The organism is Saccharothrix luteola (genome assembly GCF_020859565.1).
Taxonomy (GTDB): domain Bacteria; phylum Actinomycetota; class Actinomycetes; order Mycobacteriales; family Pseudonocardiaceae; genus Actinosynnema; species Actinosynnema luteola.
On record NZ_JAJHUO010000011.1, the window covers coordinates 112,230 to 162,596 of the forward strand.

Consider the following 50,367-nt stretch of genomic DNA (forward strand, 5'->3'; position numbering starts at 1 on the left):
TGGCGCGCATGCACAAGCCGAAGGTGTTCGTCGCGGGGCCGGTGTCGTGGAACCGACTGGTGACGCTGGACCGGTTGCCGCAGGCCAGGCCGCACACCGTGTTCGCGACCGGCCACCGCGTCGCGGTCGGCGGCACGTCGGCGGGCAAGGCGCTGAACCTCGCCTCGCTCGGCGCGGACGTCACGCTGCGGACCGTCGTCGGTGACGACGAGGCCGGCCGGTCGGTGCTCGACGTGCTCGACCGGGCCGGGGTCGAGGTGATCGCCGAAGTGGTCGACACGGCTACCGAGCAGCACCTCAACCTGATGGACCCCCACGGCGGGCGGGTGTCGATCTACCTCGAACTCCCCCGGCTGCGCCAGGCCGAGCACGACGACCGCGCGCTGGCCGCGTTGGCGGCGGCCGACGCGGCGGTGATCGACCTCGCCGACCACGCCCGTCCCCTGCTATCGGCCGCACGGGCGGCCGGCGTGCCCGTGTGGTGCGACCTGCACGACTACGACGGTGCCGCCGAGTTCCACCGCGACTTCCTCGACGCGGCCGACCGCGTGTTCCTCAACGACGACGCCTTCGCCGACCGCGACGCGCTGCTGGTGTTCCTCAAGTCGCTCGACAAGCCCGCGGTCGCCACGCTCGGCGCTGAGGGCGCGGTTGCCGTGGGGGGGGGGGGCGGCCACCAACTCCCCCCCCAACCGCTACAGGAGATAGTCCACAACAAAACCGCGGGTGACGCCTTCTTCTCCGGCTTCCTGGTCGCCCACCTCGCGGGCGCCGACTTGGCCGAGGCGATGGCCGCCGGAGCCCGGCAGGCCGCCCTCTGCCTCGGTTCAGCGGGGTTGGCGCCGGAAATGTGACTGTCAAGGGCTTGCTGAAAGCCTTTGCAAGGACTTTCCTTCGGGTGCGCATGTCGCCGCGACGGAAGGGACCCACATGGACGGCGTGACCGCCCGGTTGAGCGACATCGCCGCGCAGGCCGGGGTCAGCGAGGCGACCGTCAGCCGGGTCTTCAACGGCAAGTCCGGGGTGTCGTCGGCCACCCGCCAGGCGGTGGTGGCGGCGATGGACCTGCTCGGCTACGAACGGCCGGCACGGTTGCGGCAGCGCAGCGCGGGCCTCATCGGGCTGATCACGCCCGAACTGGGCAACCCGATCTTCCCCGCCCTCGCGCAGGTCGTGGAACAGGTGCTGACCAGCGCGGGCTACACGCCGCTGCTGTGCACGCAGACGCCGGGCGGGTCGACCGAGGACCAGCTCACCGAGATGCTGGTGGACCGGGGCGTGGCCGGGATCGTGTTCGTCTCCGGCCTGCACGCCGATTCCACCGCCGACATGGGCCGCTACACCAAGCTCGCCGGCCGCGGCATCCCGTTCGTCATGATCAACGGCTACACGGAGAAGATCTCCGCGCCGTTCATGTCCACCGACGACCGCGCGGCCATGCGACTGGCGGTTTCGCACCTGGTGGAACTGGGGCACGAGCGCATCGGCCTGGCGGTCGGACCGCGCCGGTTCGTGCCCGTGCTGCGCAAGATCGAGGGTTTCGTCCAGCACATGCGCACCGCGCTGCCCTACACCGCCGAGCAGGCCGAGTCGCTCGTGCAGCACTCCCTGTTCACCGTCGAGGGCGGCCAGTCCGCGGCCACGGCGCTGCTGGACAAGGGGTGCACGGCGATCGTGTGCGGCAGCGACCTGATGGCGTTCGGCGCGATCCGGGCGGCCCGGCAACGCGGGTTGAGCGTGCCGCAGGACGTGTCCGTCGTCGGGTTCGACGACTCCCCGCTGATCGTGTTCGCCGACCCTCCGCTGACCACGTTGCGCCAGCCCGTCGAGGCAATGGGCCAGGCCGCGGTCAACGCGCTGCTGGAGGAGATCGGCGGCACGCCCGCTCCCCACGCCGAGTTCGTCTTCCTGCCCGAGCTCGTGGTGCGCGGCTCGACGGGCGCGGGGCCCAGGTGACCGCGGGTCGGGCGAGGGCGCTGCGCATGCGGGCGCAACGACTGACGACCCCCGCCCACTCGCTGCCCGAACTGCTGCACGACGTGCTCGCGGTGCAGGCGCAGGACACCACGGCGGCCGGTCTCGCCGTGCGGGCCCGCACCACCGGCGTCTCCCACGCAGACCTGCGCGCCGCGCTGGAGGCGGGCGACGTCGTGCGGACGTGCGCGATGCGCGGCGCGGTGCACCTGCTGCGCCGGGAGGACGTCGGCTGGCTGGTGGCGCTGCTCGGCCCGGTGAACGTGGTCCGGTCCCGGCGTCGGCGGCGGGAACTCGGCCTGACCGACGACGTGTGCGCGCGGGCCTTGGACGCCCTGCGGGAAGTGCTGACCGAACCCCTGACCAGGCCGCAGGTCGTCGCCCGGCTCGCCGACGTCGGCGTGGCGCTCGACCCGGCCACCGCCGCGCCCGCCTACCTGCTGGCCTACGCCGCCAACAAGGGCGTGGTCTGCGCGGGCGAGTCGACCTACCGGCTGCTCCCCCGCGTCGACGACGAGCCGCGCGGCGTCGCCGAGCTGGTCCGCCGCTACCTGCGCGCCCACGGCCCCGCGACGGTCGAGGACTTCACCGCGTGGAGCGGCCTGCCGGAGGTCGAGGTGCGCGCCGCGTTCCCGTTCGACGAGCTGGTGGAGGGCGAGCACGGCTGGCAGCTGCCGACGACCGACGCCGCCGACCTCGACGGCACGGTCCGCCTCCTCGGCCCGTTCGACACGTTCCTGCTCGGCTACTCCGACCGCACCCTGCTGCTGGATCCCCGGCACGCGCCCTTGGTGCAGCCCGTGGGTCCGCACGTCGTCGTGGACGGCCAGGTGCGCGGCACGTGGCGGCGACGGGACGGCCGGGTCGTGGTGGAGCAGTTCGGCCACATCCCGGTGTCCGAGCTCGACGTCGAGGTGGAGTCGGTGCTGGCCTGGAGCTGACCGCGTCGTGCGGCGACGAGGTGACCCCGGCTGACCGGGGCCACCTCCGCGGGTCACCGCATGATCACGACCATTCGACGCACTCCGCTCGGTCCCGGCCGCCGGTCAGGTCCGGTGACGCGGCCGAGTAGCCGATCAGCGGGCCCGTGCAGTTCGAGAAGTCCCACATCCGCTGCAAGCAGTTGTTGAAGCCGCTCTGGAAGGACCGGATGTTGTTGTTCCAGTCGACCGTGTGGCCGGTGTCGTTCAGCAGGGGCGCGGAGCGGTAGTCGACGTCGCTGGTGGGGCTGGTGCACGTCACCGGACCCGAGTGGGTCAGCGTGTACGCGGGGGTGTGCAGGGTCCCGTCCGGGTGCCGGTTGTAGTCCTGCCAGTAGTACTGGATGCCGATGACGAACTCCGCGGCCGTCGACGGGCCGCCGTTGAGCTTCGCGGTCGTCGTGCCGTCGACGGTGCCCGTGGTGGCGCTGAGGCGGGCGTCGGTGACGCGGCCGGCGGTCGCGTGCTCGATCGACTCCCGGAACGTGTCGAAGCACTCCGTGACACCCGTGGTCACCTCGACCGCGCAGTGCCGCTCTCCCGTGGCCGCGGTAGCCGCCTTGTCCGGCGCCGGGCCACTCGTCGCGGTCGCGCTCGGCGCCACTGCCGCGGTCAGGGCCAAGGCCAGGGCGACGAGGCCGCCGGCGATCCTGATTCTTCGCATCTGTCGACTTCCCATCGTGAAGGTGATCCGGGGTGGATCAGCGGCCTCACGATGGCTGGACGACCTGCTCACGGACCTTGCGCCGACCTTGCGAGCGCTTTCCGGGCAGCGGAACGCGGGTCGGACCCGGCGGGCGGGCGGTGGGAGAGAGCGCGCCCGCCCGCCGGAGGTCACTTCAGGTACGGGCCGTCGACGCCGACCTTGCCCGGCGCCGGGTTGCCCGGCAGGTCCAGGACGTAGACGCGGACGTCGCCCTTGCCGCCGGGGTTCGCGGTCAGCGAGCCGGTGGTGACGGTCCTCGCCTCACCGGTGACGGCGTCGCGGTAGGTGCCGTTCGGGACGCCGGTGAACGTGGCCGGACCCGAGATCGCGACCAGCGCGAAGCTGTCCACCGAGCCGGACGCGTAGCGGCGCTTGAACGCCATCCCGCCGGACACGCCCTCCGTCGAGTACTGGCCCTTCTGCAGCGCGGGCACCGCACGGCGGATCTGGTTGAGCCGCTGCACGTGCTTGACCAGCGGTTTCTGCAACGTGGTCGCGACCTGACCGGACGCGGACGACACCACGCCGTAGTCCGACGCCGTGACCTGGCCCGCGAGGTGGTCGCCGTAGTACGCCCGACCGGTCGTCGCCAACGGGCACGTCGGGCCGCAGTCGATCGGTTTGCCCGCCTGGAACTCGATCTCCGAGCCGTAGTAGAGCGTCGGGATGCCGCGGAACGTCCACATCAGGCTCATGTTCTCCGCCCACGCGTCCGTGCCGCCCGCGTACCGCACGCTCGACTTGTTCGGCCCGAAGTCGTGCGAGTCCACGTAGGTCACGTTGTAGGTGGCGTCGTTGGTGGAGTCGTCGGAGTCCTTCGCGTTCCAGAACGCGTTGTTCGCGTCGCCGAAGTTCATGTGCAGACGCATGTCGATGATGTTCATGCCGGAGGACTTCGAGTGGTCCGGTTCGCGGTAGGCGTTGCCGTCGAGGAACGCGTTGCGGCTCGTCGGCTGCCCGCCCGTGCCCATCCCCTGCTCGTAGGAGTACTGCTCCAGCGACGCGGTGGCGTCGTCGGCGCTGTACTCGCGGCGCTCCTTCCAGGTGAAGAACTGCGCCGAGTGGTTGACCGAACCCCGGTTCCACTTGTCGTTGACGAACGCGGCGACCTCGCCGAACACGAAGAAGTCCCGGCCCTTGTCGCCGAACTTCGCGGTGGCGTGCTGCTGGATCGCGGGCAGGAACCGGCGGTTCCACGTCACGCGCGGGATGTGCACGGCGGTGTCCACCCGGAACCCGTCCACGCCCATGTCGATGAACCGGTTGTAGGCGTCGATCAGGTACTTCTGCACGATCGGGTTCTCGGTGTTGAAGTCGGCCAGGTCCTCGTGCAGCCAGCACGACCGCGAGTCCTCGCCCTCCCAGTTGCCGATCCAGCACCGGTGGTAGAGCTGGGCGGGGAACATCCCGGACGTGGGGCTCGGCCACTGGCAGCCGTAGATCCGGTAGCCCTCCGGGCTGGAGTGCTGGGTCGGCTTGCCCCAGTCGACGCACGTGTTCCCGGCGGGCTCCGTGGTCGACCACAGGTCGCCGTTGTAGTAGGACTTGCCGGTGGTCGGGTCGATGGTCAGGCCGTCGTACTCGAAGCCCTGGACCGGTTGGTCGTAGTACCAGGACCACTGGTTGTCTCGGATGCCGAACACCTTCGCCTGGAACAGGCCCTTCGCGCCCCACCGGGAACTGTGGTTGTAGACGACGTCCTGGTAGATCTTCAGGCCCTTGGCGTGCGCCTTGTTGATCAGGTCCTGGTAGGTCGCGCCGGGCGTTTCCAGGCGCGGGTCGACGCGGTGGAAGTCCCAGCCGTGGTAGCCGTGGAAGTCGTAGTCCGAGCGGTTGAGCACGACCGGCGTGATCCAGATCGCGGAGAAGCCCAGGCCCTTGATGTAGTCGAGCTTGTCGACCAGGCCCTGGAAGTCGCCGCGGAACATCGGGTCGTCGTTGGCCGCGTTGCCGGAGCGCACGTGCCGGCTGCCACCCCGGTTGTTCGCCGTGACGCCGTCGTTGAAGCGGGCGGTCATCACGAAGTAGATCGAGTCCTCGCGCGGGTCGCCGCCCAACGGCGTGCCGCCCGGTGGCGCCGGCGGCGCGTCGCCCGTGGTCACCGCGACGGACGCGGTGGAGCCGGACTTGTTGCCCGCCGCGTCGTAGGCCTTGAGCGCGTAGGTGTAGGTCGTGTTCGCGGTGAGCGGGCCGTCGGCGAAGCCCACCGCGCCGGTGTTGCGCACGACGACGCCCAGCGCGCCACCCGTGCGGGTGACCTCGTAGCCCGCGACCGCGACGTTGTCGGTGGACGCCGTCCACGTCAGCGAGACGGTGAGCCCGGACGCGGTGGCCCGCAGGCCGGTGGGCACGCCCGGCGCGACGGTGTCCTGCGGGGCAGGGGGTCCGCAGGGGTCCGTCGCGTTCGGCGTGACCACGCCGTCCTTCACGGTGCTGCGCCCGGTCCGCAGCGCGTAGTCGGCGCCGTTGTTGTTGTCCCACTGGCCGGAGCCGTTGTTGAACGCCGCCTTGAGGCCGGTGGCCTGGCCGAGGTCGACCGAGGCGCGCGCCCAGTCCGGGCACACCTGTTCCATCGGCACGCCCGGCACGGCCGTCCACGTGCCGCCGTTCGGCTGGTAGTGGATCCGGGTCGCGGTCCAGTTCCGGGTCTTGGTGGAGTAGTAGACCTCCGCGTGGTTCGTCGGACCGGGATCCGGGTCGGGGTCGGTCCCGCACGGGTCGCCGACGCCGATCACGCCCGCGGCGACGGTGACGTCGCCCGTGCCCAGGCCGTAGTTCTGCCCGTTGTTGTTGTCCCAGGTGCCGGCGCCGTTGTTGAACACCGCGACGAGGCCGGTGGCGTCTCCGAGCGGCACGGTCCGGCGCACCCAGCCCGCGCACGCCGCCGGTTCCATGCGTTCGCCCGGCACGGCGGTCCACGGGCCGTTGCGCGGTTGGTAGTGCACGTTGGCGACCGGCCACCCCGAAGGCAGGCGGTAGAAGACCGTAGTGCTGTTCGCCGCCGCGGCGGCGGCCGGTGTCGTGGTCCCGCTCTGGGCGGAACTGCCCGGCGCGGTCCACGCCGCCCCGGTCAGGCCGAGGGCCACGAGAAAGGCGGTCAGTCGTCGCGATCTCGCTCGCATCGCTGCTCCCGTCACGCTTCGTTGCGCAAGGTGGTGCAATTGTTTGCAGGCTAGACCTGGCTCCACACCGGTGTAAACGGCGTGACGAGCCCGAACGTAGAGCGATCTTTGCAAGGGTTTGCAAGGTGGTTCGCCCACGCGTTGCTTTGTCGATCTCACGGGACGCGCACGGCCCGATGTCGTACGGTGTCCGGATGACCGAGCGGGCAGCGGGAGGCGGTGTGGTGCCGCGGGCGCTGAGTTCGTTCGTCGGCCGCAAGGATCTGCTGGCCGAGCTGCGCCGGCGGATGGGTGCCGCGCCGCTCATCACGCTCACCGGCGTGGGTGGCGGCGGCAAGACCCGGCTGGCGCTGGAACTCGCGGCGCAGGTGCACCGCGCTTACGACGACGGCGTGCGGGTGGTCGAGCTGGCGTCCGCGCGCGGCGGCGACCCCGAGTTGTTGGCACAGGTGGTATTGAGCACCGTCGGCGTGCCCGACCAGGCGACCACGACGCCGTTGGAGACGTTGGTCGACTACCTGCGGCCGCGGCAGGTGCTGCTGGTCCTGGACAACTGCGAGCACCTCGTGGAACCGGTGGCGCGGCTGGTCCGCGCGGTGCTCGGCGCCGCGCCCGGCGTGCGGGTCCTGGCCACCAGCCGGGCCCGGCTGCGGGTGCCCGGCGAGGTGCTGGTGATGGTGCCGCCGCTGGACGTGCCCGCCGAGGACGCGCCGCTCGACCTCGGCTACGAGTCCGTGGCGCTGCTGGTGGACCGGGCCGAGGCGAGCGTGCCGGGCTGGCGGGTCACGCCGGAGAACTGGCCGCACGTGGTGCGCGTGCTGCGCCGCGTGTCGGGCATCCCGCTGGCCATCGAGCAGGCCGTGGTGCGGATGCGGTCCATGCCGGTGTCCTTGCTGGCCGACCGGCTCGACGACGTGATGCGCGTGCTCACCGCCAACGACACCACCGCGGTCGAGCACCACCAGACCATGGCCGCGCTCATCGACTGGAGCCACGCCCACTGCACGCCCGCCGAACGCCTCCTGTGGGCGCGGTTGTCGGTGTTCGAGGGCGGGTTCAGCCTGACCGCGGCCGAGGACGTGTGCGCGGGCGGCGGACTGGCCGCCGACCAGGTCGCCGACGCGCTGGCCGGGCTGCTGGACAAGTCGATCGCGCTGCCGTCCGCCGACCGCAGCCGCTACCACCTGCTCGAACCGATCCGGCAGCACGGCGCGGCCGAGCTGCGGTCCGCCGGCGAGGTCGAGCACGTGCGGCAGCGGCACCAGGACTACTTCCGGCGCGAGGCGGCGCGGCTGGCCGCGTCGTTCGCCGGGCACAACGAGGCCGCGCTGCTCGCGGCGGTCGACGCCGACATGGCCAACCACCGCGTGGTGCTCAACGACCTGATCCGCAACCCCGACACCGCGCACGCCGGCCTCCTGATGAGCGTCGACCTGGCCCGCACCCGCTGGTACACCTACGCCGGTCGATTACCCGAAGAACGGCTGTGGCTGGGACGCGCGCTCGCCGCCACACCGCCGACCGCGGACCCGTTGCGGGCCAGTGCCATCGCCCTCGACGCGTGGATCGCGCTGTGCCTGGGCGTGGAGCGGGAGCTCGTCGCCCGACGGGTGGACGAGGCCGACGCCATGGCCCGCGAGGTGGGCGGGCCGGTGCCCGCGGTGACGTTCGTGCGCGGCGCGTACGCCGTGCTGGCGTTGGGCGCGGTCGACGGTGTCGAGTTGTTGCGGCAGGCGCACGAGGAGTTCGGCGCGCTCGGACCCGCGTTCGCGGTGGACCACCACCTCGCGCACATCATGCTGACCGTGTCGCTGGTGCTGCTCGGTTCCCGCGAGCAGGCCGAGCCCGCGGCGGAGGAGTTCTACGCCGAGTGCGAGCGGCTTGGCGCGCTGTGGGGCATCAGCTGGGCGCACTGGTGCCGCGGCGTGGTGCAGACGCGGTGGGGCGACCCGGTCGGCGCGCTGGACGTGCTGATGGAAGGCCTGCGGGTGCAGCGGGAGATCCGCGACAAGTGGGGTCCCCTGTGGTCGATCGAGGCCTTGGGGTGGGCGCACTCCCGGGCCGGTGACGGCTCCGCCGCCGCCCGGATGCTGGGGCTGGCGCACGGGTTGCACCGGGTGACCGGTGTCCGGGTGGACGGTCTGGTGCCGTTCGCGTGGGTCACCGCGCAGGCCGTGGCGCGGGCCAAGGCGGTGCTCGGCGAGGACGAGTACGCGCGGGCGTACGCGGGCCCGGCGGAGTCGGTGGAGCAGGCGCTGGCCGTCGTGCTCGACGAGGTGCCGACGCCGGAGCCCGACCGCCGTCCGGGCGGCCTGACCCCGGCCGAGTGGAACGTGGCCAAGCTGGTCGGCGACGGGCTGTCCAACCCGGAGGTGGCCACCAGGCTGGTGATCTCGCCGGCGACCGTCCACACGCACCTGACCCGGATCTACCGCAAGCTCGAGATCAGCAGCCGCCACCAGCTGATCTCGCTCCTGGCGGGCATGGCCGACTAGAGCGGTCAGCGGGGATCCGTCCGGGGGATGTAGACGCCGGCGGCGCGGAGCTTGGTCTCGAAGAGCGTGGCCAGCCGTGCCGCGGCGGGCGTCCGCTCGTCGCCGTGGTGGGCGATCAGCGCGTACCGGGTCGCGGCGTCGGTGCGGGCTTGCAGGCCGGTCACGGTCTTCAGCAGCGCGGGGTCGGCGAGGTAGTGGTCGGCCGCGGCGGTGGCGAGCTCGTCGAGGCGGGGGTCGTCCGGGTCCCAGGCCGCGGCCTCGACCGCCCGCCGGGCCAGGGTGACGAGGCCGGGGTCCTCGATGGCGTGCTCGAACTGGGTGAGGTAGTCGTCGAAGCCCTCCGGGACCAGCGCCCGGGCCAGCACCCACCCCTCCCTCGTGGCCGCCACCTCCGCCGCCGGGAACCGGAGGTCGCGCATCCGCTCCAGCAGCGCGACCGCGCGGTCGGGCAGCAGCGCCCGGTCGCCGTCGGCGAGCCGGTGCAGCGTGTCGCGCCGCGTGGTCAACTCCTCGATCCGCTCGGTGAGCTGCCGCTCCACGTCCGCGAGCGCGGCGGTGAACCGCGCGGCGTCGGCGTCGAGCAGGGGTCCGATCCCGGCCAGCGGCACACCGGCGGCGGCCAGCGTCCGGACCTGCACCAGCCGCAACAGCTCGGCCGAGCCGTACCTGCGGTAGCCGGAGCCGTCGCGTTCGGGCTCCTCGACCAGGCCGAGCTTGTGGTAGTGCCGCACCGCCTTCACCGTGACGCCGACGAACGCCGCCGCCTGCCCGATCGTGACCCCGTTCCTCATCCGCTCAGCCTGCCTTGTGGTCCGCGTCGGCCCGCACGCCGCCGAACACCTCGTCGACGAGCCGTCGCTGGGCGTCCCGGAACGCGGTGGCGATGGACAGGTCGGCGTCGTCGACGCAGTTCAGCGCGGCGGTCAGGGTCCTGCTGCCGTCGGGGGTGGCGCACATCAGCGCCGCGTGGCCGATGGCGGCGCCGTTGTGGCAGATGACGGTGCCGCCACCGGTCGTGGTCAGCACGAACACGCCCAGGCCGTAGTCCATGTCCGGGATGCCCGTCGGGTGCGGCGCGCACATCTCGGCCAGCAGCGCGGCCGGCAGGAGTTCGCCGCCCAGCAGCGCGGAGAAGAACGTGTGGAGGTCCCGGGTGGTCGAGATCATGTCGCCGCCGCTGGAGATCCAGGACGGGTTCTGGCGGGTGACGTCGACCGTCTTGCGCTCGCCCCCGTCCACGTAGCGGTAGTAGGCGTGGGCGTGCGGCTCGGGGATCTCCGGCGAGGCGTCCGGCACCGCGGTACCCGTCAGCCCGAGCGGGCCCAGGACGTGTCGCCGCAGCTCCTCGGCGACCGGGCGGCCGGTGACGTGCTCGATCAGCAGCCGGGCCAGCACGTAGTTGGTGTTGGAGTAGCTCCAGCCCGTGCCCGGTTCGAACCGCGCCGGCTTGGCCAACGCCGGCGCCACCAGGTCACGCGGCCGGTAGGTCGTGAACCGGTTGGTCAGCCACTCCTGACCCGTGGGGCCGTAGGCGATGGGGATGCCCGGCACGATCGTGCCGTCGGCGTCGACCTCGCCGCTGAAGTTGAACAGCCCGCTGGTGTGCTGCAACAACATCCGCACCGTGATGCGCCCGTCCAGCCCGAACCCGGGCAGGTGGTGCGCCGCCGGGGTGTCCAGCCCGATCTCGCCCTCGGCCACCAACCGCAGCACCAGGGTCGCGATGAAGGTCTTGGTGTTGCTGCCGATCCGGACGTGCCCGTTCGTCGGCGGCGTCGCGGTGCCGCCCAGCTCGGCCGCCCCGGCGCTGCCGACCCACTCGCCGCGCTCGTCGTTCACGCGCAGTGACACGCCGAGGAAACCGGAGTCGACGATCTCCGCGATCGCCTTCCGCAGCTCCGGGCGATCGTGCGCGGCGGTCCGCGGGGTGCTGGTGTCCTGGCCGGAAAGGGTGGTGTGCATGGTGGTCCGCTCCTGTGGTCCCGCTGTTCCCGGTCGGCGTCGTGCCGCTGCGACGAGCCTGCACCCTGACCTCGGGTCAACCTCCGCCATGATCCAGATCACACCGGCGCACGCCTTGTCCCCCGCGCGAGCTACACGCGGATGTCCACCGCGCGGTGATGATCCGACGACGCCGGCTCCGTAGCGTCCGTCCGGTCCTCGGCCGAACGGTCGTGGACCGGACGGAGGAGTCTTCATGCGCCTGCTACTGCAATTCCTGGCCGTCGCCGCGGTCGCCCTGGTCGGCAGCCAGGGCGCCGCCGCCGCGCAGGGCAACCCCTGGCTCACGCTGACGATCGGCATCGCGACCGCCGTGCTCGCCGTGGTCGTCTACACGTGGGTGGTGCGGCGCACCGAGCGCCGCGCGCCCGTGGAGTTGGCCCGCAGCGGCGCGATCGGCGCGACCGGTCGGGGGCTGCTGATCGGTGTCGCGATGTGCGGGGCCGTCATCGCCAACATCGCGTGGCTCGGCGGCTACTCGGTCGCCGGCCTGGGCTCGGTGACGGGAATGCTGGCGTTGGTCGGCTTCATGGCCGCCGCCGCCGTGACCGAGGAACTGCTCTTCCGCGGCGTCCTGTTCCGGATCGTCGAGGAACGCACCGGCACGTGGATCGCGCTGCTGCTGACCGGCGTGGTGTTCGGCCTGGCGCACATGGCCAACCCGAACGCGAGCCTCTGGGGCGCGACCGCCATCGCGATCGGGGCGGGCTTCATGCTCGCCGCCGCCTACGCCGCCACCCGCACCCTGTGGCTGCCGATCGGGCTGCACTTCGGCTGGAACTTCGCCCTCGCGGGCATCTTCGCCGCCGAGGTCTCGGGCAACGACACGACGGAGGGCCTGCTGGACTCGACGCTCTCGGGTCCGACCCTGCTCTCCGGCGGCGACTTCGGCCCCGAGGCGAGCGGGTACGCCGTGGCGTCCGGCGCGCTGCTGACGGTCGCGTTCCTGTGGCTGGCCCGCCGTCGCGGCCACATCGTCCCCCGCCGCCGCCGCGCGGACCGCGACCTCGCGCCAGCTACGCTCGCCGGGTGATCGACGTCCGCGCGGTGGGGGACCTGTGGCGGCGGTCCGACGTCGTGGTGCGGGACCTCCCGTTCGCCCTGCTGCTCGCCGCCACGGCGTTCCTGCCGGGGCTGAACAACTACGGGACCCAGCTCGGCGCCCTCCCGCACCGCCCGTTCGAGGCCCTGACCGTCGTGGTGATCGCGCTCGAATCCCTCCCGCTGGCCGTGCGCCGGCGGTGGCCGGCCGTCTGCCTCGTCCTGGTGTCGCTCGGCTTCGCGGTCGACCAGCTCCGCGGCTACCACACCGTGGCGGGCACCGCGCTGCCCATCGCGCTGATCAGCGCGGGCGCCCACCTGGCACACCACCGGTGGACCGCCGCCGTGCTGCTGTCCGCGGCGTACGTGCCGCTGGCGGTGGCCGTCGAACGGCTCGCGCCGGGCGAGGGGGTGGTCGGGCTCACGACGTTCTACCTCACGCTGGCCATCGCGTGGGGCGTCGGGTCGTGGCTGCGGCTGTCCCGGGTGGCCGAGGCCGAACGCCGCCGCCACGTCGCCGAGACCACCCGCCTCGCCGAACGCACGCGCATCGCGCGCGAGCTTCACGACGTCGTGACCCACCACGTGACGGCGATGGTCGTGCAGGCCGAATCCGCGCGTTACCTGACCGCCTCACCCGAACGCCTCGACCAGGCGCTCGACGCCGTGACCGACACCGGCCGCCGGGCCATCGGCGACCTGCGGCACCTGCTCGACCTGCTGAACCCCGGCCACGACCCGGACCCGGGCACGCAGCCCGTCGGCGAACTGCGCGCCCTCGTCGAGCAGACCCGGCTGGCCGGCCAACCGGTCGAGTTCAGCCAGGAGGGCCGCCCGCCCGAGGAGACCGGCAGCGCCGAGGTCGCCGCCTACCGGGTCGTGCAGGAGGCGCTGACGAACGCGCTCAAGCACGCGCACGGCAGCCGCACCGTCGTCAACGTGCTGCACGGCGAGGAGGAGATCACCGTGGAGGTGACCACCGAAGGCCCCCGCACCCCGTCGCCGGGCGGGAGCGGGCGCGGCCTGACCGGGTTGCGCGACCGGGTCGGCGTGCTCGGCGGCCGGTTCGACGCGCGCGGGCGACCCGGTGGCGGCTTCGTCGTCCAGGCCAGCATCCCGGCGGGCAGGCCGTCGTGACCGCCCCGATCCGGGTCCTGGTCTGCGACGACCAGGCACTCATCCGCACCGGCTTCGCGACGATCATCGACGCCCAGCCCGACCTCGAGGTGGTCGGCGAGTGCGGTGACGGGCGGACCGCGGTCGACCTCGCCGCCCGCCTGCGCCCCGACGTGGTGGTGATGGACGTGCGGATGCCCGTCCTCGACGGCATCAAGGCCACCCGCCTGCTGGCCGGCGCCGGCGTGGCCGATCCCGTCAAGGTGCTCGTGGTGACGACGTTCAACCTCGACGAGTACGTGTACGAGGCGCTGCGCGCGGGAGCGGGCGGGTTCCTGCTCAAGGACGCGCCGCCCGACCGGCTGCTGCACGGGATCCGCACCGTCGCCGCCGGTGCGGCGCTGCTGGACCCGGAGGTGACGCGACAGCTCGTCGGCAGGTACGCCACGCGGATCCGACCCGCCGAAGGCTCCCGCGACGACGTGCCGCTGGCGCCGCGTGAGCTGGAGGTGCTGCGCCTGATCGCCGACGGCCTGTCCAACAGCGAGATCGCCGCCACGCTGGTGATCAGCCACGAGACCGTCAAGACGTACGTGTCGCGCATCCTCACCAAGCTCGACCTGCGCGACCGCGTGCAGGCCGTGGTCTACGCCTACCGCCGGGGCCTGGTGACCTGAGCGGTCACGGCTCCAGCAGCGCGTGCGCCGAGGCGAACGTGTTCGGCACGACCTTGTCGCCGCGCTCCAGCTCGGCCGGGTCCACCGCCAGCCGGGCCCGCGGCGCCCGTGCCCGCAAGGCGGTCAGCGCGGCCCGTGCCTCGATCCGCGCCAGGTGGTGGCCCAGGCAGTAGTGCACGCCGTGCCCGAACGCCGCGTGCCCCAGCGCCGCGTTGCCGCCCGCCGGCACGCGCGTCGGGTCGAACCGGTCCGCGGTCGGGCCGTGCACCAGCGGGTCGCGACCGGCCGTGCCGAGGCCGATCATGATCACCGACCCCTCCGGGATCACGCCGCCGGGCAGCTCGATGTCGGCCGTGGCGCGGTAGTGCGGCGTGACGCGGACCGGCGGGTCCCAGCGGGCCGCCTCCTCGACCGCGGCGCCGACGGTGTCGTCGTTCACCGCGTCCCACGCCCCCGGCGTGGCCAGCAGCGCGACGGCGGCGTTGCCGATGAGGCCGGTCGTGGTCTCGTGCCCGGCGACGACGAGCAGGATCGCCGTGGTCAGCAGTTCCTCCGGCGTCAGCCGCTCGCCGTCGACCTGCGCCTGCACGAGGCCGCTGAGCAACGCGTCGTCCGGCCGCTCCCGCTTGTACTCGATCAGGCCGGCCAGGTAGCCGAACATGGCGTCGGAGGCGGGCACGACGAGCTCGGGCCGTTCGGTCATCATCGCCGCGGTCCAGTGGTGCAGCTGCTCGCGGTCCTCGACGGGCACGCCGAGCAGGTCGCAGATCACCGCGAGCGGCAGCGGGAACGCGAGGCCCTCGATCAGGTCGGCGTCCTCGGGCAGGGCCGCGACCAGCTCCTGCGCGGCCTTCTCCACCGCCGGTTGCAATGCGTTGATGCGACGGACCGTGAACGCCTGCGACACCAGCGCGCGCAGCCTGCGGTGGTCCGGCGGGTCGGTGTTGAGCATCGACGGGCCGATGATCCGCGACAGGTCCGTCGGCCTGCCCTTGCGCGCCAACTGGTCCTGCATCGCGGCACGCAGCCCGGCGGCGTCCTTGGCCAACCGGTCGTCGCTCAGCAGCGTGCGGGTCCCCTCCAGGCCCATGGTGGTGACCAGGACCTCCAGGCCGTTGGGCAGCTCCGCCGGGTGCACGGGGCCGCGGCGGGCCAGCGCGTCCTCGTGGGCGTGGTGCTGCCATCCGCGCAGTGGGCCGCCGACGAGGGCCTGTCGGTCCGGGGCGAACTCCGCGGTCAGCTGCACGTCGTCTCCTTGTGGTGCGATCGGGTTCTGCGGCGTCCACTTTCGTGTGAGCGCCACACACCGCGCATCCACCGCTCTCCGTATTCCGGGTGACAGCGTACGGAGATCGGTGGACATCACCGCGCGATCGCGGATACGGAGGTGGATACGGAGGTTCGGCGATGCGGACTCCCGCACGGGTGCGAGACGCTGAAGGGTGTTCGGCACCCCGACGGCCGGACACCGCCGGACCGGCCGGCGGTTGGCCGCCGTCCGGCATCCCGGGGGGCCGGGGAGGGGCCGCACCCGCGCGGCCCCTCTTTCCACGCCGGGCTCCTCGGGCTTCCGCCCTCACTCCGCCGTTGACGTTCGGCCGTCCGTGCTCAGCCGTCCGCGGCGATCCGGTCCAGCACGCGGTGGAACACCCGGTCCAGCACCTCTGCCTCCTCCGCCGACAGGTCGTCGAACAGGTACCGCCGCACGGTCTCCACGTGACCCGGAGCGGCGGATTCGATCGCGGCCCGGCCGGCGGGCGTGAGCCGCACCATCGAGCCGCGCGCGTCCTCGACGCACTCCTCCCGCGTCACCAGCCCGCGCTTCTCCATCCGCCCGACCTGGTGGGACAACCTGCTGCGCTCCCACCCGACCAGCGCGCCGAGCTCGCGCGACCGCACGACGCCGTCCTCGGCCTCCGACAGCGGCACGAGCAGGGCGTAGTCGGCGTTGGACAGCCCCGAGTCGCGCACCAACTGCCGCTCCAACGCGCTGTGCAGTTCGCGGTCGACCGCCAGGTACGCCTGCCACACCCGCGCCTCCCGCTCGTCCAGCCACCGCGGTTCGCCCATGCGCCCCACGCTAGCAACAACATGTTGACGTGTCACCAATGTCGGGTTAACTTGTTGACGTGTCCACAAAGGGAATGCAGCTCGGCGTCTACAGCTTCGGCGACCGGCACCGGGACCCGATCACGGGTGACCAGGTCTCGGTCGCGGACAAGCTGGCGCAGACGCTGGAGCGGATCAAACTGGCCGACGAGCTGGGGCTCGGCTTCTACGGGCTGGGTGAGCACCACCTGGCCGACTACTCGATCTCCAACCCCGGCACGGTGCTCGCCGCCGCCGCGAGCCTCACCTCGCGGATCACGTTGAGCAGCGCCGTCACCGTGCTCAGCACCGAGGACCCGGTGCGCGTGTACCAGCAGTTCACGACGCTCGACCAGCTCAGCCGGGGCCGGGCGGAGCTGCTGGCCGGGCGCGGGTCGTTCACCGAGTCGTTCCCGTTGTTCGGCGCGAGCCTGGAGGACTACGACGAGCTGTTCGAGGAGAAGCTGGCGCTGCTGCTGAAGCTGGACCGCGAAGACCCGATCACGTGGTCGGGGAAGTTCCGGGAGCCGCTGGCGGACGCACGCGTCCTCCCGAGGCCCTACGGGTCGCGGCTGCGGATCTCGGTGGGCACCGGCGGCAACCCGGAGTCGTCGATCCGGGCCGGGCTGCTGGGGTTGCCGGTGGTGTACGCGGTGATCGGCGGCGAGCCGGAGCGGTTCGCGCCGCTGGTCGACCTGTACCGGCGCGCGGGCGAGGCGGGCGAACAGGAGCCCGAGCGGCTGAACGTCACCATGAGCGCGATCGGCCTGATCGCACGCCGGTCGCAGGACGCCAAGGACGCGTTCTACCCGTATTGGCTGGAGACGATGAAGTACGGCTCGCGGGCCCGTGGCTGGCCCGTGCCGTCGCGGGCGGAGTACGACTCGTGGACGCGGGACGCGCAGTCGATCTTCGCGGGCAGCCCGGAGGAGGTCGCGGAACGCCTCATCTCCGTCGGCAGGCTCGTGAACGCCGACCGCTACGCGATGCAGATGGACTGGTCCGGCGTGCCCCACGAACTCGTCATGGACGCGATCGAACTGCTCGGCACCGAGGTGATGCCGTTGGTGCACAAGGAACTCGGGCAGTCCACTGTGGAGTGATCACGCCCGAACCGGTGCCGTTACACGATGTGACACCACCCACTCGTGGTCACGAGCGCGCGACGGTGACGTGAATCCCGGGTAAAGTCGCAGGTCGGCGTTTTCTTGGAGGACTTCACAGTGCGACTTCGCCCCATCGGTGCCCGTCGGTGACCATCGCCCCCGACACCGCTTTCCCCACACTGGTCGACGCGCCCGCGCTGTTCCGCGCCGGCGCCCCCGCTCCCGCGCGCACCCTGGTCGACGTGCTGGCCGACACCGCGCGTCGGCACCCGCACTCCCCCGCGCTGGACGACGGCACGACCTCGTTGACCTACCGGGAGCTGCTCGACGAGGTCGACGCGCGGAGCCGGGAGCTGGCGGCGGCCGGCATCGGCGCCGGCGACCGGGTCGGCGTCCGCGTCCCGTCCGGGACCGTCGACCTGTACGTGGCGGTGCTGGCAATCCTCACCGCCGGCGCCGCGTACGTGCCCGTCGACGCCGACGACCCGGACGAGCGCGCCGAACTCGTGTTCACCGAGGCCGACGTGTGCGCGGTCGTCACCGGGGAGCTGGAGCTGCGCGGCACGCCCCTGGGCCTCGTCGGCGCTCCCGGCCCGGACGACGACGCGTGGATCATCTTCACGTCCGGCTCCACGGGCAAGCCGAAGGGCGTCGCGGTCTCGCACCGGGCCGCCGCCGCGTTCGTCGACGCCGAGGCACGCCTCTTCCTCCCGGACGACCCGATCGGCCCGGACGACCGGGTGCTCGCGGGCCTGTCGGTGGCCTTCGACGCCTCGTGCGAGGAGATGTGGCTCGCCTGGCGCCACGGCGCGTGCCTGGTCCCCGCGCCGCGCGCCCTGGTCCGCACGGGCTTCGACCTGGGACCGTGGCTGGTCGAGCGCGAGGTCACGGTCGTGTCCACGGTGCCGACGCTGGCCGCGCTGTGGCCGGTGGACGCGTTGGACGACGTCCGCCTGCTTATCTTCGGCGGTGAGGCGTGCCCACCGGAGCTGGCCGAGCGGCTCGCCGTCGACGGCCGCGAGGTGTGGAACACCTACGGCCCGACCGAGGCGACCGTCGTGGCGTGCGCGGCCCGGCTGACCGGTGACGGTCCGGTGCGGATCGGGCTGCCCCTGGACGGCTGGGAACTGGCCGTGGTGGACGCCACCGGCACGCCGGTGCCGATGGGCGGCTCCGGTGAGCTGGTCATCGGCGGCGTCGGCCTGGCCCGCTACCTCGACCCGGCCAAGGACGCCGAGAAGTTCGCGGCGCTGCCGGGGCTGGCTCCTTTCGGGCAGGGCTGGGACCGCGCCTACCGCAGCGGCGACCTCGTCCGCGCCGAGCCCGAGGGCCTGCTGTTCCTCGGTCGCGCGGACGAGCAGGTCAAGCTGGGCGGCCGGCGGATCGAGCTCGGTGAGGTGGACGCGGCGCTGCAGGCGCTGCCGAACGTCGCGGGCGCCGCCGCGGCCGTGCGCACCACCAAGGCGGGCAACCAGGTGCTGGTCGGGTACGTGGTCGCGGGTGAGGAGTTCGACCAGGCCGACGCGCTGGCCCGGTTGCGGACCGCGTTGCCCGCGGCGCTCGTGCCGCTGCTGGCCGCCGTCGACACCCTGCCCACCCGCACGTCCGGCAAGGTGGACCGGGCGGCGTTGCCGTGGCCGCTGCCGGAGCTGGACGTCGCGGCGCCGGCCGGGGACCTCACGGACACCGAGCGGTGGCTGGCCGAGCAGTGGTCGGAGCTGCTGGGCACCCGGGTCGCCCGTCCCGACGCGGACTTCTTCGCCCACGGCGGCGGCAGCCTTGCCGCGGCCCAGCTGGTCTCCACGATCCGGACCCGCTACCCCAGCGGTTCGGTCAACGACGTCTACCAGCACCCCGCGCTGCGCGCGTTGGCCGCGCGGCTGGACGAGCTGAGCGGGCACCGGGGCGTCACGCGCGAGGTCGCGCCGACGCCGCGCCGGACCGGCGTGATCCAGTCGCTGCTGCTCGTGCCGTTGCTGAGCCTGGTCGGCCTGCGCTGGTCGGTGGGGCTGGCCGCGGTCGGCAACGTCGTCGGCTTCACCACGCCGGTGTCGTGGTGGTGGATCGCCGCCGGGTGGCTGGTGCTCGTCAGCCCGCCGGGCAAGGTCGCGATCGCGGCGGGCGGCGCGCGGCTGCTGCTGCGCGGCCTGCGTCCCGGCACGTACCCGCGCGGCGGAGGCGTGCACCTGCGGGTGTGGACCGCCGAACGGCTCGCCGAGTTCAGCGGCGCGACGAACCTCGCCGGGTCCTGGCTCACGCACTACGCCCGCGCTTTGGGCGTGCGGATCGGCCCGGACGTGGACCTGCACTCCGCGCCGCCGGTGACCGGCATGCTCAAGCTCGGCAAGGGCTGCGCGATCGAGCCCGAGGTCGACCTGTCCGGGCACTGGGTGGACGGCGACCGGCTGCACGTCGGCCGCCTCCGGGTCGGCGCGGGCGCGGTGGTCGGCGCCCGCAGCACCCTGTTCCCCGGCGCCCGGGTCGGCAAGCGGGCCGAGGTCGCGCCCGGTTCCGGTGTGATCGGCTCCGTGCCGACCGGGCAGCGCTGGGCCGGTGTCCCGGCGCAGCGCCACGGCAAGGCTGCCCGTCCGGGTCCGCGCCCGCCCCGGTCGTGGTGGTGGAAGCTGGTCTACGCGGTGACGACGTCGGCGTTGGGCCTGCTGCCGGTGGCGGCGGCGGTGCTCCCGGTGCTGCTGATCGCGCGCGAGCCGCTGACGCTCGGTTCGGCGCTGCTCGCGGTGCCGTTGGCGACGGTGGCGTGGCTGGGCTCGTACGCGCTGCTCGTGCTCGTGTCCGTGCGGCTGCTCGGCGTCGGGCTGCGGGCCGGCGCGTACCCGGTGCACAGCCGGATCGCCTGGCAGGCGTGGACCACGGAACGGCTGATGAACACCGCCCGCGTCGTGCTGTTCCCGCTGTACGCGAGCCTGCTCACGCCGGTGTGGCTGCGTGCGCTCGGGATGAGGGTCGGCCGCCGGGTCGAGGCCTCCACCGTGCTCGCGCTGCCGAAGATGACCACGATCGGAGACGGCGCGTTCCTCGCCGACGACACCATGGTCGCCACCTACGAGCTGGGCGGCGGCTGGTTGCGCATCGCCGCTGCACGGGTCGGCAAGCGCGCGTTCCTGGGCAACTCCGGCATGACCGCGCCGGGCCGCTCGGTGCCGAACCGCGGCCTCGTCGGCGTGCTGTCCTCGACGCCGAAGCGCGCCAAGGCGGGCAGCTCCTACCTCGGCATGCCGCCGATGAAGCTGCCGCGGGCGGCCGAGCAGGGCGACCAGAGCCGGACGTTCGACCCGCCGCGCCGGCTGGTCGTGGCACGGGCGTTGGTCGAGCTGTGCCGGATCGTGCCGGTGATGTGCCACGTGGCGCTGGTGGTCGGCGTGCTGTTCGCGCTGCGGGAGTTCGGACCGCTGTGGGCCGGGCCGGTGCTGCTCGCGGCGGGTGTGCTGGCGTGCGCGGTGTCGGCGGCGGCGAAGTGGCTGCTGGTGGGCCGGTTCCGGGCGCGTGAGCACCCGTTGTGGAGCGGGTTCGTGTGGCGCAACGAGCTGGCGGACACGTTCGTCGAGGTCCTGGCGGTGCCGTGGCTGGTCGGCCGGGCCGGCGGGTCGCCGGTGATGGCGGTGTGGCTGCGGTCGCTCGGCGCGCGGATCGGGCGCGGCACGTGGGTCGAGTCGTACTGGTTCCCGGAGTCGGACCTGGTCCGGCTGGGCGACGGCGCGACGGTGAACCGGGGGTGCGTGGTGCAGACGCACCTGTTCCATGATCGGATCCTCCGCATGGACCAGGTGGAGTTGGCGGACGGGGCGACCCTCGGCCCGCACGGGATCGTGCTGCCGGGCGCGACGGTCGGCGCGCACGCGACGGTGGGCCCGGCGTCGTTGGTGATGCGCGGCGAGCACGTGCCCGGGGGCACGCGCTGGCTGGGCAACCCGATCTCCGCCTGGCGATGACCGGCCCGTACCTGCCCGACCACGGCGACGGCGGCTACCGGGTCGCGCACTACGACCTGGAGCTGGACTACAAGCCGCACACCGGTCGGCTGGCCGGGCGGGCGACGCTGTCCGCCGTCGCGGCCGGCCCGTGCGCGCGGGTGGTGCTGGACTTCGGCACGCTGACCGTGAACCGGGTGCTGGTGGACGGCCGACCCGCCCGGCACGTGCACGGCGGCGGCAAGCTGCGCGTGCGACCCGCACAGCCGGTGGACGGACCGTTCACCGTCGAGGTGCGGTACTCGGGCGTGGCCCGCCCGGTCCGCTCCCGGCACTGGGGCGAGCTGGGCTGGGACCAGCTCACCGACGGCGCGCTGGTGGCGAGCCAGCCGATCGGCGCGCCGTCCTGGTTCCCGTGCAACGACCTGGTGCGGGACAAGGCGACCTACCGCGTCTGCGTCACCGCGCCGTCGCCGTACGCGGTGCTGGCGAACGGGGTGCTGGTCGACCGGCGCACGGGCGGCAGCAGCACGACGTGGGTCTACGAGCAGGCCGAGCCGATGGCGACGTACCTCGCGTCGGTGCAGATCGGCCTCTACGAACGGCTGCCGCTGGCCGAGGGCCAGGACGTGGCCGCGCCCGCACGGCTGCTGCGCGCCGCACGGCACGACTTCGCCCGCCAGCCGCAGATGATGGCCGTGTTCGAGGAGCTGTTCGGCCCCTACCCGTTCCGGACCTACCAGGTCGTGGTGACCGACGACGAGCTGGAGGTGCCGGTCGAGGCGCAGGGCATGTCGGTGTTCGGCGCGAACCACGTGGACGGGCGGCGCGGGCACGAGCGGCTGGTCGCGCACGAGTTGGCGCACCAGTGGTTCGGCAACGGCGTGGGCCTGGCCGACTGGCGCGACATCTGGCTGAACGAGGGTTTCGCCTGCTACGCGGAGTGGCTGTGGTCCGAGCGGTCCGGCGGCCCCACCGCGGGCGCGCACGCCGCCCGCGCGCACGCCCGCTTGGCCCGGCTGCCGCAGGACCTCCGCATCGGCGACCCCGGCGTGGCCAACCTGTTCGACGACCGGGTCTACCAGCGGGGCGCGCTCACCGTGCACGGCCTGCGGACCCGGCTGGGTGACGCGGCGTTCTTCGGCGCCCTCCGCGAGTGGACCGCGACCCACCGGCACGGCACCGCGACGACGAGCGACTTCGTGGCACTGGCCCAGCGCCACTCCCCCGAGCCGCTCACGGCGTACTTCCGCACCTGGCTCGCCGAGCCGAGGCTGCCGCCGATGTGACGCGGGTTCACCGGCACGGAGCTGCGGGTGTGCCGGAGGAACTCGCGCACCGGCGCCGAACCGTGGTTCGATCAACGGCAGAGCGGGTAGGTGTCCGTTATGCCCGGTCGAGTAGCGGTGTTCGCGCCGTCCCCAGAGTTGACGGTCACGGTGGAAGAGCTGGACGGCACGCCCGACATCCACATCCACGCCGGAGGGCAGGGGGTGTGGATGTCGCGCATGATCGAGTCCCTCGGCGCCGAGGTGGTGCTGTGCTCGGCGTTGGGCGGCGAGACCGGGCAGGTGCTGCGGCACCTGATCGGGGTCGAGCTGAAGGCGCGTGACGTCACCGCCCGCAACGGCGGTTACGTGCACGACCGGCGTGACGGCGGGCGCGACCAGCTGGTCCGGATGCCCGCCGACGCGCTGTCCCGCCACGAGCTCGACGACCTGTACGAGATGACGCTGATCGAGGCGCTGAACGCGGGCGTCGCCGTCCTGAGCGGCCCCGCCGAGGCCGACACGCCGGTGCCCGACTCCGTCTACGAACGGCTCGCCAGGGACCTCCGCGGCAACGGCTGCCGCGTGGTCGTGGACCTGTCCGGCGAACGGCTGGCCGCCGCGCTCGCGGGTGGGCCGACGGTGGTCAAGGTGAGCCACGAGGAGCTGGTGAAGGACGGGCTCGCCGAGTCCGACTCGCTGCCCGACCTGGTCGAGGGCTGCCGCCGGGTCGCGGAGTCCGGCGCTAGCGCGGTCGTGGTGTCGCGGGCCGCCGAGGAGACGCTGGCGTGGCTCGACGGCACGCACTACCTCGTGGAGACGCCGGAGCTGAGCCCGGTCGACACGCGCGGCGGCGGCGATTCGATGACCGCCGGCCTGGCCGCGGGTCTGGCCCTCGGCCGGTCCGTGGAGGAGTCGCTGAAGCTGGGCGCGGCGGCGGGCGCGGTGAACGTGACCAGGCACGGGCTCGGCACCGGCAGCGGTGACGTGGTGCGCGGACTGGTCGACCGGGTGCGGCTGCGGCGCTGGGAGGACGCATGAGGGTGCTCATCACCAACGACGACGGCATCGACTCGCCGGGGCTCGCCGCCCTGGCGCGCGGCGCGGTGGCGCACGGGTGGACGACCGTGATCGCCGCGCCCGCGGGCGAGTCCAGCGGCACGAGCGCGGGCCTGACCGCCGCCGAGGACGACCGGCGCGTCCAGGTCGAGCGGCGTGAGCTGCCCGGGCTGCCGGACGTGCCCGGCTACGCGGTCGCCGCGCACCCCGCCTTCATCGCGCTGGTCGCGTCCCAGGGCGCGTTCGGCGACCCGCCCGACATCGTGCTGTCCGGCGTGAACCGGGGCGCGAACGTCGGCCGCGCGGTGTTGCACTCCGGCACCGTCGGCGCGGCGCTGACCGCCGCCATCAACGGCGCGCGCGCCATGGCGGTGTCCCTCGACGTGGGGCTGGACCCGGATGTCCCGCACCACTGGGAGACCGCCGTCGCGGTGGCTTCGACGCTGTTCGACCGGGTCGCGGCCCTGCCGGTGGGCGCGGTGCTCAACCTGAACGTGCCCAACCGGGCCGAGGTCGGCGAGCCGAAACGGGCCGCGCTGGCCGAGTTCGGCACGGTGCGCACCCGGATCAAGGACAGCGACGACGGCACGATCGGTTTGGCCGCCGTCCTGGTCGAGGACGACTTGGAGCCCGGCACCGACGCGGCGCTGCTGGCCGAGGGACGCCCAACCGTCACCCCGCTGCGCTCGGTCGCCGAGGACCCGGACGTCGAGGTGTCCTAGTCGTCCTCCACGCCCTCCGCCGCGGACTGCTCGGACTGCTCGCCGTCCGACCGGCCCAACGCGTCCTCCGCGCCGTTGACCAGGTCGGGACCGCCCCACTGACGCCCCTCGGACTGGCCCAGTCTGTGCTTGCCCATGGTGTGACCTCCCTCGATCCCCGGATTGATACCCCCTGACCGTGGAATTCACACCCGGAAATGCCGGTGGCCTACCCCGAGTGAGGTAGGCCACGGCAGCGGAACGTGATCAGCGGGTGGTCGTCAGCCGGCGTAGTGCACGTCCGGCCACGGCGGGGTCGCCATGCCGTTCCCGATGTGGAAGCTCGGGTGCGGCGGCTGGTTGTAGGCCGTGTTCTGCCACGCGATGGCGACGCGGTACATGGTGTCGTGCATCAGCGTCGGGATGCGGCGGTCCGTCTGGTTCGGCGTGGCGTAGATCCGCAGCGCCCGGTTGTCGCTGGTGCGCCAGACGACCTCCTCGCGCCAGTCGCCGAACAGGTCGGCGCTCAGCGCGGGCGTGGCCTTGGTGCCGTTGTTGGAGGCCACGCCGGAACCGGTGAGCAGGCGGGTGTCGCCACCCGTGCCGTACTTGTCGACGCGGGTCTGGTCGAGCAGCTCGCGCGACGGGTCGCCGTCCCACCAGATCAGGAAGTTCGCCGACGACGGCTTGCGGCCCACGTTCGCGCCGCTCGGGCTGCGCAGGCTGCCGTCGGCGTTGGACCAGGACTCCGCGCCGGGGCTGCCGGCGTGGATGTCGGCGGACACGCCCCGGCCGTTGTCGCTGCCGGACGCGGTGGTCCAGAGCCGCTGGCCGGTGCGGGCGTCGGCGAACCACGAACCCGGCTTCGACGAGTCCTCGGAGACCTTGAAGTACTCCAGGCCCGGTCGGGACGGGTCGAGGTCGCCCACGTGCCCGGCGTCACCGTGGCCGAGGCCCGTGGTCCACAGGCCTCGCCCGGTGTCGTCGATGGTGGCCGCGCCGTAGACGATCTCGTCGCGGCCGTCGGCGTCCACGTCGGCGATGCTCAAGGAGTGGTTGCCCTGGCCCGCGTACCCCGACTGGTTGTTGGAGTCGAACGTCCACCGCTTGGTCAACGTGCCGTTGCGGAAGTCCCAGGCCGCGATCACCGCACGCGTGTAGTAGCCGCGGGCCATGATCAACGACGGTCGGGCGCCGTCCAGGTAGGCGGTGCCGGCGAGGAACCGGTCGACCCGGTTGCCGTACGTGTCGCCCCACGAGCCGACGTTGCCGCGCGGCGGGTCGTAGTTCACCGTCGACATCGCCGCGCCGGTCTGGCCGTTGAACATGGTCAGGAACTCCGGCCCGGCCAGGATGTAGCCCGAGGAGTTGCGGTGGTCCGCGCTCGCGTTGCCGATCACCGTGCCGCGGCCGTCCCGCGTGCCGTCCGCGGTCTTCATCGCGACCTCGGCCTTGCCGTTACCGTCGTAGTCGTACACCTGGAACTGGGTGTAGTGCGCGCCCGCCCGGATGTTGCGGCCCAGGTCGATGCGCCACAGGCGGGTGCCGTCGAGCCGGTAGGCGTCGATGAAGACGTTGCCGGTCACGCCCGACTGCGAGTTGTCCTTGGCGTTGTCCGGGTCCCACTTCAGCACGAACTCGTAGTCGCCGTCACCGTCCAGGTCGCCGACGCTCGCGTCGTTGGCGACGTAGGTGGAGCCCGGCGACTGGATCGGCACGTCGCGGTAGCCGGAACCGAACGCCACCGACGCCGGGGACGCCGGCTGTTCGGCTCCGTCCACGACGGCGCGCACGGTGTAGGAGGCATCCGCCGCGGCGCCGTTGTCCAGGTGGTTCGTCGAGCCGGTGATGGGCGAGGCGTTGACCTTGGTCGTGCCCCGGTACACGTTGAACGCCACGTTCTGCGGGTCACCGCCCAGCAGCCGCCAGCTGACCAGGTTGCCGCTGCCCGACCGCACGCTGATCACGCCGCGGTCCAACCGCTCGACCTGCTTGCGGCCGGTCGGGTCGGACGGTCCCGGCCCGGGGGTCGTCGTGGTGGTGGTCGTGGTGGACGTCGTGGTGCTTGTCGTGGTCGACGTGGTGGTGGTCGTCGTCGTGGGGTCGACGCCGCCCGTGCACGTGGTGCCGTTGAGGGTGAACGTCGTCGGCACGCCGACCACGTCGCCGGTCACCGAACCGTTGAAGCCGAACGACGCCGTGCCGCCGGTCGGGATCGACCGGTTCCAGTCGACGTTGGTCGCCGTCACGCTCGCGCCGGAGGCGGCGAACGTCGCGTTCCAGCCCTGGCCGAAGCGCTCGGAGCCGGGGAACGACCAGGCCAGCGTCCACCCGTCGACCGGGTCGCCCAGGTTCTTGATCGTGACGTTCGCGGAGAACCCGCCCTGCCACCTGTTCTGCACCACGTAGTCGACCCCGCAGCCGGGGGCCGCCGAAGCCACGCCGGCGACCAGCAGGCCTCCGGTCAGTGCGCTGATCGCCGTGACGGCGGCGATCGCCCGCACTCTGAACGAGTTGGTGAGCACCGTTGCTCCTTCGTCGCAGGTTCTGGGAGCGCTCCCAGGTATGAGCCGGGTAACGCCCTCGCCCGGCACATAAGAGCACTGCCACCGAGCAGCCGTCAAGTGATGAAACGATTCACGGCCGCCTGTCCCAATTGGTGCGGATGGGCTGGTCCACCTGCCCGGAGGTGCTCTGAAAAGGTTCAACGACGGCGCCCACCTGGCGCGCCGACTCCAACGTCGGACCCCTCAGTCGAGGTGGAAGACCTCGGTCAAGGGCCTCATCGCCTCGTCGGGATGCCTGCCGTCCAGTGCGGTGAAGAACTCGGCCATCTCGGCCTGCCACCGGTCGTTCACCTCGCGGTCGCGCATCCCCTGCTGGGCGGCGTCCCAGTCCGGGGTCTCCAGGTAGCCGACGAGCAGGCCGTCGTCGGCCAGGAAGAGGCTGTAGTTGCCCCAACCCGTCTCCCGCAACGCCTCCCGCATCTCCGGCCACACCTCGCGGTGCCGCTCCCGGTACTCCTCCATCCGCTCCGGGCGCACCCGGAGCAGGAAGCAGACACGTCGCACGTCAACCTCCAGGACTGAAACGTTTCACAACGGTGTTGCGCCGCAAGGCTCGTCAATGGTCGGGACTACCTCGCTCACGGCGGGCGCACGCCGTCGTAGAACGCCACCCGCACGGTGATCTCTCGTTCCTGCCCCGGTTCGAGCACCACCGGCTCGTCCCAGGCGAGCGCCGAGCCGATGCCCTGGTACTGCCCGACCCGCACGAACCACGGGTCCGTCGGCCCGGACACCACGGCCGTCCACGCCCGTTCGCCCGGGTTCCGCTCGGGATCGCCGACCACGACCGCCAGCCACGGCGCGGGCCGGCCGTTGACCTCCGCCTCACCCTCGCCGTCGGGGGTGCGGACCCTCACCGACCGCGGATCGAGGGCGGGCAGCCGCCAGAACCAGCCGCCGTAGCCCGCGCCCTCCCGGCCCTTGCTGCCCGGGCTGTGCAGCACCACGTGGTCCGCCGCGGTGAGCACGCTGGTCCACTCCAGCTCCCAGCCACCGGCGACCACGCGGCGGCGTTCGCGCAGCAGGACCGCACCCGCCGAGTCGCACCAGGCCAGCTCGCCCGGCCCGGTCTCCTCGACCCGGCCCAACTCACCCGGCACGTACCCCTGACCGCGCACGTAGTTGCGCCCGCCCCACAGGTTGACCCCGTTGACGTCGGGCAGCGCCAGGCCGATGCCCCGGTGCCACGGGTGGTCGTCAGGGTGCTCGCCGGTGACGACGACCCCGCCGAGCGTGCGCACCGGGTGCAGCGCCGGCCGCGGCACGACCAGCGGCAGCCGCGCGCCGTCCCAGCCGTACCGGGCGACCCCGCCCAGCGGCGACCAGGGCACCTCCAGCTCGGCGAACGTGCGCAGGTGCTCGGCGGCCTTGGCCACCACGTGGTCCACGCCGTCGACGTCCACCCGCTTGCCGTTGCGGCGCAACCACGCGGGGTCGATCGGCATGGGGTCGGGCGCGGTGCGGACGGCCTCCAGCACGCGCATGAACGCGCCGGTCCTGACCAGCGGCGCGTGCAGCGGCACGGCCGGGTCCGCCAGGTGGTCCAGCAGGTTCCGCAGCGGCGAGTAGTGCCGGTGGCGCTCCTCGATGCCGTCGATCACCAGCCGGTGCTCGGTGTAGTGCAGCTCGGCGCGCTTGCGGCTGCCGTGCACGACGAGCACCGGTTCCCGGACCACCTCGGCGCACAGCGTCACGGCCACCACGACGACCGTGCCGTTGCGGGTGCGCAGCCGCAGGCACGAGGTGTCGTCGGCCTCGATGTCACGGGCGCGCAGCAGCTCCAGCTCGATGTCGTGCACGTCGTCCACCCCCGTGCTGCCGTCCAGCGCCAACGCGGTCGCGACGCCGTGCGCGAACGGGTTGGTCAGCGCGCCGTCCACCACCGGCACGCCGTCGAGCGCACGTCGGCCCGCCCACGGCGCACGGGTGTAGTAGGTGTCGTCACGCGACCACGTGCCGCGCACGCCGATGCCCCGGATCTCGCCCAGCGCACCGGACCGCATCAGCCCGGCCAGCCGGTGCACCGCGGGCGAGCCGAGGCTCTGAAACCCGACCTGGACCAGCCTGCCCTCCGACCGGTCGACCAGGTCCTGCCAGTCGGCCAGCGTGGGCGTGGGCGGTTTCTCCAGCACGAGGTGCGCACCGGAGGCCAGCACCTGCCGCGCCAACGGCACGTGCGTGTGCATGGGGGTGGACACGATGCCGATGTCCGCGTCACGCATCAGCTCCGCCAGGTCGGCGTCCACCGGACGGTCGCCGACGAGCCGTCGCGCCTCGCCGTCGAGCGGGTTCACCTCGCACACGCCGGTGAGCCGCACCAGTCCTTCGGCCTCCAGCGCGGCGATCTCGCGCAGGTACAGCCGCCCGTAGCCGGCCGCGCCGGCGAGCACCACCCGCGGCGTCACCGGAGATCGCGGTGGTGCTCAGGGCCGGCGGCGGGATCACGCCGACCGGGCAGGAACGTGTTCACCACGCCCGGCGCCCGCGCACCGGCGGGTCGAAGCGCGTGGGGTCGCAGAGCGGTGTCCGGGCGGTCGGCGACCACAGCGCGACCGGCAGGCCTCCCCCGCCGCGGCGAGACATCCGTCCCATCACCCTCATTCGTTCGATTGAATCGGTTCAACCACGCTAGGTGAGCCCCACCATCGCGTCAAGACTGACTTTTCAGCGCTGAAACGACGGCGACACCGGGCCTTGCCTTTCTCGTTGAAACGGTTCATCGTGTGGCGTCGTCACGCACCTCGCGCAACGTCGCGCCCTTTGGGAGGCCGCAGATGACCCGCGTCAGACCCCTGCCCGCCGTGCTGGCGGCCCTAGCGCTAGTCCTGAGCACGTCCGCCGTCTCGTCCCCCGCCTCCGCCACGCCCGACGGCCCGCGGCTCGAACGCCTCGACCGCGGCCTGGTCGCCGCGCGCACCGCCGACGGGGTGTTCCTGAGCTGGCGGCTGCTGCGCCACGAGGTCACCGGCCACACCGGCACCGGCCTGGCCGGGCCGGCGTTCGTGGTCTACCGGGACGGCCGCCGCATCGCCACCGTCACCGACAGCACCAACTACCTCGACACCGAGGGCGGCTCGGAGTACCGGGTGGCGCCGGTGGTCCGCGGTCGGCTGGGCGAGGCGAGCAAGTCCGTGTCGCCGTGGGCGGGCGGGTCCTACGACCTGCCGCTGAGCAAGCCCGCGGACGGCGTGACCCCGGCCGGTGAGGCTTACACGTACTCGGCCAACGACGTCAGCGTCGGCGACGTGGACGGCGACGGCAGCTACGAGTACGTGGTGAAGTGGGACCCGTCCAACGCGAAGGACGTCTCCCAGGTCGGCTACACCGGGCCGACCTACATCGACACCTACCGGTTCGACGGCACGTTGCTGCACCGCGTGGACCTGGGCGTGAACATCCGCTCCGGCGCGCACTACACGCAGTTCCTGGTCTACGACTTCGACGGCGACGGCCGTTCGGAGATGATGCTGAAGACCGCGCCGGGGACGAAGGTGACGACCTACGACCGGCGCGGGAACGCGGTGTCGGAGCGGCACGTGACGATGCCGCGCGAGGACGTGCGCGCGGGTTACTCGCACAGCGACGACTACCGGCTCAGCCCCGCGGGCTACTACGAGCACGTGGTCGGGATGTTCAAGGGCTGGCACGCGCACCCCGAGGTCGTGGCCGGGCGGTGGCCCGCGACGTTGGAGCAGGCGTTCGGCATCCCGGTCCGGCACACCTACCCGTTGTCCGACGCGGACGCGCGGTCGCTGGCCGACCACTTCGTCGACGTGTACGCGCCGGGTCGCAGCACCCGCAACAACCTCCGGGCGTTCGCCGGGTTCGTCGTCGACGGCCCGGAGTACCTGACCGTGTTCGACGGCAAGTCGGGCCGCGAGCTGGAGACGGTGCGGTACGAGCCGGGTCGGCACGACGACGGGCTCATGTGGGGCGACTACGCGTACTCCCGGATCGAGCCGGGCAACCGGGTGGACCGGTTCCTCGCCGGGGTGGCGTACCTGGACGGCAAGCGCCCGTCGGCGGTGTTCGCGCGCGGCTACTACACGCGCACGACGCTGGCGGCGTACCGGTGGAACGGCCGCAAGCTGGTCAAGGACTGGTTCGTGGACAGCGGCTGGGTGCCGATGACCAACCCGTTCAACTTCCCGGCGCACGGCAAGGACGGCACGTCGCCGACGCACGGCGCCCTCACCACGCAGGGCGCGCACTCGTTGAGCGCGGCGGACGTGGACGGCGACGGCAAGCAGGAGATCGTCTACGGGGCGTCCACCCTCGACCACGACGGCGAGGTGCTCCACCACTCGGCGGGCGTGATGCCGCCGGGCAGCGCGAACCCCGGCGCGGTGGCGCGGCTCGGGCACGGCGACGCGCTGCACGTGACCGACATCGACCCGGCCCGGCCGGGGATGGAGGTCTACATGGTGCACGAGGGCGGGACCTCGGCGCCGTACGGCTACGCGCTGCGTGACGCGGCCACCGGCGAGGTGATCTACGGCGGGTACACCGGCCGGGACACCGGGCGCGGCATGGTCGGCGACGTGCTGCCGGACGAGCCGGGGCTGGAGACGTGGGCGTCGCTGCCGGGCGGCACCGACGCGGCGGGGCTGTGGTCGGCGGACGGGCGTCCGCTGTCGACCGCGATCCCCGGCACGAACGCGAGCATCCGCTGGGCGGCCGACCTGACCACGCAGATCGTGGACGGCGCGCAGGACGTGACGCCGACGATCAAGGACTGGCGGCGCGGCACCCTGCTGACGGCGGAGGGCACGCGGACCAACAACCACACCAAGGGCAACCCGTCCCTGGTCGCGGACGTGCTGGGCGACTGGCGCGAGGAGTTGGTGGTGCGCACGGCGGACAGCACGGCCCTGCGGATCTACGTGAGCACGGAGGTCACCGGCCACAAGCTCTACACGCTGATGCACGACCCGCAGTACCGGGTGGACGTGGCCAGGCAGCAGACGGCCTACAACCAGCCCGCCTACACCGGCTTCTACCTGGCCTCCGACGTCGATTGGGCGAAGGTGCCGCGGCCGGGTCGGTGAGGTCGTTAGGGTCGTCGGGTGATCACGATCGCCGTCGCCCAGCCGCGTTGCACCCCCTACGACGTGACCGCCAACGTGGCGGCCCACGCGGAGGCGGTGCGCGCGGCTGGGGCGCGGGTGGTGGTGTTCCCGGAGCTGTCGTTGACGGGGTACCACCTCGACGCGCCGGTGGTGCCGTTCGACCTGGTGGAGCCGTTGGTGCGGGCGTGTGCCGAGACGGGGACCGTGGCGTTCGCGGGGGCGCCGGTCGGCGGGTCGTTCGGCGGGGCGGGTGGCACGTGGGCCGGCGGGCCCGTCGGCGGGCCGAACATCGGTGTGCTGGAGGTGTCCGCCGCCGGGGTGCGGGTCGCGTACCGGAAGATGTGGCTCGGCGGTCGGGAGTCGGTGCGCTTCCGCCCCGGTGACGCGCCCGCGGTCGTCGAGGTGGACGGGGTGCGGCTCGGGCTCGCGGTGTGCAAGGACACCGGCGTGCGTCGGCACGCGGCGGACACGGTGGCGTTGGGCGTGGACGTGTACGTGGCCGGCGTGTTGGAACACGCATGGGATTCGCGTGTGGTGGCGGAACGGGCGCGGCGGGTCGCGGTCGAGCACGACGTGTGGGTGGCGATCGCGAGTTTCGCGGGCTCGACGGGTGAGGGTTACGAGTCGGCCGCGGGTCGTTCCGCGGTGTGGGAGCCGTCCGGTGGGATGATCGCGAGCGCCGGCACCGGCGTGGACGCCGTGGTGCGGGCGGTGATCCCGGGCCGCGCCACGGATGGAGGCACATGACCGATGCCGACCTACCCGGCTTCTTCCACGACGCCGAACGCGCGTCGCGGCGCGGGCAGCGGCTGGCGCTGACGTGGAGCCGGACCCGGCTGATCAGCGCGGTCGTGGCGGCCGTCGGCGGCGCGCTGGAGTGGGAGCGCCAGACCGCCGTCCACCCGTGGGGGCTCTTGGCGCTGGTGGCGTTCTCGGTGGCGTTGGTGATGGAGATCCTGCTGTGGACGCAGCAGCCGGAGCGTGATTGGTACGCCGGGCGCGCGGTCGCCGAGTCGATCAAGACGCTGGCCTGGCGGTACGCGGCGGCCGGTGCGCCGTTCTCGACCGACGTGGCGCGGCCGAGGGCGTTGTTCCAGGAACGGGTGGGCGAGGTGGTCGCGCAGAGCGAGCAGCGGCTGCCGCTGGACAGCGACGACCCGTCGGCCACGGCCGCGATGACGGCGTTGCGGGAGGCGCCGTTCGAGCGGCGGCGGACGACGTACCTGGAGAACCGGCTCCAGGAGCAGAAGCGGTGGTACACGGCCAAGGCGCGGGCCGACCGTCGGCGGGCGATGCAGTGGCGGATCGCGCTGATCGTCGGCGAGGTGCTCGCCATCGTGCTCGCGGGTGGGCGTGCGTTCGGCGTGTGGGACGTCGACGCCTCCGGCATCCTCGCCGCCGCGGTCGCCAGTGGCGCGGCGTGGCTCGCGACCCGGCGGCACTCGTCCCAGGCGACCGGGTACTCGCTGGCGGCGCGCGAGTTGGTGCTGGTGCGGGCGAAGGTGCTGGACGCGGACGAGGCGTCGTGGGCCGAGGCGGTGGCGGAGGCCGAGGAGGCGATCAGCCGGGAGCACCAGCTGTGGTTGGCGTCGCGACCGGTGGAGAGTTGAGCGCGGCGGAGGTCGGACGCCTGGTCAGCGGGCGAGCCGGGCCGGCAGTTTTCCCGTGTTCGCCACGGACGCGGCGGTGCTGATGACCAGCGGGCGTTCGGTCGGTGGGTAGACCGAACCGACGTCGACTGAAGGCCATCGACCAGCAGTACCGACGCAGGGGTCGGCCGGTCGACGGTGGATCACAGGTGTGAAACCGAGCGACCCTCATTACTCCACAGTGGACGCTTCGGTCAGCCGGCGCGGTGAGGCGGACGGTCGTCGGGGTGGACGAGCCCGCACTTGTAGGCCGTCGCGACCGCCTGCGACCGGTCGCGGAGGTCCAGTTTGGTCAGCACCCGGGAGACGTGGGTCTTGACCGTCGCCTCGCTGATCACGAGGTGGGCGGCGATCTCGGCGTTGGGCAGGCCGTGCGCCGCGAGGATCAGCACCTCCGTTTCGCGGAGGGTCAGTCGCGCCAGTTCGGCGGGCACAGGCAGCACGGAATCCGGCCGGGATGCGAACTCCGCGAGCAACCGGCGCGCCACCACGGGGTCGAGCCAGGCGTGCCCGGCGGCGACGTGGCGCACGGCGTCGCACAGCGCGCTCGGCGCGGTGTTCTTGAGCAAGAACCCGGACGCGCCCGCCCGCAGCGCGTCGTGCACGGCCGTGTCGTCGTTGAACGTCGTGAGCATGAGCACCGCGGTGGTGAAGGCCTGATCGACGACGAACTCCTCGGAGACCAGGTGCCGGGTCGCGTACACGCCGTCGCTGCCGGGCATGCGGACGTCCATCACCACGACGTCGGGCCGCGCGGTGCGGGCCAGTTCCACCGCGTCGAACCCGTTGCCCGCCTGGCCGACGACGACCAGGTCGTCTTCGGAGTCGATCAGCATGGCCAGGCCGGCGCGCACGGGTGGCTCGTCGTCGGCGACGAGCACGCGGATCTGCCCGTGGTCACCCACCGACGCCTCCGGCGGTCGCCGGTGAGCCGACCGCGGGCCGACCCCCGGTGGGCAGCGTGGCGCGCACCGCGAAGATCCCGTCGCCTTCGACGCCCGCGGTGAGGTGGCCACCGATCGCCCGCGCCCGTTCCCGCATCCCGAGCACCCCGTGCCCGGTCGCCAGGGTCCGAGCGGGTCGCCCCGCCACCCGGTTGACGACGGCCAACTCGACCGTCGTGGGCCGCCACTCGACCGTCACGTGGGCGGTGGTGCCCGGTCGGGCGTAGCGGGTGGCGTTGGTCAACGCCTCCTGCACGATCCGGTAACCGCACAGGTCCACCCCCGGTTCCAGCGGGTACTCCTCCCCCGTCCGGGTCAGTTCGACCCGCAGGTCGTCGGTGCGCGTGCTCGCCACCAGGTCGTGGAGCCGGCGCAGGCCCGCCAGCGTCGACGGCCCGCCGGATGCGCCGCCGAGTTCGGGGCGCATGAGGCCCAGCATGCGGCGCAGCTCGACGATCGCCTGCTGTCCCAACGCGTCCACGTGTCCGAGCGCCTGCTGCGCGCGCTCGGGATCGGCCCGGATGAACCGCGCCGCTCCCCCGGCCTGCAACAGCATCATGGTGACCGCGTGCGCGACCACGTCGTGCAAGTCGCGCGCGATCCGCGACCGCTCGTCGGCCACCGCGTCCGTCGCCGCCCGCTCCGCCTCGATCCGGCGCTGCCGCAGGCTCCACCCCACCCACCGGCCGATGCCGAACGCGGCGCCGTTGAACACGACGAGCGCCGAGGTCACACCGATCAGCGCGTCCACCCGGTTCGTGGGCGGTTGTCGGCTGACCGTGTGGACCACGTTGACGGCCGCCGGGACCGCCGCGGCGAACAGGCAGGCGAGCGCGCTCCTCAACTCGCACCGCTGCGCGACCGTGTAGAGGGCCAGCCAGACGCCGAGGTTGGGGATGTAGGCGTGGAAGATCAGTGCGGCGGTCACGCTGTGCAGCGCCATGACGCAGAACACCGGGATCGGGTGGCGCCGACGCACGGTCAGCGCGAGGTAGCCGACCGCCGAGTACACGGGTCCGACCCAGACGCCGAACTCGGCGTCGCGGCCGGGGCTCCACGACATGAGCAGGTCGAGCCCGCACACCAGGAGCGCGACCACCCCGTCCACCAGGACGACCCGGCCCGGCAAGCGGAACGCCGCCATCACCACCACCTCCCGACGCAGTCGGCACAGCACTTGAACGGGCAGCACCACCGGCCGACCAGTTCACTCCGCGTGTAGAGGCGCTCGTGGACCGAGTTCGCCCGGCGTGCCCGCTCCCAGGAGGCCACCGGGCCGAGGACCGGCCGCACCTCCTGGTCGAGCAGGTCTCGCGGTACGGCACCGACCGTGGCCAGCGCTTGCCAGATGTCGACCTCCTCGGCGAGGACGGCCTCGAACTCGTCGCGCTCGAACCCGCCGGTGTCCGGTCGATGGCGCGAGCGGTGCTCCAGTTGCAGGATGGCGGCAGCGCCGCTCGGTGCCTTGTCGAGCCCGACGATGTCCGCCCGCCGCACTCGGATTCGCTCCACCACGCCCGGCCCCTCGTGCCGGGCGGAGGCGACGAGCACTTCGAAGTCGACCTCCGGGTCGCGCAACCAGTCGAGCGGCGCAGGTGCGACGACGAGGTCGTTGGTGACCAGGACCGCCCACGACAGGTGCCGGTCGACCGCGTCACCGGCGGCGATCCTCTGGATCGACACCACTCCAGGACAGGACCAGTCCACGACTTGCCCCCTTCTCCCGTACTCGACGTGGACCACATGGCGGTATGCATTGCCCGATTCGGCCCACATTGGTCATTCACCGTAGTTGTCCACTCGCCGAGGGTGAACGTTACGACCGGCTTCCCGTCACCTCGCCGCTGCCGAGATGGCCGATCCGGGGCCGGCGGGCACGGACCTCAGCTCGGCGGTGACCGCCATCCCCACGGACAACAGCACCAGCACGCCGCCGACCGCGAGGCACGGCTTCCTCGACGCCTTGTCGACCCGGGGCATCGATCCGCCCGAAAAGGTGAACCCCCCGCCCACGAGTCCGACCATGAGCAGGACCACGCCCGCACTGCCGATGATTGTCGCTACCGCGATCACGGCACTTCCTCCCCGAACGGCCGATGTGACGACACCAGGTTGGCCGTCCGGGCGGTGACGGTCATCGCCTCAGGTATGCGCTTTTCGCCTACCGCAACCGGGTCAGTCCCGCCGCGCGCGTACCCCGCCGGACCGATGCGCCGGGCACGTCGTGCGGACGGCCTCACGGGTGCGCGATCTTCTCCGTCACCCAACCGATGTCTCCGCATCAATGCGGCCTCATCGTGGTGTCCATCGCACCGACGCCCGCACAACGACGTGTGCGGCCTCACCGGAAGGTGCACCCCGATGATCCACTCAGTACCCGCCGACCACGCGGACGAGGCAGGCGCCCGGGCCGAGACCATGGCCAGGTTCCTGCGCGACGTACCCGTCCCCTTCACCCGCGTGCTGTCCCTGTGGGTGGGCTACCGCCTGCGCCGCGACCCCCGGCGACCCGACACCCGGCACCACCTCACCCCCCGACAGGCCCACCTGCTCGGCTTACCACCGCACGCGGTGGTGACCAGGCGCGAGGGCTACCTCGTACCCCACCTCGGCGACCACGGCCCGCGCCTCGCCGCGATCACCGCGCTGGTGCACCAACGCGGCCTCGAACTCGACGAGCCCGGCCGCGACGAGCTCGCCCGGGGCTACACCCCGCTCGGCGTCCTGGTCACCGGCGCCCACCGGGCCACGCACTACGCCACCACCAGCCGCGCGCCCGACGACCCCGACTTCGCCGACCCGTTGCCCGACGACCCCGACGACGTGCCCGCCCTGTGGTGCCAGGCCACCCTGCTCAGCGCGGGCAGACCCGTGGCCCTGGTGCGGGAGACCGTCTACCGGGTGGCGTTCACCGGCCGCCGCCCACCGGACCTGACCACCCACCTGACCCCGGCGCCGCCCCGACTGGTGTCCTGATGCGCGCCCGGACCGCCGCGCTCGCCGCGACGACCGTGGCGGCGGGTTCCAGCGGGTACGTGGTCGCGGCGGTCGTGACCGAGGTGGCCGCCGACCACGGCGTCACCACCGCCGCGGCGGGCCAGACGATCACCGCGTTCGCCCTGGCCTACGCGGTCGGCTCGCCCGTGCTGGCGATGCTCACCGCGCGGTTCGAACGGCGGGCCCTGCTGGTGGCCGCACTGCTGGTCGCCGCGCTGGGCAACCTCGGCGCGGCGCTGGCGCCGACGTTGGACCTGCTGCTGGCGGCCCGGGTGCTCACCGCGTGCGGTGCGGCGCTGGCCACCCCGGCGGCCACGGCGGTGGCCGCCCAGCTCAACCCCGGCCACCAGGCCAAGGCGATGGCGGTGGTGACGGCGGGCCTGACCGCGGCCACGCTGCTGGGCGTGCCCGCCGGGCGGTTCGTCGCCGATCGGCACGGTTACCGGGCGGCGTTCGTGCTGGTGGCCGTGTTGTGCGTGATCGCGGCGCTGGTGGTGCGGTCGGCCGTGCCGCCGGTGCGCCCGGGACCGGCGGTCGGGTTCCGGCAACGGCTCGCGCCGCTGGCCGACCCGCCCGTGCAACGGCTGCTGGCCGTGTCGCTGCTGGCCTGCCTGGCCACGTTCAGCGTCTACGGCTACCTGGGCCCGATCACCGGCCACCCGCCGGACGGCGGCCACCTGCTCGCCTACGGCGTCGGCGGTGTGCTGGGCAACGCGATCGGCGGCGTCGCGGCGGACCGCCACGGGCCGCGCACACCGCTGCTGGTGGCGCTGGCCGGCTGCGCGGCGGTGCTCGTGGTGCTGCCGACGCTGTTGGCCGGGCTGACGGCGTTCGTCGTGATGGCCGCGTGGGGCGCGTTGTTCTGGGCGTTCAACCCTCCCCTGTTCGCGGCCCTGGTGGCGGTGGACCCGGACCGGGCGAACCTCCTGCTCGCCCTGAACGCGTCCGCCATCTACACGGGCATCGCTGGCGCGGGTGTGCTCGGCGGGGCGGTAGCCGCACCGGCCGTGCCCCTGGTGGGCGCCGCCGTCGCCGTCGCGGCCTTCGTGATCGCCGCCACGAACCGCGAGAGGGGGCTGGTGACGCGCTGATCGACGCGATCCGGGTTAGGTTTGCCCGCATGGCCGGAAAGGTGCCTTCGGTGGAGCTGGAGGTCGGGGACCGCGTCGTGCGGATCTCGAACCCGGATCGCGTCTACTTCCCCGCGCGCGGGGAGACCAAGCTCGACCTAGCCAACTACTACCTGTCGGTCGGCGACGGCATCGTGCGCGCGCTGCGCGAGCGGCCGTGCATGATGCACCGCTTCCCGTCCGGGGTGGCCGGCGAGAAGGTGCACCAGAAGCGGCTGCCCGGCGGCGCGCCGCCGTGGGTGCGGACCGTGCGCGTGCACTTCCCCCGGTACGACCGGCACGCCGACGAGCTGTGCGTGACCGACGTGGCGGACGTGGTGTGGGCGGTGCAGATGTCGACGGTGGAGTTCCACCCGTGGAACTCGCGCAGCGCCGACACGGAGAAGCCGGACGAGTGGCGCATCGACCTCGACCCGATGCCGGACTGCCCGTTCGACCGGGTGCGGCGCGTCGCGCACGTGGCGCACGAGGTGCTGGACGACCTGGGCGCGGTGGGCTGGCCGAAGACCTCGGGCGGGTCCGGGCTGCACATCTACGTGCGGATCAAGCCGGAGTGGGGTTTCGCCGACGTGCGGCGGGCGGCGCTGGCGTTCGCCCGCGAGGTGGAGCGGCGCGCGCCCGACGACGTGACCACGGCGTGGTGGCGGCGCGACCGCGACCCGCGCAGCCTGTTCGTCGACTACAACCAGAACGCCCGCGACCACACGATCGCCAGCGCGTACTCGGTGCGCGGCGTGCCGGAGGCGACCGTGTCCACGCCCGTGCGGTGGGACGAGATCGACTCGCTGGACCCGCGCGACTTCACCATCGCCACGGTGCCCGCCCGGTTCGCGGAGCTGGGCGACCTGCACGCCGGGATCGACGACGCGGTGTTCTCGCTGGAGCCGTTGCTGGAGTGGGCCGACCGCGACGGGCTCGACGACGTGCCGGAGTGAGTCCCGGCCCCCAGCGTCACCGCAGCACGCGGGGCCGCCGACGACCCAGCGCGATGCCGTTCTCCACGTGGTGCAGCGCCTCGCGCCCGGTCCAGCCCTCGACGCCGTCGTGCCTCGCGGCGGCGGTCAGCAGCACCGCCATCGCGGTGGCCTCGTCCAACCAGCCCGCGCCGACCAGCTCGCCGAGCCGGCACGCCGCGGTGAACACGATGTGCGCGCGTGCGCCGGGGCGTGCTTCGCGCACGCGTTCCGCCTCGCCCTCCACCACGGCGGCGCGGTAGGCGTCGACCCGGCGCGGCGAGGACCGCTGGGTCGGGATCGGCAAATCTTCGCGCGGCGGCGGGGTCAGCACGGCGACCAGCCACTCGGGCGCGGGCGCGACCGGGGCGTCGCGCACGACCCGGTACCGGTCGTGGCCGAGCAGGGATCCGGCGGCGACCACGTACCCGCCGACGCCCCGCGTGTCGACGTGCGGCGCGATCCGGCCGGCGGTGTTGCCCAGCGGCACGTCCGGCGCCTGGAAGTAGCGGTGCTCTCCCCCGCTGGGCGTGGCGACCGTGTAGGTGTCGCGGGGGTCCTCGTCGCCGTGCTGCCAGGCTCGGCGGGCGAACGCCTCGCGGCCGTGCGGCACGTCGAGGTCCACCACCAGCAAGCCGGCTGGGCCGCACGAGATGCCGACGTTGTAGGCCCGGCGCGACCACCAGTGCCGGATCCGGTCGCGGTCCAGGGTCGCCTCGTCGTCCCAGCCGCGCAGCGCGGGCGTCTTCCCGTGCGGGCGCAGCGGCATCACGGGCCAGCCTCGCGCGGCGGCGGCCAACGCCGCCCGGTACCTGGTCATGCTCGTTCCCCCTAGTGTCGGGCAACGGGGGAAGCGCCGCCGATCTCCAGTCTGCCGTGCTCAGCGCGGCCGGTACAGGGCCACCAGGACGCCGTGCACGGCTTCGTCGGCTCCGGTGTCCTCGGCCTGGTCCACCAGTCGTCGCAACGTCTCGCCCAGCTCACGCGCTGCGCCGTCGGAGAGCCGGAGGTGGCGCAACACCAGCACCGGTTCCCCGGGCGCCCGCCGCAACTCCTCGGCCACCGCGCCGAACAACGCCTCGGTGTGCTCCGCCGCCGGACCCGGCACCGAGATGCGGCGGGACGTGCGCTGGTAGTACTGCTCGATGCCGCCGCGCACCCGCCGCGTCTCGGCGACCCGGACCAGCCCGGCGTCGCGCAGCACCTTCAGGTGGTGGCCGACGTTGCCCTTCTGCGCGCCGAGCGACACGGCGAGTTGGCTGGTCGTCGCGGGCGCGCGGCCGAGCGCGAACAGCAGGCGCTGGCGCAGTGGGTGCGCCAACGCCTTGTACTGCTCGGGCGAGCCGATCTCCAGGACCTCGTCCACCGGCTAAGTGTCTATATCTCTTGACGCTTTCGCAACGCCGCTGGTCTACTCCCCCGACATGGACACCGCAGCGATCATCGGTCGGACCCGCGAACTGCTGGTCGGGCACTACGTCTTCCCCGACGTCGCCGGGCGGCTGGACGACCTGCTCGCCGCGCGCCTGGCCGCCGGCGCCTACGGGGTGGCGACGCCGGAGGAGCTGGGCGGGGTGGTCACCGCGGACCTCCAGTCGCTGAACGGCGACCGGCACCTCCGGCTGAAGTTCCACCCCGACGAGGTGCCCGACGGCGACGACGCGGCGGTGATGCGGCAGGTGGCCCGCGAGTTCGACCTGTCCCTGGGCGGCGTGCCGCGACTGCGGCGGTTGGCGGGCGGAGTGGTGCACCTGGAGCTGGCGCCGTCGCTGTTCCCGCTCGAGTGGGCCGCCGAGGGCATCACCGCCGCGTTCACGCTGGCGTCGCGCGGCGAGGCGTTGGTCCTCGACCTGCGCGACAACACCGGCGGCGACCCGGAGACGGTGGCGTTCGCGTGCAGCTACCTGCTCGACGAGGCGACGCACCTCAACACCATGCACGGCCGCGACGGCGAGGTGTTCCGGCAGTTCTGGAGCCAGACCCACGTGCCGGGCAGGCGGTTCGGCGGGACGAAACCGGTGTACGTGCTGACCAGCGGGAAGACGTTCTCGGGCGCCGAGGAGCTGGCGTACGACCTGCAACAGCTCGGCCGCGCCACCGTGATCGGCGAGCGCACGGGCGGCGGCGCGCACCCGCGCCGGGGCTACACCGTGCACCCGCACCTGGAGCTGACCGTCCCGACCGCGCGGGCGGTCAACCCGGTGTCGGGCACGAACTGGGAGCTGGTCGGCGTGGAACCGGACATCGCCGTCCCGGCGGCGAACGCCCTGGACCGCGCGCACCACGAGGCGTTGACCGAACTCGACCGGCGGGGCGGCGACTCACCGGCGCTGGCGGAGGCGCGTGCCGCCTTGGCCGGGTGAGGTCGCCGAACGGCTCCGGGTCGGGTTCGCCGGACGGGCGCGGAGGTGTGCCGGCGCGTGCCGGACCAGCGCACCAACGAGGATCTCCTACCGGGATGTCGGTGGCGCACCCGGCCCGCCGTGCACTTCCGGTTTGACGGCGGGTACGGCGTCGCGTCGGGCAGGGCGATGGCGGAGAGCGCGGCCGCCCGGTTCGTGCGGGCGGCGGGCACGGCAGGCGCGGCCTTGATCAGCTGTTCGTTCGCGGAGATCCACCAGACCTGCGACAGCGGCCGGCTGGAGGACTTCGACGTCTCGACGACCCGCGACCAGGCGGTGAAACTGCACTTCTCCAGCAGTGACGGCGCGGCGCACTACGTCACCGTGCTCAACGCCTTCCCCAACGGGCGCAGCTCCCGCCCACCACCTCCACGTGATCATCTCGTGATCGAGTGTGGCGAGAGGATCTCCCGACCGGAAGGGCCGGGCGGTGACGGTAAGACGCCCGGATAACCCCCGCGTGCGGGACGGCGTTCATCCCATCGGGCAGTGATAATGACCTCCCGGTCCCATAACATGGTTCTAGGGGGCGCTATGAATCGCAATGAGGTCATGGAAGACGGTGACCTCGTCGAAAGATTCGTGCGCCGACTCCTGTTGTTCGATTCCAACGCCGATGGCATCGTGCGGCGGCGCGACGTGGCCGCGGTCGCCGACCGGCTGATCCGGGCCTTCCGCGTCGACACCCAGTCGATCGGCGCCGAACGGATCCGCAGCGCGTACGAGATGCTGTCGCTGGCCTTGCTCGCGGACTTCGGCGACCTGGCCCGGGATGAGGTCTCGATGCCGGGGTTCACCGCGGCGCTGGCCGCCGACCCGGCCCGGATGGCAGGCCTCGGCCGCCGGATCGCCCGCGCCGACGCCTCCGCCGTGCGCGAGTGCCTCGCGCAGGTCGGCGCGGTCGTGAAGGCCGAGCACGTCGCCGAGGTGATCGTGGTGCTCGGCGCGCACCCGGGCCACCAGCCGGTGATCCAGCAGGCGCTGGAGCGCGACGGCGCGCTGATCCGGTTGGCCGCCATGATCCGCCCGTTCTCCGACCACTTCACCGGTTGCGGCTACCCCGGGCTCTACGGCCGGCCATGAGGTCGCGGACATGGCGGAATCGGACGACCAGTACGACGCGCTGGCGTGCCACCGCGGTCCCCGAGAACGGGCGCGGTGAGGAGTTCCGGGGTCCGCTGCGCCGCAGCCCGAGCTTCGCGGTCTTCACCGGTCGCGCCTGATCCGGGTCCCGCTGTCGGACCCGGATGGCAGGATTTCCCCGTGACCGTTCCCGCCGTGCTGCGCACGCTGGCCCGCCTCAGCGCGTCCGAGCAGCCCCAGCGGGTGCAGCTCGACCTGACCAAGACGGCCGGGCTCGTGTGGATGGGCGCCGACGAGTCCGCGTGGCGCACGATCACCGAGGGCGGGCAGCTGCCGAGCTGGACGCCGGTGCCGTGGACCGCGCGGCCGGACCAGCACGCGACCGTCGACCGGTTGGCGTCGTTCGACGCGTTGCACCAGGAAGACCGGCTGCTTCGGCTCGGGTGGGCGTTCCTGTGCGGACCGACGACGGTGAACGGCCAGCGCAGGCGCGTGTGCCTGCCGCTGGTGTCGCGGCCGGTCCGGCTGCACCCGGCGGGGTGGCGCACCTACGTGTTCCAGGTCGCCGGCGACGTCGGGATGTTCCCGTTGCTGGACGACTGGTCCAAGGCGGCGGAGCTGGAGACGCGGCTGGCCAGGGGCACCGAGTGGATCAAGGCGACGCTGGCCGCGAGCGGGTTCGACGACGTCCCGGTGCTCGGGCCGAAGCACGACCCGCGCGGGCTGATCGGCGGTGACGAGTTGGTCGTGGTGGCCGGGGCCGGGCTGCACGCGGGCGAGCCGGTGGTCAGCACCGAGCGCGGCGCCGCGCTCTACACGTGGGCGCGCCGCGCCGGGGTGGAGCAGACCGCGCTGGCCGGGCTGTACTCGTCGGCTGAGGACGCCGCGGTCGACCACGACGACGTGGTGCACGGCCCGTTGCCGTTGAGCCCGAGCCAGCGGGCGGCGGTGGTGGCGGCCCGCACCGCGCCGGTGACCGTGATCGGCGGGCCGCCGGGCAGCGGCAAGACGCACACCCTGGCCGCGATCGCGCTGGACGCGGTGGCGTCGGGCCGTTCGGTGCTGCTGGCCAGCCGGACCCGCAACGCCGCCGACGTGCTCGGCGAGGCGTTGCGGCGCGCGGGCGGGCCGGTGCCGGTGCTGTTCGGCGACTCCGAGCTGCGGCAGGAGATGGCGCGCGACCTGAGCGCCGGGCTGGCCGCCACCACCGTGAAGGGCGAGCTGGAGCAGCTGGACCGCAGCCGGAAGAGCGCGGTGGCGGCGGTCGCGCGGATCGAACGCGCGGTGCGCGAGGCGTTGCGGGACGAGGAGCTGGTCGAGGCGGCGGTGCGGTTCGAGGCGCTGATGCCGGCGCACCGGATCGTGACGCCACGCGCGTTCGACGAGGGCGTGGACTTCGAACGGCTGCACGGGTTGCTGCGCCCGCGCCACGGGCTGTTCGGCCGGTGGCGGACGCGGTGGGCGGTCCGGTCGGCGCGGCGGCTGACGGGCGCGGCGGACGACGTGGACGTGGCGGACCTGGAAGCGGCGGTGCGGGCCGCGGAGCAGTCCGCCGCGCAGGTCCGGGTCGCCGCGAACGGCGGCACGTCGCTGGAGGCGCTGCGAGGGCTCCTGGCCGAGGAGGACGCGCGCGGGCACACCGCCATCGCCGCGTGGCTGGCCACCCTGGCGGTGAGCCGTCGTGGCGCGGGGCCGCGGCGCGCGGTGGCGGCGTTGGCCACGGCGTTGCGGTCGGGCCGGGCGGCGCGGCGGCGGGCGTTGGCGGACGTCTCGACCTCGGACCTGGTGCAGGCCCTGCCGCTGTGGGTGGGGACGTTGGCCGACGTGGAGGACATCCTGCCCGCCGTGCCGGGCGCGTTCGACCTGGTCGTGATCGACGAGGCGAGCCACGTGGACCAGCCGCTGGCGGCGCCCGCGCTGCTGCGCGGCCGACGGGTGGTGATCGGCGGCGACCCGCGCCAGCTGCGGCACGTGTCGTTCGTCGGCGAGCAGGCCGTGCGCGAGGCGTTGACCGCGGAGGGCACGGAGTCGTTGGCGGACCGGCTGGACGTGCCGAAGGTCAGCCTGTTCGACGCGGGCGCGGCGGCGGCCGGCGTGCACTGGTTGACCGAGCACCACCGCTGCGCGCCGCACCTGATCGGGTTCGCCGCGACCCGGTTCTACGAGGGCCGGATCGCGCTGCTCACCACGCACCCGTCGATCGCGGACGTGGACTGCATCGACGTCGAGCACGTCGAAGGCGTCCGCGACGACAAGGGAGTGAACGAGGTCGAGGTGGACGCGGTGCTCGCGCACCTGCGCCGCCGGATCGCCGCCGGCGTCCGCTCGATCGGGGTCGTGACGCCGTTCCGGGCGCAGGCGGACGCGTTGGAACAGGCCCTGCTCGACCGGCTCAGCCTGGACGAGATCACCACGGGCGGGGTGCGGGTCGGCACCGTGCACGGCGTGCAGGGCTCGGAGTTCGACGAGGTCGTGATCAGCCTGGCGCTGACCGACTCCGACCGGCCGGCGGCCTGGCGGTTCGCCAACGACCGCAACCTGCTGGCCGTGCTCACCACACGGGCACGACGGCTCGCCCACGTCATCACGTCGGCCGCCGAGCCGGTCGGGCTCGTCGGCGAGTACCTGCGGCACGCCGAGGTCCCGCCGACCGAGACCGAGGGCGCCGCGCCGTCCGACGAGTGGACCGCGCGGTTGGCCGCGGAGCTGGCCGGGCTCGGCCTGGCGGCGCGCACCGGCTACCCGGTCGGCCAGTGGCGGGTCGACCTCGTGGTGGGCGAACGCGGGTCGGCCGTCGCCCTGGACACCCGGCCGCACCCGGACGGCGCCGGGGCGCACCTGGCCCGTTGGCGTGCCCTGCGCGGCGCGGGCTGGCGGGTGCACGACGCGTTCCCCAGCCGCTTCGGCGGCGACCCGGCGCGGGCGGCGGTGGAGTTGGCGCAGGAACTCGGGCCGGTGTCGACTACGCCCGCGCGCGCAGCCAGTCCAACGCCGACGGAGCGGACGTGACGATCGAGACGTGGCCGTCGTCCGGCGAGAGCCGCAGTTCGGCGGCGGGGCACCGGCGGGCCAGCCACTCGGCGTGCGAGCTGGGCACGACGCGGTCACGCAGACCGTGCAGCAGGAGCACCGGGGCGGTCACGTCGGCGGGGTCGAACCCCCAGGGGGTGACGTAGGCGAGGTCGTCGTCGATCCACGCGTCCGGCCGCCCCGCCCGCACGGCCGGGCCCACGACCTCGTCGAACCACGACCACTCACCGGCGAGGGCGGCGAAGTCCGCCTCGGTGAACTCGGGGTCGTACCCGACGCCTGAGGCCTCGAACCGCTCCTTCACCGCACGTCCGGCCTCGGCCGCGCGCAAGGACGCCACGCCGGACGCCGCCATGCCCGCGAACCAGTCGAGCCCGTCCGCGCGGAAGGGCGCGAGCCCGGCCAGGCTGACCACGCCGAGCACCCGTTGCGGCAGCAGCGCGGCGCACGCCAGGGCGTGCGGCCCGCCGCCGGAGTACCCCACCACGGCGAACCGGTCGATGCCCAACGCGTCGGCGACCGCGGCGGTGCAGGCCGCGCCGGAGGCGATGTCCCGGCCGCGGTTCGGCGTCGAGCCGCCGTAGCCGGGGCGGTCGTAGGACACCCAGCGGAGGCCGAGCCGTTCGGCGGCCGGGAAGAGCGGCGCGGGCGGCGCGCCGATGTTCGGTGTGCCGTGGTGCCAGATGACGGCCAACTCGCCCGTGCCGGTGTCGTACGCGTGCAGCGTGCGACCGTCGTCCAGGTCGATGTCGATCTCCGTCAGCACGGGCGGAGCCTAACAGCGGTTAGGATCGCGCCTCGTGTTCGACGAGCGGTGGGCGGTGGTCCCGGCTCGGCCGGTCGCCACCCGGTGGGCCACCCGTCGAGCGGAGAGGCTCGTGCTGGGCGTCGTGCACAACGTGACCTCGGCGACGCGCCTGTTCGACGTGCTGCCGCTGGTCGCCACCGACCGAGGGTCCAGGTGCTGTTCGCGTTCACGGGGTCGTCCGCGTTCACGCCGGGCACGGCCGAGCACCTGGCCGAACTCGGCGTGCTGACGATCGACTGGGCGCAGGCCGAGCCGACGCGGTTCGACCTGGCCATCGCGTCCAGTTACGGCGGCCCGCTGGAACGGCTGCGCGCACCGCTCGCGGTATGGCCGCACGGAATGGGCTACAACAAATATCTGGAACGGAAACGGGGAACGGGAAATCGGTTTTCGGGTTGTCTCCCGAATGGCTGACCCACCGCGGTCGGTTGATCCCGTCGAGCGTGATCCTCTCGCACACCGAACAGCTGGACCGGCTGCGGGCGGCGCTGGGCGTCGGCCGCGGTCAACGACTGGCGGTCGTGTCCTCGACGTGGGGTCCGGGCAGCCTGTACGACGACGCGGCGGACGTGGTGCGCCGGCTGCGGCTGGAGCTTCCCCTGGACGAGTACCGGATCGCGCCGGCGCTGCACCCGAACACCTGGTCCGCACGATTCCCGTCGCACGCGTGCACACGCCACCGGTGGTGCACCAGTGGGTGGCCGTCGAACTCGACGCGCCCGACCGGGCCCGCGTGGTCCGCTTCGCCGTCGACCTGCGTCGTGCCTCACCACCGCACAGCCACTTGGTGGTGGGTGTCGACACCCCGAACGCCGCGGTGCCGGAGAGCGCGGAGATCGTGATCCAGGACCACGCCGGCGACGCGGAGCGGTGGATCACGGCGATGTTCGACGCGTTGCCGGGCCTCGGGTCGGCGTCCATGCCCGACCACTCCGGGCGGTGGCTCGTCGGCACGCGCGACGGCGCGCTCCTCGCCTTCACCGGTCCCGCCCTTGCCGGACGACGGGTGTGGGCGTCGGTCGTGCACGCCTGGCACCTCGCCGCCACCACTGTCCCCGCACGCGTCACCGTGACGTTGGGCGGTGAGGAGCACACCGCCGAGGTGCGTCAGCTCCGCGCGGCCAGCCGCTGAGCGGTGGCGGCCATGGCCGTGACGAACCCGTGCTCGGCGTACAACGCGATCGCCTGCTCGTAGCAGGCCTTCGCGGCGTCACCGCTCTCCAGGTCACCGAGCGCGTCGAGCACCTGGGCGTGGTCGAACGGCCGGTTCTGCTCGGCCGTGATCGCCCTGGCCTGCTCCAGGAGCTCCCGTGGCCGTTCGGTCGACCCCGACTCGCCGAGCTTGCGCCCCTGCCACAGCATGATCTTGGCGACGTTGCGCGGCTCCGGCGCGGCCAGCCCGCCGAACCCCGCCAAAGCCGCTCCAGCAGCACGACGGCCGCCTCCGCCGGTTCGGCCTTGGCCAGGTGGAACCGCGCGAGCGCGAGCCGACGCGGGTCGCCGACCGACTCGGCCAGCTCCGGGTTCCGCCGCAGCACCGCCCGCGCCTCGTCCGACTCCCCGCGAGCCAGTCGGGCCAACCCGGCGCACTCCAGCGCGGTCGCCTCGGCTTCGACGTCACCGATCCGCCGGGCGAGGTCGACCGCCGCGTCGGTGTGTCGCCCGGGTGCAGGTGGGCGAACCCCATCTGGGTCAGCAACACCGCCCGCGCCACGTCGCCGGCCAGGTGCTCGGCCGCGCGCACGCCGAGTTCGTTCGTGGCGAGCAGGTCGTCGTAGTACTTGCCGGGCTCGTACAACGCCCACAGCACGAGGCTCAGCACCACGACCGCTTCGAGCGCACCGTCCTCGTAGGACGCGGTCGTCACCGCGCGCAGGTTCGCCCGCTCGCGTTCCAGCCACCCGCGCGGGTCGGCCTCCGCGGTGTGCCCCGCCGCCGGACGGCGTCGCGCTCGGCCCGGTCGACCACCTCGCCGATCCGCGCCGCGTGTCCGCGCAGGAGGTTGTGCACCACCAGCCGACCGGCGACCGGGTCCTCCGCCACCCTCAGCGACACCAGCTCGCGCGCCGCGCCGCGGGCCCTCGCCTCGCCGACGCCCATGCCCGCCGCCAAAGCCGCGACCGACACGTCGCCGGTGCCCGGATGCGCGCCCAACACCCGGTAGGCGTTCCGGGCGAGTGGGCTCAGGCGCGCGTAGGTGGCGTCGAACAGGGAACCGAGCGTGGGCTCGTCGCCGACCGCCACGGACGTGAGGCCGGCTTCCTGGTCGGCGAGCTCTTCGAGCAGCTCGGCGACCGACAGCCTCGGCTGCTCCGCGAGCATCCCACCGATCAGGCACAACGCCACTGGCAGGCCCGAGCCGCGCCGGCACCCCGAACGCGCCGTGACCGGTGACGACGACGACCGAACCGCCGGGGCCGGGCAGCAGGGAACGGACCTGGGCGGGCGAGACCACGTCGTCGAGGAAGACAGCCAGCGACAGCCCGTGGGTGACCGAGCGGAACATCGCCGCCCGCGACGTCGGGGAACCTGTCGCGGACGTCGTCCAGCCAGGCCGTGGCCACGGTCGACTTGCCGCTGCCGCGCGGCCCGAGCACGACCTTGACCACCGGGGCGTCCAACGGCGGCCGGTCGGCGGTGCCGCACTCCAGCTCGGCCGGCACGCGCACCTGGTTGACCAGGTCGACGTGCGGCGGCAGCTGGTGCGGCACCTTCGTGGGAGGCCAGGGGACGCCGTGGAAGTGCACCACGCTGGCCTGCACCACCGCGTGGGCCGACCCGCCGAACTCGTTGCGCGCCGTCCGCTCCTCCACCCGTGACCTCCCGCGTCGAGGGCAAGATCGTCGGGCCGGCCCAGCGACTGCGGACGCCGGGCGTGGCCGGTTCGCTACCCGACATCACCACGTCGGGAAAAGGTGGTGGAGATCGTGGTTTGGCCCGCCCGACGAACGGTTACCTCGTGCGTGCGCCTTGAGCAGACAGGGTGCCGAAGGAGCGTGCAATGAACATGGTGGACCTGCCTGACGACGGGCTCGACCTGGAGTTGGGCGGCGTCCAGACACCCGACGGCATCGCCGGTTGGGTGCGACAGGTCGCTTATGAGGTGGATGGGGACCGCGTCGCCGACCTCGCGTCGATCGCCACCGAACTGGTGGGCAACGCGCGGCGGCACGCGGAGGGGCCGTGGCGGATGCGGATGCGGCGGGTCGACGAACGGCAGGTCGTGCGGATCGAGGTGGAGGACCGCAGTCCCAGCCTGCTGCCGGTGCTCGGCAGACCGGACGACCCGACCGCGGGCGCCGGGCTGCTGCTGGTCAACCGGCTGTCCGTGCGCTGGGGGTTCGACCACCACGAGGATCGGAAGGTGGTGTGGGCGGAAGTGCCCACCGGGTGACGGCCCGGTGGTGGGGGGGGGGGGGGGGGGGGGGGCCCCGCCCCCCCCCCCCCCCCCCCCCCCCCCCCCCCCCCCCCC

General features: G+C 73.2%; 45 protein-coding genes. 25 read left to right on the forward strand and 20 right to left on the reverse strand.

Annotated features, from left to right (window positions below; genetic code table 11):
- Nucleotides 1-8 precede the first annotated feature (8 nt).
- The 3 genes from LNK82_RS17175 (at nucleotide 9) to LNK82_RS17185 (ending at nucleotide 2,915) form a co-directional block, all read left to right on the forward strand.
- Nucleotides 9-854 carry a carbohydrate kinase family protein gene (locus LNK82_RS17175; protein WP_230567993.1) on the forward strand — a complete coding sequence of 282 codons (846 nt, stop codon included), beginning with the start codon at nucleotides 9-11 and terminating at the stop codon, nucleotides 852-854.
- A gap of 76 nt (nucleotides 855-930) precedes the next feature.
- Entirely contained in the window at nucleotides 931-1,956 is a 1,026-nt protein-coding gene (locus LNK82_RS17180) for a LacI family DNA-binding transcriptional regulator (protein ID WP_230567994.1), read from the forward strand.
- A 26-nt stretch (nucleotides 1,957-1,982) separates the two neighbouring features.
- Nucleotides 1,983-2,915: a winged helix DNA-binding domain-containing protein gene (locus LNK82_RS17185; RefSeq protein WP_230567995.1), complete on the forward strand. Its 933-nt coding sequence runs from the start codon at nucleotides 1,983-1,985 to the stop codon at nucleotides 2,913-2,915.
- Nucleotides 2,916-2,979: 64 nt separating this feature from the next.
- Here LNK82_RS17185 and LNK82_RS17190 read toward each other — a convergent pair whose 3' ends face one another.
- Nucleotides 2,980-3,618: a hypothetical protein gene (locus tag LNK82_RS17190; RefSeq protein WP_230567996.1), complete on the reverse strand. Its 639-nt coding sequence runs from the start codon at nucleotides 3,616-3,618 to the stop codon at nucleotides 2,980-2,982.
- 170 nt (nucleotides 3,619-3,788) lie between these two features.
- Entirely contained in the window at nucleotides 3,789-6,782 is a 2,994-nt protein-coding gene (locus LNK82_RS17195; RefSeq protein WP_230567997.1) for a carbohydrate binding domain-containing protein, read from the reverse strand.
- Between the two features lie 194 nt (nucleotides 6,783-6,976).
- On the opposite strand from LNK82_RS17195, the gene LNK82_RS17200 reads away from it, so the two are divergent.
- The gene (locus tag LNK82_RS17200; protein ID WP_230567998.1) at nucleotides 6,977-9,277 is read left to right on the forward strand and encodes a helix-turn-helix transcriptional regulator; all 2,301 of its coding nucleotides are present in this window, start codon (nucleotides 6,977-6,979) and stop codon (nucleotides 9,275-9,277) included.
- Nucleotides 9,278-9,282: 5 nt separating this feature from the next.
- Here the strand turns inward: LNK82_RS17200 and LNK82_RS17205 are convergent, their stop codons facing one another.
- Together LNK82_RS17205 and LNK82_RS17210 are read right to left on the reverse strand one after the other, a co-directional pair.
- Complete coding sequence (locus LNK82_RS17205) at nucleotides 9,283-10,068, reverse strand: MerR family transcriptional regulator (RefSeq protein WP_230567999.1); 786 nt, start codon at nucleotides 10,066-10,068, stop codon at nucleotides 9,283-9,285.
- A gap of 4 nt (nucleotides 10,069-10,072) precedes the next feature.
- Nucleotides 10,073-11,239, reverse strand: a complete 1,167-nt coding sequence (locus LNK82_RS17210; protein ID WP_230568000.1) for a serine hydrolase domain-containing protein — start codon at nucleotides 11,237-11,239, stop codon at nucleotides 10,073-10,075.
- A 235-nt stretch (nucleotides 11,240-11,474) separates the two neighbouring features.
- Here LNK82_RS17210 and LNK82_RS17215 point away from each other — a divergent pair, with 235 nt between their 5' ends.
- From LNK82_RS17215 to LNK82_RS17225, 3 genes are read left to right on the forward strand one after another with little or no spacing between them, the layout of a single operon-like run.
- Nucleotides 11,475-12,311, forward strand: coding sequence for a CPBP family intramembrane glutamic endopeptidase (locus tag LNK82_RS17215; protein WP_230568001.1), 837 nt, complete (start codon nucleotides 11,475-11,477; stop codon nucleotides 12,309-12,311).
- Nucleotides 12,308-13,456: a sensor histidine kinase gene (locus LNK82_RS17220; protein ID WP_230568002.1), complete on the forward strand. Its 1,149-nt coding sequence runs from the start codon at nucleotides 12,308-12,310 to the stop codon at nucleotides 13,454-13,456. The genes LNK82_RS17215 and LNK82_RS17220 overlap by 4 nt, the downstream gene beginning before the upstream one ends.
- Nucleotides 13,453-14,112, forward strand: a complete 660-nt coding sequence (locus LNK82_RS17225) for a response regulator (protein WP_230568003.1) — start codon at nucleotides 13,453-13,455, stop codon at nucleotides 14,110-14,112. The genes LNK82_RS17220 and LNK82_RS17225 overlap by 4 nt, the downstream gene beginning before the upstream one ends.
- 4 nt (nucleotides 14,113-14,116) lie before the next feature.
- Here the strand turns inward: LNK82_RS17225 and LNK82_RS17230 are convergent, their stop codons facing one another.
- Together LNK82_RS17230 and LNK82_RS17235 are read right to left on the reverse strand one after the other, a co-directional pair.
- The gene (locus LNK82_RS17230; RefSeq protein ID WP_230568004.1) at nucleotides 14,117-15,358 is read right to left on the reverse strand and encodes a cytochrome P450; all 1,242 of its coding nucleotides are present in this window, start codon (nucleotides 15,356-15,358) and stop codon (nucleotides 14,117-14,119) included.
- A 362-nt stretch (nucleotides 15,359-15,720) separates the two neighbouring features.
- Nucleotides 15,721-16,182, reverse strand: coding sequence for a MarR family winged helix-turn-helix transcriptional regulator (locus LNK82_RS17235; protein WP_230568005.1), 462 nt, complete (start codon nucleotides 16,180-16,182; stop codon nucleotides 15,721-15,723).
- A 74-nt stretch (nucleotides 16,183-16,256) separates the two neighbouring features.
- On the opposite strand from LNK82_RS17235, the gene LNK82_RS17240 reads away from it, so the two are divergent.
- The 5 genes from LNK82_RS17240 (at nucleotide 16,257) to surE (ending at nucleotide 24,284) form a co-directional block, all read left to right on the forward strand.
- On the forward strand, nucleotides 16,257-17,303 hold the full coding sequence (locus LNK82_RS17240; protein WP_230568117.1) for an LLM class flavin-dependent oxidoreductase: 1,047 nt from the start codon (nucleotides 16,257-16,259) through the stop codon (nucleotides 17,301-17,303).
- Nucleotides 17,304-17,452: 149 nt separating this feature from the next.
- Nucleotides 17,453-21,256, forward strand: a complete 3,804-nt coding sequence (locus tag LNK82_RS17245) for a Pls/PosA family non-ribosomal peptide synthetase (RefSeq protein ID WP_230568006.1) — start codon at nucleotides 17,453-17,455, stop codon at nucleotides 21,254-21,256.
- On the forward strand, nucleotides 21,253-22,524 hold the full coding sequence (locus LNK82_RS17250; RefSeq protein WP_230568007.1) for a M1 family metallopeptidase: 1,272 nt from the start codon (nucleotides 21,253-21,255) through the stop codon (nucleotides 22,522-22,524). The genes LNK82_RS17245 and LNK82_RS17250 overlap by 4 nt, the downstream gene beginning before the upstream one ends.
- Before the next feature lie 99 nt (nucleotides 22,525-22,623).
- Nucleotides 22,624-23,544: a PfkB family carbohydrate kinase gene (locus tag LNK82_RS17255; RefSeq protein WP_230568008.1), complete on the forward strand. Its 921-nt coding sequence runs from the start codon at nucleotides 22,624-22,626 to the stop codon at nucleotides 23,542-23,544.
- The gene (surE, locus tag LNK82_RS17260; RefSeq protein ID WP_230568009.1) at nucleotides 23,541-24,284 is read left to right on the forward strand and encodes a 5'/3'-nucleotidase SurE; all 744 of its coding nucleotides are present in this window, start codon (nucleotides 23,541-23,543) and stop codon (nucleotides 24,282-24,284) included. The genes LNK82_RS17255 and surE overlap by 4 nt, the downstream gene beginning before the upstream one ends.
- On the opposite strand, the gene LNK82_RS17265 is transcribed toward surE, so the two are convergent.
- From LNK82_RS17265 to LNK82_RS47715, 4 genes are all read right to left on the reverse strand, one after another.
- Nucleotides 24,281-24,421, reverse strand: a complete 141-nt coding sequence (locus LNK82_RS17265) for a hypothetical protein (protein WP_230568010.1) — start codon at nucleotides 24,419-24,421, stop codon at nucleotides 24,281-24,283. The genes surE and LNK82_RS17265 overlap by 4 nt on opposite strands.
- 123 nt (nucleotides 24,422-24,544) lie before the next feature.
- Nucleotides 24,545-26,788 (reverse strand): rhamnogalacturonan lyase family protein, encoded by a 2,244-nt coding sequence (locus LNK82_RS17270; protein WP_308257226.1) that lies wholly within the window; start codon nucleotides 26,786-26,788, stop codon nucleotides 24,545-24,547.
- A gap of 225 nt (nucleotides 26,789-27,013) precedes the next feature.
- Complete coding sequence (locus LNK82_RS17280) at nucleotides 27,014-27,334, reverse strand: L-rhamnose mutarotase (protein WP_230568011.1); 321 nt, start codon at nucleotides 27,332-27,334, stop codon at nucleotides 27,014-27,016.
- 74 nt (nucleotides 27,335-27,408) lie between these two features.
- Nucleotides 27,409-29,235: a DUF6807 family protein gene (locus tag LNK82_RS47715; RefSeq protein WP_230568012.1), complete on the reverse strand. Its 1,827-nt coding sequence runs from the start codon at nucleotides 29,233-29,235 to the stop codon at nucleotides 27,409-27,411.
- Between the two features lie 369 nt (nucleotides 29,236-29,604).
- Here LNK82_RS47715 and LNK82_RS17290 point away from each other — a divergent pair, with 369 nt between their 5' ends.
- Genes LNK82_RS17290 through LNK82_RS17300 form a run of 3 tightly spaced genes read left to right on the forward strand, consistent with a single transcriptional unit; the run spans nucleotide 29,605 to nucleotide 33,509 of the window.
- Nucleotides 29,605-31,878 (forward strand): rhamnogalacturonan lyase, encoded by a 2,274-nt coding sequence (locus LNK82_RS17290; RefSeq protein WP_230568013.1) that lies wholly within the window; start codon nucleotides 29,605-29,607, stop codon nucleotides 31,876-31,878.
- 18 nt (nucleotides 31,879-31,896) lie between these two features.
- Nucleotides 31,897-32,646: a carbon-nitrogen hydrolase family protein gene (locus tag LNK82_RS17295; RefSeq protein WP_230568014.1), complete on the forward strand. Its 750-nt coding sequence runs from the start codon at nucleotides 31,897-31,899 to the stop codon at nucleotides 32,644-32,646.
- A complete protein-coding gene (locus LNK82_RS17300; protein WP_230568015.1) occupies nucleotides 32,643-33,509 on the forward strand; it encodes a DUF4231 domain-containing protein in 867 nt (288 codons plus the stop codon). The genes LNK82_RS17295 and LNK82_RS17300 overlap by 4 nt, the downstream gene beginning before the upstream one ends.
- A 233-nt stretch (nucleotides 33,510-33,742) precedes the next feature.
- On the opposite strand, the gene LNK82_RS17305 is transcribed toward LNK82_RS17300, so the two are convergent.
- From LNK82_RS17305 to LNK82_RS17320, 4 genes are all read right to left on the reverse strand, one after another.
- Entirely contained in the window at nucleotides 33,743-34,453 is a 711-nt protein-coding gene (locus LNK82_RS17305; protein ID WP_308257227.1) for a response regulator, read from the reverse strand.
- Complete coding sequence (locus LNK82_RS17310; protein WP_230568016.1) at nucleotides 34,446-35,636, reverse strand: sensor histidine kinase; 1,191 nt, start codon at nucleotides 35,634-35,636, stop codon at nucleotides 34,446-34,448. The genes LNK82_RS17305 and LNK82_RS17310 overlap by 8 nt, the downstream gene beginning before the upstream one ends.
- The gene (locus LNK82_RS17315; protein ID WP_230568017.1) at nucleotides 35,636-36,175 is read right to left on the reverse strand and encodes a hypothetical protein; all 540 of its coding nucleotides are present in this window, start codon (nucleotides 36,173-36,175) and stop codon (nucleotides 35,636-35,638) included. The genes LNK82_RS17310 and LNK82_RS17315 overlap by 1 nt, the downstream gene beginning before the upstream one ends.
- 150 nt (nucleotides 36,176-36,325) lie before the next feature.
- Nucleotides 36,326-36,565, reverse strand: a complete 240-nt coding sequence (locus tag LNK82_RS17320; RefSeq protein ID WP_230568018.1) for a hypothetical protein — start codon at nucleotides 36,563-36,565, stop codon at nucleotides 36,326-36,328.
- Nucleotides 36,566-36,853: 288 nt separating this feature from the next.
- On the opposite strand from LNK82_RS17320, the gene LNK82_RS17325 reads away from it, so the two are divergent.
- The 3 genes from LNK82_RS17325 to ligD are packed head-to-tail and all read left to right on the forward strand — an operon-like array spanning nucleotide 36,854 to nucleotide 39,554.
- A complete protein-coding gene (locus LNK82_RS17325; protein WP_230568019.1) occupies nucleotides 36,854-37,468 on the forward strand; it encodes a hypothetical protein in 615 nt (204 codons plus the stop codon).
- Nucleotides 37,468-38,580, forward strand: coding sequence for an MFS transporter (locus LNK82_RS17330; protein ID WP_230568020.1), 1,113 nt, complete (start codon nucleotides 37,468-37,470; stop codon nucleotides 38,578-38,580). Before LNK82_RS17325 ends, LNK82_RS17330 begins: the two co-directional genes overlap by 1 nt.
- Nucleotides 38,581-38,609: 29 nt before the next feature.
- On the forward strand, nucleotides 38,610-39,554 hold the full coding sequence (gene ligD / locus LNK82_RS17335; protein ID WP_230568021.1) for a non-homologous end-joining DNA ligase: 945 nt from the start codon (nucleotides 38,610-38,612) through the stop codon (nucleotides 39,552-39,554).
- Between the two features lie 16 nt (nucleotides 39,555-39,570).
- Here ligD and LNK82_RS17340 read toward each other — a convergent pair whose 3' ends face one another.
- Both LNK82_RS17340 and LNK82_RS17345 read right to left on the reverse strand, forming a co-directional pair.
- The gene (locus LNK82_RS17340; RefSeq protein WP_230568022.1) at nucleotides 39,571-40,392 is read right to left on the reverse strand and encodes a bifunctional DNA primase/polymerase; all 822 of its coding nucleotides are present in this window, start codon (nucleotides 40,390-40,392) and stop codon (nucleotides 39,571-39,573) included.
- 60 nt (nucleotides 40,393-40,452) lie between these two features.
- A complete protein-coding gene (locus tag LNK82_RS17345; protein WP_230568023.1) occupies nucleotides 40,453-40,938 on the reverse strand; it encodes an ArsR/SmtB family transcription factor in 486 nt (161 codons plus the stop codon).
- A gap of 58 nt (nucleotides 40,939-40,996) precedes the next feature.
- Here LNK82_RS17345 and LNK82_RS17350 point away from each other — a divergent pair, with 58 nt between their 5' ends.
- The 4 genes from LNK82_RS17350 to LNK82_RS17365 all read left to right on the forward strand — a co-directional run bounded on the left by LNK82_RS17350 (nucleotide 40,997) and on the right by LNK82_RS17365 (nucleotide 46,066).
- Nucleotides 40,997-41,935, forward strand: a complete 939-nt coding sequence (locus tag LNK82_RS17350; RefSeq protein WP_230568024.1) for a S41 family peptidase — start codon at nucleotides 40,997-40,999, stop codon at nucleotides 41,933-41,935.
- 57 nt (nucleotides 41,936-41,992) lie between these two features.
- Nucleotides 41,993-42,427 (forward strand): hypothetical protein, encoded by a 435-nt coding sequence (locus tag LNK82_RS17355; protein ID WP_230568025.1) that lies wholly within the window; start codon nucleotides 41,993-41,995, stop codon nucleotides 42,425-42,427.
- A 99-nt stretch (nucleotides 42,428-42,526) separates the two neighbouring features.
- Entirely contained in the window at nucleotides 42,527-43,057 is a 531-nt protein-coding gene (locus LNK82_RS17360) for a hypothetical protein (RefSeq protein ID WP_230568026.1), read from the forward strand.
- Nucleotides 43,058-43,237: 180 nt separating this feature from the next.
- Entirely contained in the window at nucleotides 43,238-46,066 is a 2,829-nt protein-coding gene (locus tag LNK82_RS17365) for a DEAD/DEAH box helicase (protein ID WP_230568027.1), read from the forward strand.
- Here LNK82_RS17365 and LNK82_RS17370 read toward each other — a convergent pair.
- Nucleotides 46,020-46,853 carry an alpha/beta fold hydrolase gene (locus LNK82_RS17370; protein ID WP_230568028.1) on the reverse strand — a complete coding sequence of 278 codons (834 nt, stop codon included), beginning with the start codon at nucleotides 46,851-46,853 and terminating at the stop codon, nucleotides 46,020-46,022. The two genes, LNK82_RS17365 and LNK82_RS17370, sit on opposite strands and share 47 nt — an antisense overlap.
- A 195-nt stretch (nucleotides 46,854-47,048) precedes the next feature.
- Between LNK82_RS17370 and LNK82_RS17375 the strand changes: the two genes are divergently transcribed.
- A complete protein-coding gene (locus LNK82_RS17375; RefSeq protein ID WP_230568029.1) occupies nucleotides 47,049-47,309 on the forward strand; it encodes a hypothetical protein in 261 nt (86 codons plus the stop codon).
- 253 nt (nucleotides 47,310-47,562) lie between these two features.
- Nucleotides 47,563-48,027, forward strand: coding sequence for a hypothetical protein (locus LNK82_RS17380; RefSeq protein WP_230568030.1), 465 nt, complete (start codon nucleotides 47,563-47,565; stop codon nucleotides 48,025-48,027).
- Here the strand turns inward: LNK82_RS17380 and LNK82_RS17385 are convergent.
- The 3 genes from LNK82_RS17385 to LNK82_RS17395 all read right to left on the reverse strand — a co-directional run bounded on the left by LNK82_RS17385 (nucleotide 48,003) and on the right by LNK82_RS17395 (nucleotide 49,708).
- Entirely contained in the window at nucleotides 48,003-48,311 is a 309-nt protein-coding gene (locus LNK82_RS17385; protein WP_230568031.1) for a hypothetical protein, read from the reverse strand. The genes LNK82_RS17380 and LNK82_RS17385 overlap by 25 nt on opposite strands.
- A 447-nt stretch (nucleotides 48,312-48,758) precedes the next feature.
- Nucleotides 48,759-49,217, reverse strand: coding sequence for a hypothetical protein (locus LNK82_RS17390; RefSeq protein WP_230568032.1), 459 nt, complete (start codon nucleotides 49,215-49,217; stop codon nucleotides 48,759-48,761).
- Nucleotides 49,218-49,225: 8 nt separating this feature from the next.
- Nucleotides 49,226-49,708: a protein-tyrosine phosphatase family protein gene (locus LNK82_RS17395; protein WP_230568033.1), complete on the reverse strand. Its 483-nt coding sequence runs from the start codon at nucleotides 49,706-49,708 to the stop codon at nucleotides 49,226-49,228.
- A gap of 188 nt (nucleotides 49,709-49,896) precedes the next feature.
- Here LNK82_RS17395 and LNK82_RS17400 point away from each other — a divergent pair, with 188 nt between their 5' ends.
- On the forward strand, nucleotides 49,897-50,289 hold the full coding sequence (locus tag LNK82_RS17400) for an ATP-binding protein (protein ID WP_230568034.1): 393 nt from the start codon (nucleotides 49,897-49,899) through the stop codon (nucleotides 50,287-50,289).
- The last annotated feature ends 78 nt before the right edge of the window (nucleotides 50,290-50,367 follow it).

Excerpts from the sequence above, each read along its gene's own strand:
- LNK82_RS17195 (WP_230567997.1), bottom strand. The coding sequence starts at position 6,782 with ATGCGAGCGAGATCGCGACGACTGACCGCCTTTCTCGTGGCCCTCGGC.
- LNK82_RS17300 (WP_230568015.1), top strand. The coding sequence starts at position 32,643 with ATGACCGATGCCGACCTACCCGGCTTCTTCCACGACGCCGAACGCGCG.
- LNK82_RS17265 (WP_230568010.1), bottom strand. The coding sequence starts at position 24,421 with ATGGGCAAGCACAGACTGGGCCAGTCCGAGGGGCGTCAGTGGGGCGGT.
- LNK82_RS17325 (WP_230568019.1), top strand. The coding sequence starts at position 36,854 with ATGATCCACTCAGTACCCGCCGACCACGCGGACGAGGCAGGCGCCCGG.
- surE (WP_230568009.1), top strand. The coding sequence starts at position 23,541 with ATGAGGGTGCTCATCACCAACGACGACGGCATCGACTCGCCGGGGCTC.
- LNK82_RS17175 (WP_230567993.1), top strand. The coding sequence starts at position 9 with ATGCACAAGCCGAAGGTGTTCGTCGCGGGGCCGGTGTCGTGGAACCGA.
- LNK82_RS17205 (WP_230567999.1), bottom strand. The coding sequence starts at position 10,068 with ATGAGGAACGGGGTCACGATCGGGCAGGCGGCGGCGTTCGTCGGCGTC.
- LNK82_RS17360 (WP_230568026.1), top strand. The coding sequence starts at position 42,527 with ATGGAAGACGGTGACCTCGTCGAAAGATTCGTGCGCCGACTCCTGTTG.
- LNK82_RS17210 (WP_230568000.1), bottom strand. The coding sequence starts at position 11,239 with ATGCACACCACCCTTTCCGGCCAGGACACCAGCACCCCGCGGACCGCC.
- ligD (WP_230568021.1), top strand. The coding sequence starts at position 38,610 with ATGGCCGGAAAGGTGCCTTCGGTGGAGCTGGAGGTCGGGGACCGCGTC.
- LNK82_RS17235 (WP_230568005.1), bottom strand. The coding sequence starts at position 16,182 with ATGGGCGAACCGCGGTGGCTGGACGAGCGGGAGGCGCGGGTGTGGCAG.
- LNK82_RS17200 (WP_230567998.1), top strand. The coding sequence starts at position 6,977 with ATGACCGAGCGGGCAGCGGGAGGCGGTGTGGTGCCGCGGGCGCTGAGT.
- LNK82_RS17215 (WP_230568001.1), top strand. The coding sequence starts at position 11,475 with ATGCGCCTGCTACTGCAATTCCTGGCCGTCGCCGCGGTCGCCCTGGTC.
- LNK82_RS17240 (WP_230568117.1), top strand. The coding sequence starts at position 16,257 with ATGCAGCTCGGCGTCTACAGCTTCGGCGACCGGCACCGGGACCCGATC.
- LNK82_RS17400 (WP_230568034.1), top strand. The coding sequence starts at position 49,897 with ATGAACATGGTGGACCTGCCTGACGACGGGCTCGACCTGGAGTTGGGC.
- LNK82_RS17255 (WP_230568008.1), top strand. The coding sequence starts at position 22,624 with ATGCCCGGTCGAGTAGCGGTGTTCGCGCCGTCCCCAGAGTTGACGGTC.
- LNK82_RS17350 (WP_230568024.1), top strand. The coding sequence starts at position 40,997 with ATGGACACCGCAGCGATCATCGGTCGGACCCGCGAACTGCTGGTCGGG.
- LNK82_RS17390 (WP_230568032.1), bottom strand. The coding sequence starts at position 49,217 with ATGCTCGCGGAGCAGCCGAGGCTGTCGGTCGCCGAGCTGCTCGAAGAG.
- LNK82_RS17180 (WP_230567994.1), top strand. The coding sequence starts at position 931 with ATGGACGGCGTGACCGCCCGGTTGAGCGACATCGCCGCGCAGGCCGGG.
- LNK82_RS17290 (WP_230568013.1), top strand. The coding sequence starts at position 29,605 with ATGACCCGCGTCAGACCCCTGCCCGCCGTGCTGGCGGCCCTAGCGCTA.
- LNK82_RS17340 (WP_230568022.1), bottom strand. The coding sequence starts at position 40,392 with ATGACCAGGTACCGGGCGGCGTTGGCCGCCGCCGCGCGAGGCTGGCCC.
- LNK82_RS17310 (WP_230568016.1), bottom strand. The coding sequence starts at position 35,636 with ATGGCGGCGTTCCGCTTGCCGGGCCGGGTCGTCCTGGTGGACGGGGTG.
- LNK82_RS17185 (WP_230567995.1), top strand. The coding sequence starts at position 1,983 with ATGCGGGCGCAACGACTGACGACCCCCGCCCACTCGCTGCCCGAACTG.
- LNK82_RS17250 (WP_230568007.1), top strand. The coding sequence starts at position 21,253 with ATGACCGGCCCGTACCTGCCCGACCACGGCGACGGCGGCTACCGGGTC.
- LNK82_RS17330 (WP_230568020.1), top strand. The coding sequence starts at position 37,468 with ATGCGCGCCCGGACCGCCGCGCTCGCCGCGACGACCGTGGCGGCGGGT.
- LNK82_RS17190 (WP_230567996.1), bottom strand. The coding sequence starts at position 3,618 with ATGCGAAGAATCAGGATCGCCGGCGGCCTCGTCGCCCTGGCCTTGGCC.